The 56,736-nt window shown below is 69.3% G+C and carries 50 protein-coding genes and 1 pseudogene (1 of these 51 running past the window's edge); 21 read left to right on the top strand and 30 right to left on the bottom strand.

Translation table 11 applies throughout. The annotated features are described in order from the left end of the window. Positions 1-536, top strand: partial view of a histidinol-phosphate transaminase gene (gene hisC, locus ACTWQA_RS32575; protein ID WP_443162831.1) — the 3' portion only. It extends 523 nt beyond the left edge of the window; the window shows 536 of its 1,059 coding nt (coding positions 524-1,059); its start codon lies beyond the left edge, outside the window; it ends in the stop codon at positions 534-536. Between the two features lie 7 nt (positions 537-543). Here the strand turns inward: hisC and ACTWQA_RS32580 are convergent, their stop codons facing one another. The 4 genes from ACTWQA_RS32580 to ACTWQA_RS32595 form a co-directional block, all read right to left on the bottom strand. Beyond that, a complete protein-coding gene (locus ACTWQA_RS32580) occupies positions 544-2,058 on the bottom strand; it encodes a hypothetical protein (RefSeq protein WP_443162832.1) in 1,515 nt (504 codons plus the stop codon). Next, positions 2,058-3,581 (bottom strand): hypothetical protein, encoded by a 1,524-nt coding sequence (locus ACTWQA_RS32585; RefSeq protein WP_443162833.1) that lies wholly within the window; start codon positions 3,579-3,581, stop codon positions 2,058-2,060. Before ACTWQA_RS32585 ends, ACTWQA_RS32580 begins: the two co-directional genes overlap by 1 nt. 370 nt (positions 3,582-3,951) lie before the next feature. After that, a complete protein-coding gene (locus ACTWQA_RS32590) occupies positions 3,952-4,767 on the bottom strand; it encodes a carbohydrate ABC transporter permease (protein ID WP_443162834.1) in 816 nt (271 codons plus the stop codon). Next, positions 4,764-5,645, bottom strand: coding sequence for a carbohydrate ABC transporter permease (locus ACTWQA_RS32595; RefSeq protein WP_443162835.1), 882 nt, complete (start codon positions 5,643-5,645; stop codon positions 4,764-4,766). Before ACTWQA_RS32595 ends, ACTWQA_RS32590 begins: the two co-directional genes overlap by 4 nt. A 172-nt stretch (positions 5,646-5,817) precedes the next feature. Here ACTWQA_RS32595 and ACTWQA_RS32600 point away from each other — a divergent pair, with 172 nt between their 5' ends. The 6 genes from ACTWQA_RS32600 to ACTWQA_RS32625 are packed head-to-tail and all read left to right on the top strand — an operon-like array spanning position 5,818 to position 12,545. Next, positions 5,818-7,101, top strand: a complete 1,284-nt coding sequence (locus tag ACTWQA_RS32600; protein ID WP_443162836.1) for an ABC transporter substrate-binding protein — start codon at positions 5,818-5,820, stop codon at positions 7,099-7,101. Then, positions 7,091-8,077 (top strand): Gfo/Idh/MocA family protein, encoded by a 987-nt coding sequence (locus ACTWQA_RS32605; RefSeq protein WP_443162837.1) that lies wholly within the window; start codon positions 7,091-7,093, stop codon positions 8,075-8,077. The genes ACTWQA_RS32600 and ACTWQA_RS32605 overlap by 11 nt, the downstream gene beginning before the upstream one ends. Next, positions 8,074-9,699: a heparinase II/III family protein gene (locus ACTWQA_RS32610; RefSeq protein WP_443162838.1), complete on the top strand. Its 1,626-nt coding sequence runs from the start codon at positions 8,074-8,076 to the stop codon at positions 9,697-9,699. The genes ACTWQA_RS32605 and ACTWQA_RS32610 overlap by 4 nt, the downstream gene beginning before the upstream one ends. Further along, positions 9,683-10,420: an amidohydrolase family protein gene (locus ACTWQA_RS32615; RefSeq protein ID WP_443162839.1), complete on the top strand. Its 738-nt coding sequence runs from the start codon at positions 9,683-9,685 to the stop codon at positions 10,418-10,420. The genes ACTWQA_RS32610 and ACTWQA_RS32615 overlap by 17 nt, the downstream gene beginning before the upstream one ends. Then, the gene (locus tag ACTWQA_RS32620) at positions 10,417-11,223 is read left to right on the top strand and encodes an amidohydrolase family protein (RefSeq protein ID WP_443162840.1); all 807 of its coding nucleotides are present in this window, start codon (positions 10,417-10,419) and stop codon (positions 11,221-11,223) included. Before ACTWQA_RS32615 ends, ACTWQA_RS32620 begins: the two co-directional genes overlap by 4 nt. After that, complete coding sequence (locus ACTWQA_RS32625) at positions 11,202-12,545, top strand: transcriptional regulator (RefSeq protein ID WP_443162841.1); 1,344 nt, start codon at positions 11,202-11,204, stop codon at positions 12,543-12,545. Before ACTWQA_RS32620 ends, ACTWQA_RS32625 begins: the two co-directional genes overlap by 22 nt. On the opposite strand, the gene ACTWQA_RS32630 is transcribed toward ACTWQA_RS32625, so the two are convergent. The 5 genes from ACTWQA_RS32630 to ACTWQA_RS32650 are packed head-to-tail and all read right to left on the bottom strand — an operon-like array spanning position 12,542 to position 17,334. Next, on the bottom strand, positions 12,542-13,282 hold the full coding sequence (locus tag ACTWQA_RS32630) for a sugar isomerase domain-containing protein (RefSeq protein WP_443162842.1): 741 nt from the start codon (positions 13,280-13,282) through the stop codon (positions 12,542-12,544). The genes ACTWQA_RS32625 and ACTWQA_RS32630 overlap by 4 nt on opposite strands. Continuing rightward, the gene (locus ACTWQA_RS32635; RefSeq protein ID WP_443162843.1) at positions 13,279-14,490 is read right to left on the bottom strand and encodes a hypothetical protein; all 1,212 of its coding nucleotides are present in this window, start codon (positions 14,488-14,490) and stop codon (positions 13,279-13,281) included. The genes ACTWQA_RS32630 and ACTWQA_RS32635 overlap by 4 nt, the downstream gene beginning before the upstream one ends. Beyond that, the gene (locus ACTWQA_RS32640) at positions 14,487-15,368 is read right to left on the bottom strand and encodes a BadF/BadG/BcrA/BcrD ATPase family protein (RefSeq protein WP_443162844.1); all 882 of its coding nucleotides are present in this window, start codon (positions 15,366-15,368) and stop codon (positions 14,487-14,489) included. The genes ACTWQA_RS32635 and ACTWQA_RS32640 overlap by 4 nt, the downstream gene beginning before the upstream one ends. A gap of 16 nt (positions 15,369-15,384) precedes the next feature. Then, on the bottom strand, positions 15,385-16,467 hold the full coding sequence (locus ACTWQA_RS32645; RefSeq protein ID WP_443162845.1) for a helix-turn-helix domain-containing protein: 1,083 nt from the start codon (positions 16,465-16,467) through the stop codon (positions 15,385-15,387). A gap of 9 nt (positions 16,468-16,476) precedes the next feature. Next, positions 16,477-17,334, bottom strand: a complete 858-nt coding sequence (locus ACTWQA_RS32650) for a fumarylacetoacetate hydrolase family protein (RefSeq protein ID WP_443162846.1) — start codon at positions 17,332-17,334, stop codon at positions 16,477-16,479. 115 nt (positions 17,335-17,449) lie between these two features. On the opposite strand from ACTWQA_RS32650, the pseudogene ACTWQA_RS32655 reads away from it, so the two are divergent. Beyond that, positions 17,450-18,679 (top strand): annotated as a pseudogene (locus ACTWQA_RS32655) (aspartate aminotransferase family protein); the annotation flags it as partial. Here ACTWQA_RS32655 and ACTWQA_RS32660 read toward each other — a convergent pair. Beyond that, positions 18,614-19,633: an EamA family transporter gene (locus tag ACTWQA_RS32660; protein ID WP_443162847.1), complete on the bottom strand. Its 1,020-nt coding sequence runs from the start codon at positions 19,631-19,633 to the stop codon at positions 18,614-18,616. The pseudogene ACTWQA_RS32655 and the gene ACTWQA_RS32660 sit on opposite strands and share 66 nt — an antisense overlap. A 149-nt stretch (positions 19,634-19,782) precedes the next feature. Here ACTWQA_RS32660 and ACTWQA_RS32665 point away from each other — a divergent pair, with 149 nt between their 5' ends. Next, positions 19,783-20,208 (top strand): rhodanese-like domain-containing protein, encoded by a 426-nt coding sequence (locus ACTWQA_RS32665; RefSeq protein WP_443162848.1) that lies wholly within the window; start codon positions 19,783-19,785, stop codon positions 20,206-20,208. A gap of 564 nt (positions 20,209-20,772) precedes the next feature. On the opposite strand, the gene ACTWQA_RS32670 is transcribed toward ACTWQA_RS32665, so the two are convergent. The 4 genes from ACTWQA_RS32670 to purD form a co-directional block, all read right to left on the bottom strand. After that, positions 20,773-22,062 carry a GTP cyclohydrolase IIa gene (locus ACTWQA_RS32670; protein WP_305914182.1) on the bottom strand — a complete coding sequence of 430 codons (1,290 nt, stop codon included), beginning with the start codon at positions 22,060-22,062 and terminating at the stop codon, positions 20,773-20,775. Positions 22,063-22,263: 201 nt separating this feature from the next. Then, positions 22,264-23,529: a UDP-N-acetylglucosamine 1-carboxyvinyltransferase gene (murA, locus tag ACTWQA_RS32675; RefSeq protein ID WP_305914183.1), complete on the bottom strand. Its 1,266-nt coding sequence runs from the start codon at positions 23,527-23,529 to the stop codon at positions 22,264-22,266. A 77-nt stretch (positions 23,530-23,606) separates the two neighbouring features. After that, positions 23,607-24,443 carry a phosphoribosylaminoimidazolesuccinocarboxamide synthase gene (locus ACTWQA_RS32680; protein WP_443162849.1) on the bottom strand — a complete coding sequence of 279 codons (837 nt, stop codon included), beginning with the start codon at positions 24,441-24,443 and terminating at the stop codon, positions 23,607-23,609. Further along, a complete protein-coding gene (gene purD, locus ACTWQA_RS32685) occupies positions 24,440-25,654 on the bottom strand; it encodes a phosphoribosylamine--glycine ligase (RefSeq protein WP_327586521.1) in 1,215 nt (404 codons plus the stop codon). Before purD ends, ACTWQA_RS32680 begins: the two co-directional genes overlap by 4 nt. Before the next feature lie 400 nt (positions 25,655-26,054). Here purD and corA point away from each other — a divergent pair, with 400 nt between their 5' ends. Then, a complete protein-coding gene (corA, locus tag ACTWQA_RS32690) occupies positions 26,055-27,122 on the top strand; it encodes a magnesium/cobalt transporter CorA (protein ID WP_327586522.1) in 1,068 nt (355 codons plus the stop codon). Positions 27,123-27,175: 53 nt separating this feature from the next. On the opposite strand, the gene ACTWQA_RS32695 is transcribed toward corA, so the two are convergent. Next, entirely contained in the window at positions 27,176-28,084 is a 909-nt protein-coding gene (locus ACTWQA_RS32695) for a glycerophosphodiester phosphodiesterase family protein (protein ID WP_443162850.1), read from the bottom strand. A gap of 108 nt (positions 28,085-28,192) precedes the next feature. On the opposite strand from ACTWQA_RS32695, the gene ACTWQA_RS32700 reads away from it, so the two are divergent. Both ACTWQA_RS32700 and ACTWQA_RS32705 read left to right on the top strand, forming a co-directional pair. Next, positions 28,193-28,840 carry a GNAT family N-acetyltransferase gene (locus tag ACTWQA_RS32700; protein WP_443162851.1) on the top strand — a complete coding sequence of 216 codons (648 nt, stop codon included), beginning with the start codon at positions 28,193-28,195 and terminating at the stop codon, positions 28,838-28,840. 72 nt (positions 28,841-28,912) lie between these two features. Further along, on the top strand, positions 28,913-30,286 hold the full coding sequence (locus tag ACTWQA_RS32705; RefSeq protein ID WP_443162852.1) for an ATP-binding protein: 1,374 nt from the start codon (positions 28,913-28,915) through the stop codon (positions 30,284-30,286). Positions 30,287-30,491: 205 nt separating this feature from the next. Here ACTWQA_RS32705 and ACTWQA_RS32710 read toward each other — a convergent pair whose 3' ends face one another. The 5 genes from ACTWQA_RS32710 to ACTWQA_RS32730 all read right to left on the bottom strand — a co-directional run bounded on the left by ACTWQA_RS32710 (position 30,492) and on the right by ACTWQA_RS32730 (position 37,171). After that, positions 30,492-31,157 (bottom strand): NUDIX hydrolase, encoded by a 666-nt coding sequence (locus ACTWQA_RS32710; RefSeq protein WP_305914161.1) that lies wholly within the window; start codon positions 31,155-31,157, stop codon positions 30,492-30,494. Between the two features lie 44 nt (positions 31,158-31,201). Next, a complete protein-coding gene (locus ACTWQA_RS32715; RefSeq protein WP_443162853.1) occupies positions 31,202-32,998 on the bottom strand; it encodes a DUF4434 domain-containing protein in 1,797 nt (598 codons plus the stop codon). Between the two features lie 13 nt (positions 32,999-33,011). Further along, positions 33,012-34,100, bottom strand: coding sequence for a glycosyltransferase (locus tag ACTWQA_RS32720; RefSeq protein WP_443162854.1), 1,089 nt, complete (start codon positions 34,098-34,100; stop codon positions 33,012-33,014). 19 nt (positions 34,101-34,119) lie between these two features. Further along, positions 34,120-35,382 carry a nucleotide sugar dehydrogenase gene (locus ACTWQA_RS32725; RefSeq protein ID WP_443162855.1) on the bottom strand — a complete coding sequence of 421 codons (1,263 nt, stop codon included), beginning with the start codon at positions 35,380-35,382 and terminating at the stop codon, positions 34,120-34,122. Positions 35,383-35,500: 118 nt separating this feature from the next. Beyond that, the gene (locus tag ACTWQA_RS32730; protein ID WP_443162856.1) at positions 35,501-37,171 is read right to left on the bottom strand and encodes a glycosyltransferase; all 1,671 of its coding nucleotides are present in this window, start codon (positions 37,169-37,171) and stop codon (positions 35,501-35,503) included. A 56-nt stretch (positions 37,172-37,227) separates the two neighbouring features. Here ACTWQA_RS32730 and wecB point away from each other — a divergent pair, with 56 nt between their 5' ends. From wecB to ACTWQA_RS32755, 5 genes are all read left to right on the top strand, one after another. Continuing rightward, entirely contained in the window at positions 37,228-38,358 is a 1,131-nt protein-coding gene (gene wecB, locus ACTWQA_RS32735) for a non-hydrolyzing UDP-N-acetylglucosamine 2-epimerase (RefSeq protein WP_443162857.1), read from the top strand. Between the two features lie 56 nt (positions 38,359-38,414). Further along, positions 38,415-40,451, top strand: a complete 2,037-nt coding sequence (locus ACTWQA_RS32740) for a glycosyltransferase family protein (protein ID WP_443162858.1) — start codon at positions 38,415-38,417, stop codon at positions 40,449-40,451. A 110-nt stretch (positions 40,452-40,561) separates the two neighbouring features. Next, entirely contained in the window at positions 40,562-41,248 is a 687-nt protein-coding gene (locus ACTWQA_RS32745) for a DUF998 domain-containing protein (protein ID WP_443162859.1), read from the top strand. A 56-nt stretch (positions 41,249-41,304) separates the two neighbouring features. Continuing rightward, a complete protein-coding gene (locus ACTWQA_RS32750; protein ID WP_443162860.1) occupies positions 41,305-43,653 on the top strand; it encodes a sensor histidine kinase in 2,349 nt (782 codons plus the stop codon). Continuing rightward, positions 43,650-44,024: a DUF742 domain-containing protein gene (locus ACTWQA_RS32755; protein WP_327586534.1), complete on the top strand. Its 375-nt coding sequence runs from the start codon at positions 43,650-43,652 to the stop codon at positions 44,022-44,024. Before ACTWQA_RS32750 ends, ACTWQA_RS32755 begins: the two co-directional genes overlap by 4 nt. Positions 44,025-44,043: 19 nt before the next feature. On the opposite strand, the gene ACTWQA_RS32760 is transcribed toward ACTWQA_RS32755, so the two are convergent. From ACTWQA_RS32760 to ACTWQA_RS32785, 6 genes are all read right to left on the bottom strand, one after another. Beyond that, positions 44,044-44,616: a GTP-binding protein gene (locus ACTWQA_RS32760; RefSeq protein ID WP_443162861.1), complete on the bottom strand. Its 573-nt coding sequence runs from the start codon at positions 44,614-44,616 to the stop codon at positions 44,044-44,046. Beyond that, positions 44,597-44,959 (bottom strand): DUF742 domain-containing protein, encoded by a 363-nt coding sequence (locus ACTWQA_RS32765; RefSeq protein ID WP_443162862.1) that lies wholly within the window; start codon positions 44,957-44,959, stop codon positions 44,597-44,599. Before ACTWQA_RS32765 ends, ACTWQA_RS32760 begins: the two co-directional genes overlap by 20 nt. Next, positions 44,956-45,363 (bottom strand): roadblock/LC7 domain-containing protein, encoded by a 408-nt coding sequence (locus tag ACTWQA_RS32770; RefSeq protein WP_305914149.1) that lies wholly within the window; start codon positions 45,361-45,363, stop codon positions 44,956-44,958. The genes ACTWQA_RS32765 and ACTWQA_RS32770 overlap by 4 nt, the downstream gene beginning before the upstream one ends. Then, complete coding sequence (locus ACTWQA_RS32775) at positions 45,360-47,459, bottom strand: sensor histidine kinase (RefSeq protein WP_443162863.1); 2,100 nt, start codon at positions 47,457-47,459, stop codon at positions 45,360-45,362. Before ACTWQA_RS32775 ends, ACTWQA_RS32770 begins: the two co-directional genes overlap by 4 nt. A gap of 164 nt (positions 47,460-47,623) precedes the next feature. Further along, a complete protein-coding gene (locus ACTWQA_RS32780) occupies positions 47,624-48,481 on the bottom strand; it encodes a PrsW family intramembrane metalloprotease (RefSeq protein WP_443162864.1) in 858 nt (285 codons plus the stop codon). Next, the gene (locus ACTWQA_RS32785; RefSeq protein WP_443162865.1) at positions 48,478-50,112 is read right to left on the bottom strand and encodes an FAD-dependent oxidoreductase; all 1,635 of its coding nucleotides are present in this window, start codon (positions 50,110-50,112) and stop codon (positions 48,478-48,480) included. Before ACTWQA_RS32785 ends, ACTWQA_RS32780 begins: the two co-directional genes overlap by 4 nt. A 132-nt stretch (positions 50,113-50,244) precedes the next feature. On the opposite strand from ACTWQA_RS32785, the gene ACTWQA_RS32790 reads away from it, so the two are divergent. The 3 genes from ACTWQA_RS32790 (at position 50,245) to ACTWQA_RS32800 (ending at position 52,742) form a co-directional block, all read left to right on the top strand. Beyond that, the gene (locus ACTWQA_RS32790; RefSeq protein ID WP_305914145.1) at positions 50,245-50,445 is read left to right on the top strand and encodes a hypothetical protein; all 201 of its coding nucleotides are present in this window, start codon (positions 50,245-50,247) and stop codon (positions 50,443-50,445) included. A 10-nt stretch (positions 50,446-50,455) separates the two neighbouring features. Continuing rightward, positions 50,456-51,928, top strand: a complete 1,473-nt coding sequence (locus ACTWQA_RS32795) for an SPFH domain-containing protein (protein ID WP_443162866.1) — start codon at positions 50,456-50,458, stop codon at positions 51,926-51,928. Between the two features lie 139 nt (positions 51,929-52,067). Beyond that, positions 52,068-52,742: a hypothetical protein gene (locus ACTWQA_RS32800; RefSeq protein WP_443162867.1), complete on the top strand. Its 675-nt coding sequence runs from the start codon at positions 52,068-52,070 to the stop codon at positions 52,740-52,742. 45 nt (positions 52,743-52,787) lie between these two features. Here the strand turns inward: ACTWQA_RS32800 and ACTWQA_RS32805 are convergent, their stop codons facing one another. From ACTWQA_RS32805 to ACTWQA_RS32815, 3 genes are all read right to left on the bottom strand, one after another. Next, positions 52,788-53,156: a VOC family protein gene (locus ACTWQA_RS32805; protein WP_443162890.1), complete on the bottom strand. Its 369-nt coding sequence runs from the start codon at positions 53,154-53,156 to the stop codon at positions 52,788-52,790. Between the two features lie 2 nt (positions 53,157-53,158). Further along, positions 53,159-53,536 carry a VOC family protein gene (locus ACTWQA_RS32810; protein WP_443162868.1) on the bottom strand — a complete coding sequence of 126 codons (378 nt, stop codon included), beginning with the start codon at positions 53,534-53,536 and terminating at the stop codon, positions 53,159-53,161. 125 nt (positions 53,537-53,661) lie between these two features. After that, a complete protein-coding gene (locus ACTWQA_RS32815) occupies positions 53,662-54,666 on the bottom strand; it encodes a S1 family peptidase (RefSeq protein ID WP_443162869.1) in 1,005 nt (334 codons plus the stop codon). Positions 54,667-54,978: 312 nt separating this feature from the next. On the opposite strand from ACTWQA_RS32815, the gene ACTWQA_RS32820 reads away from it, so the two are divergent. Further along, complete coding sequence (locus ACTWQA_RS32820) at positions 54,979-55,467, top strand: hypothetical protein (RefSeq protein WP_443162870.1); 489 nt, start codon at positions 54,979-54,981, stop codon at positions 55,465-55,467. On the opposite strand, the gene ACTWQA_RS32825 is transcribed toward ACTWQA_RS32820, so the two are convergent. Next, positions 55,461-56,615: an MFS transporter gene (locus tag ACTWQA_RS32825; protein WP_443162871.1), complete on the bottom strand. Its 1,155-nt coding sequence runs from the start codon at positions 56,613-56,615 to the stop codon at positions 55,461-55,463. The two genes, ACTWQA_RS32820 and ACTWQA_RS32825, sit on opposite strands and share 7 nt — an antisense overlap. Positions 56,616-56,736 lie beyond the last annotated feature (121 nt).

Here is a 56,736-nt window from a genome sequence, read left to right on the forward strand (position 1 = left end):
GGGTGCCCGAGCACGTGCTGGTGGTCCTGGACGAGGCCTACCGCGAGTACGTCCGCGACGAGGACGTCCCCGACGGCCTCACGCTCTACCGCGACCGGCCCAACGTGTGCGTCGTACGCACGTTCTCGAAGGCCTACGGGCTGGCCGGGCTGCGGGTCGGCTACATGATCGCGCACGAGCCCGTGGCCGCGGCCGTCCGCAAGACGATCGTGCCGTTCGCGATCAACCACCTCGCCCAGGTGGCCGCCATCGCGTCGCTGAAGGCCGAGGACGAGCTCATGGAGCGCGTCGAAACCGTGGTCAAGGAGCGCACCCGCGTCCGCGAGGCGCTGATCGCCCAGGGTTGGGAGGTGCCGCCGACCGAGGCCAACTTCGTCTGGCTCCGGCTCGGCGAGCGTACCCTCGACTTCGCCGCCGCCTGCGCCGTCGAGGGGGTCGCCGTCCGCCCCTTCGCGGGCGAGGGCGCCCGCGTATCGATCGGCGACCCCGAGGCGAACGACGCCTTTCTCAAGGCCGCCGCCGAATTCCGCGCGTGAGTGTTCGCTATTCCCACTTGAGCAGGCGGGACAGCGTGATGAGGTGGGAGGAGTTGGTCGCGGGGAAGTTCGCGTACTTCGTACCGACCAGCGCCTTCACCTGGGGATCCCACTCGGTGAGCTCCAGCCACGAGTGCAGGTAGTAGTCGACCCCGTTGGCCGCGGTCCCGGTCCCGTCGACGTACAGGCTGAAGACGGGAGCCGTCGTGGAGTCGTTCCACATCTTCGCCAGCAGCGTGTTCTTCAGCGCCGTCATGTCGGCCGCCGTGAAGACCTGGGAGCTCCGGTAGAACTCCAGGAACGCCGAGAGGTCCACGTTGGCGTGGGAGAGATCCTCCTTCGTGGTCGTGTAGGTCGCGTAGTTCCAGATGTAGGCCCCGCCCGAGTTGGTCAGGTCGTTGCGGGTCCAGCGCGCCAGGCGGGTCGCCCGGTCCAGGTAGGTCGGGTTCCCGTTGACGGCGTGTAGCACCATGAGCATGTTCCCGAAGGCCAGTGCCTGGTTGTACGGCAGGTCGCTGGAGACCCTGGTGTGGCTGAATGCGTCGAAGTTCGGCGATTGCATGTAGAGGCCCTCGGTGGTCCCGATCGGTTTCCACGTGTTGCCGATGTATGAGCTCGACTCCCACCGCGGGACGATCTCGTTCTCCAGGAAGGCCCGGTAAGTGGCTGCCTTGGCGGCGTACCCGGAAAGGGCCGGGGTCTGGGCGACGAGGCGGACGAACTCGGCGATGGGGATGCCGATCATCCCGTCGTGCACGATGTACGGCAGGACCGCGCTCAGCTTGACGTCGTCGAAGTAGGCCGACCCGCTGACCGTGTAGGACTTGTGCTCCAGCCACACCTCCAGCGATCGTCCCGCCGGCAGCGAGCACGTGACCTCCTTGTAGGTCCACGTGCTGGTCGTGTACTCCAGCATGCACAGCGTCGTGGAGCCCTCGCGCAGCACGATGCGCCCCACGACGGAGCCGGTGCGCTTGCCCCAGCCGCGCAACACGTGCTGGGTGCCGCCCTCATAGGTGCTCGCCACAGGCTGGCGGAGCTTCTTCCACCTGGTCAGGTCGGAGACGACGCGCACCGACTGGCTGCCCGTGCCGCTCGGGACGTCGGTGGTCCGGTAGATGTGGCTGCCGGTGTCCTGGAACCTGGTCCAGTTGGCGGGCAGCGTGGTGTCGCCGCTCGCGGCCGTCTCGAAGCTGGGGTTGCCCAGCTCGACCGGCGAATACCGGCTGGTGCTCCAGCCGAGGTAGCCGTCGCCGTCGATGTCGTCGGCCTGGGCCAGGATGGTGTCGGTGTGGATGACCAGCTTGTCGAGCCAATGGGTGTCCTGGGTGGCACCGTAGACGTCGAGATAGCTGCGCAGGATGTAGCTCTCGCCCCACGCCAGGTTCGCGCTGCTCTTGTTCGTGTAGAGCGAGTCGCCGATCTGGCTCTCCAAGGCTGTGTACTTCGTCAGCCACACGCTCTCGGCCGGGACGACGGTGGTGGTCAGGGCCAGGACGGCCGCGACCAGGGTGCGTAACATCAGGCCCCCCTGCGCGCGTGCCAGTTGAGGTAGGCGACGCAGAGCAGGTACGAGCCCTGCTGCGGCTCGACCGCCCGGCCCTCGTAGATCGCCCGCGAGTGGGTGAAAACCGTCTCGTCCCAGGGGGCCACCGCCATCCAGCGCGGTGCCTGGAGATACTGCCCGGCGGACGTGGTGCTGCCCGTGCCGTCGATGCGCCCGTACGCCGTGGCGATACCGTCGGCGCCGGGCGGCGCGACCAGGTTCTTGCTGTAGGTGCGGGCGAAGCGGGCCATGTCCTGCCCGGTGTAGAAGAGCTTGTGGCGGAAGGCGGCCGCGGCGAACTCGACCTCGATGGCGCCGTGGCTGAGGTCCTCGATCTGCCGGGCCCCGGCGGTGAAGGACGGCGTGAACTCGGAGATGCCATCGGTCTTGGAGAAGCCCTTGTAGAGCTTGCCGTAGGTCGGCCAGTACGGCCAGACATAGGCATCGTCGGCGTCGGCCGTGAGCTCCAGAGAGAAGGTGTAGCCCATCCGGCGTACCCGATCGCGATAGTGGTGGTCGCCGGTGGCGGCGGCCAGTTCCGCGTAGGTCTGGCCGAGCGACACGCTCTGGTTGGTGGGTTGCTCGGCGCCGTCGTAGGCCAGGGGCGTCCCCTTGTTCCAGACGAAGTAGCCGCGCCCGTCCGGGGTCTGCCGCCACTCCTCGTCGTGCACGGCAGCCGCGTCCTTGGCCGCCTTGAGGAACTCCAGCGCCTTGCCCTTGTAGCGCCGCCAGAGCGCGGGGTTGGCCAGCACCGTCCTGGCGAACGCGGCCATCGGGTAGGTGATCATGCCGGTGTGCACGCTGAAGATGACCGGTTGCGAGGCGAACACGCTCTCGCCCAGGGCGGGCGTCGCCTCACCGGAAGGCGCGGCTCGCAGGTCGCGTGCGGTCACCATGGTCGGGGTGGGGTAGGCGTCGAAGATGCGCTTGACCGCATAGTCGGCGGAGGCCGGGTCCAGCGACAGGTTGGGGAAGGTGGCGACCAGGTTGGTCCTGGTGTTCTTCACCTGCAGCGAGAACCGGCCCGCCGAGGTGCCTGCGGTGACGGTCGCGATCGCGTTGTCGGCGTAGCTCAGCGCGGAGCGGACCTCCAGCAGCGGGGTGCCGTCGGCGTCCTTCAGCGTGACGAAGCCCACCGTGTAGGGGTGCATGGCGCGCCAGGCGGGCAGCGATTTGCCCCGGTGGTCCGTGACGCCGCGTGCCGAGTCGCGTTTGGCCAGCACCTGCTCGACGTTCTCGACCAGCCGGTCGAGGTAGTGGGTGTCCTTGTAGGCCTCCCACATGCGCATGAAGCCCATCAGCACGTAGGACTGCCCCCAGGCCAGCGCGCCGTGCTCGTTGGTGTCGGTGGGCTTTCCGGTGGCCGCGCTGCTGTGGAAGATCCTGTCGAACAGGTCGAAGGTCTCCCTTGAGGTGTAGTCGTAGGCCGATGAGCTGGAGAAGCCGAGCGCGCCCATGGCTAGGGCGCCCAGGCCGAACTGCCGTCGGGACAGGTGCATTGTCAGGACCTCCTGGCGAACCAATTGAGATAGGCCATGCAGGCGAGGTAGGAGCCTTGCGCGGATTGCACGGCGCGAGCGTCGTAGATCGAGCGGGCGTGCGTGAACACGGTCATGTCCCAGGGCGCGACGGCCACGTCGATGCCGCCGTGGCTGAGGTCCTCGATCCGCCGTGCGCCGGCGATGGACGGCGTGTACTCGGACCGAAGGAAGGCGCCATCCGCTGCGCTCGGAGTCGCGCCCGGCCAGCACGCCCCACGCCCTCCTGCCGCGCTCGTTGGTCTCCGTGGGCTGGCCGGGTGCTCCAGCCTCGCGGAAGATCCGCTCGAAGTGGTCGAATGTCTGTCGCGAGCCTGCGGGTCAACATGATCTACCCCTTCACTGCGCCTCTCATTCCTTCGAGAACGTGGCGTTGCATGAGCATGAAAACGATGACGACCGGGATGATCGACATGATCGTTCCGGCGGCGAGCGTGCGGACGTCCGTGCCCGTGATCCCGGCGAGGTAGGAGATCCCGAGCGCGAGCGGGTACTTCGCGGAGTCCTTCAGCACGACCAGCGGCCAGATGAAGCTGTTCCAGACCGAGATGAAGCCGAAGATGCTCAGGATGGCCAGCGTCGGGCGGGCGGCCGGCAGCATGACGTGCCAGAAGATGCGCAGTTCGTGGCAGCCGTCGGTGCGCGCGGCGTCCACGACGTCGCGTGGCACGCCCGCGAAGGTCTGGCGGAGCAGGAAGATCCCGAAGGCGGACAGCAGGCCGGGCAGGATGACGCCGGCGAACGTGTCGGCCATGCCGAGCTGGGTGACCACCAGGAACCGCGGGATGAGCATGAGCTCGCCCGGCAGGAACATCGTGGACAGGATGGCGAAGAAGACGATGGTGCGCCCGCGGAAGTGCATCTGGGCCAGCGGGTAGGCGCACAGCGCCGAGACGATGACGTAGGCGGGCACCGTCAGGCCGACGTAGATGACGGAGTTGAGCAAGTAGGTGGGGTAGGGGATGGAGGTCCACGCCTCGATCACCCAGTTCAGCACCGGCGGCCGGGGGATGATGTCCGGCGGGAAGGAATAGACGGCCTGGTCGGCGGGCTTGAGCCCGGCCGACAGCAGGATGAGGAACGGCCCGACGAAGACCAGCGCGATCGCGGTCAGCAGGATGTACATCCCCGCGCGCCGAAGGATCATGCCATGACCGTCCTTCCGCGGGTGATCCGGTAGTTGAGGATGGCCAGGCCGATCATCAGCACCCACAGGACCAGCCCCATGGCGCTCGCGTAGCCCATCTCGTAGCGCTCGAAGGCCGCCGACCAGATGTAGTAGCCCAGCGTGAGCGTCGCGTCCTGAGGCCCGCCCTTGGTCATCACGTAGATCGAGGTGAAGGCCTGCATCGCGTCGAGCATCTCCACGGTGATCGCGACCGCGATGTAGGGAATGAGCAGCGGAACGGTGATGCTCCGCAGGCGGTGCCAGGCGTTGGCGCCGTCCACCCGCGCGGCCTCGTAGATACTCGCCGGGATGGTCTGCAGGCCGGCGAGGTAGATCATCATGTAGAAGCCCATGTTCTTCCAGCCTTCGACCAGGATGACCGCGGGCAGAGCCCAGGCCGGGTCGAGGAGGTACTGGATCGGCTCGTCGAGCAGGCCGGCGCCAGTGAGCATCCAGTTGAGGACGCCCTGCTGGTGGAAGACGTACTCCCAGGCGATGCCGACCGCGACCATCGACGTCACGACCGGCAGGTAGTAGAGCATCCGGAAGGTCTTGATGCCCGGCAGCTTCTGGTTGACCAGTACGGCCAGCAGCAACGGCACCACGACCAGCAGCGGGAACATCCCGACGAGGAACAGGACCGAGTTGAGCAGCGCGGTCCAGAACCGGCCGTCGCCGAGCATGCGGACGAAGTTGTCCACGCCCACGAAGACGGGTGGCGGGGAGATCATGTCGTACTTGAAGAACGACAGCTGGATCGCCGTCACCGCAGGCCAGGCGAAGAAGACGCCGAAGAGCACGAGCGCCGGCGCGGCGAAGAGATAGGGCGTGTACCAGCGCTGTCCGGGTATGCGCATGGCTTCACACCCTTCCTTGGTGATTGTGGCGGCCGTAGATCAGATAACGGATGGCCAGAAGTTATACAGACTTGATAGAGACGGTCAATAGCTGGACCTTGACCGGCAAAATCTGAGCTGGCATTCTGCCGAAAGAAGAGATTAAGGACGGCCAGAATCGAGGACCCCTGCGATGTCCCGTAGGTTTGCCTTAGTGACAGGCGCGCTGGCGCTGTCGCTCCTCACCACCGGCTGCGTGGCCGGCACGTCAACCAACGGCCCGGCTGCCGCCGACGACCAGCCTTTCGAGGGCGAGGTCGAGTTCTGGACGATCAACCTCAAGAAGAACTACAGCGACTACATCGACGGGCTCATCGCCGACTACCAGAAGCAGCACCCGAAGGTCACGATCAAGTGGGTCGACGTGCCCGGCCAGGAGAGCGCGACCAAGCTGCTGGCCGCCGTGGCCAGCGGCGACGTGCCGGACGTTGTCAACGTCAACTCCGTGGAGCTCGGCCGCTTCGTCCCGTCGCTGACCCCGCTCGACGAGCTGCTCAAGACGGAAGACCTGGCGGACTTCCAACCCAACCTGGTGGAACCGCTGCGCACCGACGGCAAGCTCTACGCCGTGCCCTGGTACAACGGCGGCGCTCCGGTGGCGATGTACCGCAAGTCCGTGGTGAGCAAGGCCGGCTTCGACGAGGCCGCCCCGCCGAAGTCCTACGACGAGGCACTGGAGTTGGGCGACAAGGTCTACAAGGAGACCAAGGTCTACGGCTCCAACATCATCCCGGACCACAACGTGCTCCGCTACTACGGCATCAGCCTGCTGTCGGCGGACAAGAAGAAGGCCGAGTTCAACACGCCACAGGCCGTGGAGATCCTGGAGAAGTTCAAGAAGAGCTACAAGAGCGGCATCGCGCCGGGCGCGATCTCCAAGGACATCCGGAATCTGCCCCAGAGCCTGGAGAACGAGCAGGTCGCCTTCAAGCCGACGGCCAACGCCGCCGAGCTGCTCAACATCCAGAAGAACGCGCCCGACGTCTACAAGGACCTGGTCATCACCGAGCCGGTCCAGATGAACACCGGCAACTACCTCCTCCTGGCCCAGCAGGCCTTCTCCATCCCCAAGGCCTCCAAGCACAAGAAGGCGGCCGCCGAGTTCCTCAAGTACGTCGCCAACGGCGCCAACCAGCTGGCCTTCTGCAAGATCGTGCCGATCTACCCGTCCACGATCTCCTCCACCAAGGACGCCTTCTTCACCCAGGCCGAGAGCGGCGACGCGATGGGCGCGGCCCGCCAGGTCATCGTGAAGGGGCTGGCCAAGCTCGAGTACAGGCCCATCGGCACCAGCAAGGACGCCGAGCTCGGGGAGTACCTCTCCGAGGAGGTCAGGGCATTCCTGTCGGGGACCAAGAGCGCCAAGGAGGCGCTCGACACAGCAGAGAAGCAATGGAATGACGCACTTGCCTCCTAAGCTCAGAATCGGGATCATCGGCACCGGCATCATGGGACGCGGCCACGCCGAGGTGCTGGCCGCGCACCCCGACGCCGAGATCACCGCCGTCTGCCGCAAGCCGCTGGCCGATGCGCCGGTGTTCCCGACGTACCGGGAACTGATCGGGTCGGGGCTCGTCGACGCGGTGTCGATCACCACGCCGGACCACCTGCACGCGGACATGATGGTCGCCGCGGCCGAGGCCGGTCTGCACATCCTGGTCGAGAAACCCTTCACGACCACGGTGGAGGACGCCGACCGGGCCGTGCGGGCCATCCGGCAGGCGGGCGTGGTCGCCATGTGCCTGTTCAACCACCGCTGGGTGCCTGCCTACGCGCAGGCCAAGGACCAGATGGGGATGATCGGCGAGCCGGTGGTCGGCTACGCGCGCAAGGACGACACGATCTACGTGCCGACCGAGATGATCGGCTGGGCCGACCAGACGACGTGCGCGTGGTTCCTGTCCAGCCACGACATCGACCTGCTGACGTGGCTCTACGACGACAACGTCGTGGAGGTCTTCGCCACCGCCCGGTACGGCAAGCTGCGCGACCGCGGCGTCGACACGCCCGACGCCGTGCAGATCCAGGCCCGCTTCAGGCGCGGCGCGGTGGCCACGTTCGAGTCGGCGTGGATCTACCCCAACACGTTCCCGACGATGGTCGACAGCTACGTCACCGTCGTCGGTGAGGACGGGGTGATCCAGCTGGACCGGCAGAAGGAGAACATCCAGCTGGCCACCGACAAGGCCTACACGTACCCGCGCAACATGCTGCAGCGGGTCGTGCACGGCGTGCCCGCCGGCGCGTACCGGGATGCGATCCATCACTTCGTGGCGTGCGCGCGCACCGGCACCGAGCCGCTGATCACGGTGGAGAGCTCGCGTCACGTCACTGCGGTGCTGGCGGCGGCGCACGAGTCCGTCCGGTCGGGTCTGCCGGTGAAGGTCTCATGAAATATGTGGAGAAGGCGCCGCATGTTGACCCGGTGCGCATGCGGCACATCACCGACGAGGCGCTCCTGGCCGAGCTGGGCGTTACGTCGATCGCCGAGGCCAGGCCGTGGCGCCGCCCCGCCCCCGCCTGGGACGGCTCCGCGACGATCGAGGAAGCCGACGCGCTCATCGGCGCGGAGGTCGACTTCCTCGACAAGGGGCGCGGGCGCTCGCGGCTGTACGGCTTCCACTACCTGCGGTGGATGACGCCGCTGGTGCACGCCTACCGCGAGACCGGCGACGCGCGCTACGCCGCGGAGTGGGACCGGCTGTTCCGGCAGTGGTACGGCACGCGCGACCAGGTCGAAGGTGACTGGCCGGGCCTCGACGTCATCTGGTACTCGCTGGGCGTCTGGGCCAGGTCGATGCACGTCACCCGGGCCATGGCGGAGCTGGCGGACGAGCCCGCGCTCAGCGACGAGTGCTGGGCGATGATGATGAAGACCATCCTCGGCGGCGCCCGCTGGTCGGCGGAGGAGCACGACGAGTTCCGGCACGGCAACTGGCAGTTCGTCTGCGCCGCCGAGCTCCTGCACGTCGCCACGCTCTTCCCGGAGCTCCCCGAGGCACCGCGGTGGGCCGAGATCGGCCGGGCGCGCGTCCTGGAGCACCTGGAGCTCGACGTGCGGGCCGACGGCGGGCACCACGAGCGCTCGCCCGGCTACCACGGCATGGTCTTGGACGCCGTGCACCGCGTGCTGGCGCTGGACCCGAGCTTCGCCGAGCACCCCAGGGTGCGGGCCATGCACTCCTGGCTCGCCTCCCTGGTCACCTCCGGCGGCTGGATCCCGCACCTGCAGGACAGCGGCGTGGTCTGGCCCGCCGACGCGCTCCGGCGCGGCGCGGAGCTGGGCGTGCGGCCCGAGCCTGGGTCGCACCTGCTGGACGCCAGCGGCTACGCGATCTTCCGCGCCGGGCACCTGCACACCGTGATCAACTACGGGCCCTACGTGGGGCACGAGCTCGAGCCGCACAGCCACCACGCGGCGCTCGACTTCGTACTGTCCGGCTGGGGCGTGCCGCTGGCCTGGGAAGGGGGCGGCCCGCCGTCCTACGACGACCCCGGTTACTACGACTGGTACCAGGCGACCAGGGCGCACAACACGCTGCTCGTGCCCAGCGAGGAATACACCGAGGACCGCCGCGCCGCCTGCGACCTGTTCTCCGTGTCCGCAGAGGCCGACGTCTTCGCCGGGCACCATCACGGCTACAGCGCGCGGCATGACCGCACGATCGTCTTCATCAAGGGCGACCACCCGTACTGGATCGTCACCGACCGGATCGACGCGGCGGCGGTCTGGCAGATCCACGGCCTGTCGCCGTGGGTGGAGCACGACGGTGGATTCGTGGGCACCCGCGGCCCCGGAATCTTCGTAGTGCCTCTGGAGCCGCCCGACGAGGTGCTGTACGGGACGGGTCCGGCCAGGATCCCCGACCCCGCCACCAGGACCGCCGAGTACGGCGAGATCCACTCGCTCGGCCTGAGGCGAAGCGACGGCAGGTTCACCGTCGGCATCTTCCCCTACCGCGACGAGCCACCCTCAATCCCGGAAGATTGGACGGTTCATGCTGATCGACGCTGACGCGATGCTCGGGCGCTACCCCCGCAGGGATGTGGGCACGGGCTCGATCACGGAGGCGCTGGACAGGATGGACCGCTTCGGCATCGCGGAGGCCGTGGTCAGCCACACCCTGTCGTGGCTGCACGACCCCGCGACGGGCAACAGGGAACTGCTCGGCCTGGTCGCCGATCAGCCCAGGCTGCGCCCCTGCTGGGTGCTGCTGCCCGACACCTGCGGCGAGACCGGCACGCCGGACGAGTTCGTGACCGCCGCGCTGGAGTCCGGGGTGTGCGCCGTGCGCGCCTACCCCGCCGACCACGGCTACGACCTCGCGGGCGGCGACTGCACAGCCATGCTCGGCGCGGTCGCGGAGGCCGGGCTGCCGCTGTTCGTGGACGCGGCCCAGACCGGCTGGTTCGCGGTGGAATCCGTCGCCGCCGAACACCCGAAACTGAGGACTGTGGTGGGCGCGCTCGGCTACCGCCAGCTAAGGCAGGCGGCCGGGGTGCTCTCGCGTACCAGTAACGTCTACCTGGGCCTGGCCAACTTGTCCTCGCACTGCGGACTCGAATGGCTCGTCGGGCGTTACGGCGAGCGCCGTCTCGTCTTCGGCACGGGCGCGCCGCTCAGAGACCCGGCCGAGGCGGTCACTCGGCTGCTGTGGTCGGAGCTCGACGACGGGGCCGTGGCGGCCATCGGCGCCGGCACCCTGCTGGACCTGCTACCCGTGAGGACCGTGTGAACGCGATCACCTCCGCGCTGTGGCGGCGGCGCCCGCAGACCAGCGTCAGGATCGTCGACGCACACGCGCACGCCGGCCCCTACAGCCTGTTCTTCATCCCCGATGCGTCCCCGGACGCGATGGTCAGGGTGATGGACAGGTGCGGCGTGGCGCACGCCGTCCTCTCCAGCCACCTGGCGATCCAGCTCGACGCGGCGGCGGGGAACGCCGCGACCGCCGAGGCGGTGGACCGCGCGCCGGACCGCTTCACCGGGTATCTGACGATCAACCCCTGGCAGGACCCCGACGGCGAGCTGGGCAAATGGGGGGCGGATCCGCGCTTCGGCGGCATCAAAATCCACCCCGATCTGCACGATTACCCGCTCACCGGCAGGCGCTACGCCGGTGTGTGGGAGTTCGCGCAGCGCACCGGCTGCCCTGTGCTCACCCACACCTACGACGGCTCTCCCTACAACGACCTGGCGGAAGTGGACGCCGTCGCGTCGGAGCATCCCGACGTGGTGATCATCGCAGGGCACGCGGGCGCGACCCCGCTCGGTTTCGAGAAGGCCATAGAGGTGGCGCAGCGGCGCCCAGGTGTGATCCTGGAGGTGTGCGGGTCCTTCAACACCGGGCCCGACATCGCCAGGATGGTACGGGAGGTCGGGGTCGACCGAGTGGTCTACGGATCCGACTTCCCCTTCATCGATCTTCGGATCTCGCTGGGGAGGGTACTCTTCAGTGGCCTCGGGGAGAAGGACCAGGCCGCGGTGCTCGGTGCGACGATGACCCGCTTGCTTCAGTGGAGATCCGGACTGGGGTGATCAAGATCATGGATCGGCTGCGTTCGGAGTCGAGGTCCAGAGTGGCGATCGGGATCGTAGGGCCGCACGATCTCGTCGAAGAGATCATGATGATCGGCGCCGACCTTCCGGCCGCGGCCGACTGGCGGCTGGTCGGCGCGCCGCATGCCGAGGAGCACGAGACCTACGACAAATTCCTGCGGATCTCCGACAGCATCGACGTGGTGCTGTTCACCGGGCCGCTCCAGCACGACCTGGCCAGGCAGGCGGGCGAACTGCTGGTCCCTGCCACATTCGTGCCCATGAGCGGGGCCAGCCTGTACGCCAGCCTGCTGCGCGGGGTGCTCAGTCACGGGATCGACCCGTCCAGGGTGAGCATCGACTCGCTGCCCGCCGCCGACGTGGACGAGGCGTACGGTGAGATCGGCGTGAGCACGGCCGGCGTGCACCTCTCCGAGTACGACCGGCCGGAGTCGGCGCGCGGCTTCAGCGCCTTCCACGAGCAGCTCTACCGACAAGGGGAGACCACGGCGGCGCTCACCACGATAAGGAGCGTCGCCAACAAGCTGACCGCCGCCAAGGTGCCCGTGCTGCGCCTGCTGCCGACCTCCCACACCTTGCGCCTCGCACTCAACACCGCCGCCCTGCTCGGCACCGGCAGCAGGCTGGAGGATGCACAGATCGCCATCGTGGTCGTCGAGCTCGCCGCCTCCGCCAAGCCCAATTACTCCGGGCCGGGCAACTACTGGCAGCAGGAGCTGAAACTGTCGCTGCACCGCTCGCTGCTCGCCGACGCGCGGCTGATGGGCGCCACGGTGGTGCCCCGAGACGAGAACAGCTACGTCGTCACCGCCACCGTCGGTGCTCTCAATCAGGCCACCGACGGGTTCAGAGTGGCGCCGTTCATGGACCGGATCCACTCCGAGGCCGGGGTCGCCGTCGAGGTCGGCATCGGGCTCGGAAGCACGGCCCGCGACGCCGACGCCAACGCGCTGGCGGCCGTCGAGAAGGCGCGCAACGCCGGTGGCGCCGCCGCGTACCTGGTCGGGGGCGACGGCACCGTGCTGTCGCTGCCGGTGCGCAGGCGCAAACGGCAGGAGAGCGTGCCCGTCGTCTCCACCAAGGCGGCCAAACTGCTCGAACGCCTGGTGGAGAGCCTCGACGACGGCGACACGATGGTGGTCGACGCCGAGATCGTCGCCGACGTGCTGTCGGTCTCTCCGCGTAGTGCTCGCCGGGTTCTTCAGAGCCTCGCGGAGGAGGGGCTGGCCTGGCCGATGCCCCCGGTCAAGGGCACCCAGGCGGGCCGGCCGCGCCAGCCGTACCGGCTCGTGCGGGCCTAGGCGTCGCCGAGGCGCACACGCGAGCCGTACCTTTCCAGCAGCCGGGCGTTGTGTGCGTCCCCGCCCGGGGTGTTGGCCGACCGGAAGACGGGAGGCGCCTCGCCGGCGGCGAGGAAGCGGCCGACGACGTCGGCCACCAGGAGCTGCGCGGCCAGCACGCCCGTGAGGGTCGAGACGCCGCCGGCCGTGCCGCCGCCTGGCAGCGGCAGCGCGGCGTCACCGTACGGCGCGCCGTTGTCGATGACCACCTGGGCCAGGTCCGCCAGTCGTTCGTCCACGACCAGTCCGGCGGTGTGCGCGCGAGAGGTGATGGCGACCACCTGGTGCCCGTGCCGCACCGCGAGGCGGGCCATCTCGACGATCGCCGCATTGCCACCCGAGTTCGAGATGATCACGAAAACGTCCTCCGGCCGGATGTCGGCCAGCTCCCAGACGCGCGCGGCCAGGCCGGGCTCGCGCTCGATCTTCGGGTCGAGGATGTCACGTGGTGAGGCGTCACCGTAGTAGGCGATGTCGCGGATGCCGAGCTGGTTGACCGGCACCAGCCCGCCGGCCCGGCCGGTGAGTTCGAGCGCGACGGACCTCGAATGGCCGGTGCCGAACGCCTGGAGCACCCCGCCCGCCCGCAACGAGGCGAAGACCAGCGCGCCCGCCTTTCCGATCGCATCGCATTCGGCGGTGAGCAGCCGGTCCACGGCCGATCTGGCGATCTGCGCGTACGCGCTCTGGTCGATCACAAATCCTCCAGTAGCTGTCGTGCGGTCTCGGCGATCAGTTCGGCGCTGCCCGGAGCCACCTGGCTGGCCAGCACCTCGTACTCGGCGTGCTGGTAGGCGCCCGCCGTCGGCAGGTAGCCGGGATACCCGTTGACGTAGCCCAGGACCAGGGTCGGCTCGCCGGGCCGGTCGGCGATGCGCTCGGCGACAGCGAGGAACGGCTCGCCGGGCAGCCCGGCGAGGGCGAGCCCGCCGAGGCGGGCGACGTTCACGTCGACGCCCGTCCGGACGGGCCGTGCGGTGCGGGCCCGCAGTCCTTCGAGCCTGCTGCGGGCCAGACGGGTGACGACCGGGTCGCCCGACGCCGCGGCCTGCTCGTACCCGGCGATGAGCGCCGCCTCGTCGGCCGTCGTGGAGGTGGGTTCGAGCGTCAGGCGTCGCGTGGCCCAGGAGATCCACCGGCCGGCCGCTCCGGCTCGCCAGAGCGGCGTCCCCGGACCTGCCAGCAGGTCGGCGCAGCGGTCGGCGACGAGCGCACCCAGGCGTTCCAGCTCCGCCGCGTCCTGGCCTCGCCTGGTGTGGCGGGTGCTGATGTCACCGGCCGCGCCGGTGGCGACCACCACCCAGACGTCCTCGCCGAGCCGCTTCCTCAGACTCCTGCGTACGGCTCCGACCAGGTCGGCGCTGACCAGGCGGTTCGTCGCAGGCAGCACGGTGGGGTGCACGGGAAGGACCACCAGGACCCCGGCGAGCCCGCCGTCGTACACGGCGATCAGGTCGAGCGGAACCACGGCGGGCGCTCGTGGTCTGCTCCGATCGGAGCCGACGCCCTGCAGTTCGCCGCGGTACACCGTGCCCTCACACGGCCTCTCCCTGTCGATCGCCTGCCGTACAGCCGTGCCGACCGCCTCGGTGACCCGTTCGAGCCATGGCTCGGGCGTCGGCCCGCCGCCTGGTACGCAGCCGGTCTCGGGCCCTGCGTGGGTGTGGCTCGCCGCCAGCCACAGCTCGCATCCGGCCGCCTGCCTGGCCCGCCTGGCCAGGTCCTCGTTGACGCAGATGATGTCGGCGGTCGCCAGCGCGAACCGCCTCTCGCCGTCCGACCAGGTCAGCGCGCTCACCGACAGCGGGTCGGCCAGCCCCGTGGACGGCCCCGGCCGGTCGAGGTAACCGCCCATCGGCGTGCCGTCCGGTACGGGCAGATCGGTGGTGCCGTATCCCACTCTCATCGTTCCGCCGTTCTGATCATCGCCTGGTAGCGGCCGGGCCCTGCGGAGGCGGCCAGCAGGGCGGCGCCCGCGAGACTGTCACCCGCAGGGGGGTGGAGCTTCGCTCTGGGGAGCAGCCGGGCCAGCTCCGCCTCGAACCCGGTACGGAGCCCGGAGTCACGCAGCAGGCGGCCGGTCCACGCGACGGGCACCGCCGTTCCCTCCGCGAAGCAGCGGGCTGCCGCCGCCACCGTGCCCGCCAGTTCGCGGGCCGCCTCCTCGGCGATGGCCCGGGCCGTACGGTCTTCCGTCAGCTCCAGGACGTGGACCGCGAAGCGCGCGATCCGCGCCACCGCGTCGGGGGCGAGGTAGAGGCGTCCGGGCAGGCCGGCCAGGTCGCCGAACACGGCCTGGGCACGCTCGGTGAGCGGGCCCGGTTCCGCGCGCCCGTCGAAGCCCCGGCAGGCGGCGTCGAGGCCGCGGCGGCCGATCCAGAAGCCGCTGCCCGCGTCGCCGTAGAGGTAGCCCCAGCCGTCCACCTGCCGGATGTCGTCACCCACGCCCAGTGCGATCGCTCCGGTGCCCGCGGCCAGCACCACGCCCTTGCCGCCCGAGAACGCGCCCGCGTGCGAGGTGACCACATCGGTCGTGATCATCACCCGGCGGGCGGTGGCGAGCAGGTGGCCGGCCAGTTTGCCGGGATCATCCAGGACCGTGGTCAGCCCGAGGCAGATGGTGCCGAGTTCCCCCCATCCCGTCCCGATCCGCTCCAGCACGGCCTTGACCGGGGAGCCCTCCGCGTACGACAGGCCGGGCAGCTCGCGGATCTCCTGGATCCGCCCCCGCTCGGCCAGGCCGAGCCGCAGGCCCGTCTGCCCGCCGTCGATCGCCAAGTCCATGAAGACACCGTCCTGGTCACGATCCGGGCCGGAATCCCGCCCGGCGGTACTCGGTGGGAGAGCAGCCGACGTGGCGGCTGAACGCGCTCCGCAGCGCCTTGGCGCTCGGGTAGCCCGTGTGCGCGGCGATCACGTCGACCGGCAGGGTGGTGGTGGACAGCAGCCGGCGCGCATGCCGCAGGCGCAGGCCCGTCAGGTGGCGCAGGAACGTGGTGCGGCGCTCCTCCGCGAACAGGTGCGAGATGTAGAACGGGCTCGCGCCCACCGCCTGCGCCACCGTCGCCAGGCGCATCCTCGGGTCGGTGTAGTTCTCGGCCAGGTACGCCTCCGCCAGCGCGAGCACATCTCTGCGTGGCGGCTCGGGCATCAGCCGCCCGAGCGTCTCGCGCAGCCACATGTGCAGGTAGGAGCGCTCGTGGATGTCGCCGACCGCGACGATGTCCTCGATGGGCAGCCGGGCGCACGTCACGACCCAGTCGGTCGAACCGTCGGCCAGCCTGGCACGGTTGGCCACGTCCACGACGAACAGCAGCTGCCCGATGAGCCAGTCGCGCAGAGTCTGGGGGTCGGCGTCGCGAGCGCACCTGTTGACCCAGCTCGCCAGCAGCTCTGCCGCGCCGTTGCTGTCGCCCGCGCGGACACGCCTGGTCAGCTCCCGCTCGATCCGTACGGGTGGCCCATCGACGGATATCGCGGCCACTCTGCCACCGGCCTGCGGCTCGATCACCCGGTCGCCGCCGAGCACGAGCTTGTAGCCGTTGACCCGCCGGGCGTCCCGCTCGGTCGCGATCGAGCCCACGCTGGGCGAGCCCAGGCTGACGGTGGCGGTGCACGCCGTCTCGCGGACGATCCTGGCGCGTACTTCCTCCGCCAGCGCGGTCGCGTCGGACATCAGCGCGTCGGGATCGGCTCCCGTCAGCAGGACGAGCCACTCCTCGGGCGGCTGTGCGCGGCAGGTCGCCCCCGGGCGGCCGCTGGTGGCCGCGCGCACCGCCTGGTCGGCGTGCCGGAGCTGACGCTGTGCCCATGACCGCCCGCGAGCCTGCTCGGAGACCATGAAGTCGTCGATGTCCACCAGAGCAGCCACAGCGTAGGTCATGTCTCTACTTTAGGCGGACCGAAATTTGACCGTATTTACCAGCGTTCCGATTCCCTCCACCGTCGCCCGCATGGTGTCGCCGTCTTCGAGCGGGGCGATCCCGGCGATGGTGCCGGTCGCGATGAGGTCGCCCGGCATCAGCGTCATCCCGTCGGACAGGTCGGCGATGAGCCGGGGGAGGCCGAAGACCATCTGCCTGGTGTTGGCCCGCTGCCTGACTTCGCCGTCCACTTCCAAGGTCAGCTCCAGCGCCTGTGGATCGGGCACTTCGTCCACCGTCGCCAGGTACGGGCCCGCAGGCGCGAAGGTGTCGAACCCTTTGGACTGGTCCCACGGCACGTTGCGGGCGATGTTGGCCAGTTGCAGGTCGCGCGCCGTCATATCGTTGATCACGGTGTATCCGGCGACGGCCTCGCGCCACCGCTCGGCCGGCAGGTCCCTGGTCACCTTGCCGATGACCACGGCCAGCTCGACTTCGTGCTCCAGATGACGGGTACGGGCAGGGGCGAGCACCGGGTGGTTGTGGCCCACGAGCGCGGACGGCGGTTTGAAGAACAACACCGGCTCCGGCGGAACCTCCAGGCCGCTCTCGTCCGCGTGCTCCTGGTAGTTCAGCGCCAGACAGCAGATCTTCGTGCAGGTGGCCACGGGCGGCTCGAAGAGCACGGCGTCCTCGTCCAGCGTGGGACCGTCGCGGTCGGCCACCAGGTCGGTCAGGCGGTCGAGCCCGTACGAGTCCAGGGCCGCGACTGGATCCGATCCGAGGTCCGGGCCGAGATCGGCCAGGCTCACCAGCTCGCCGGCCGTGCGCCGGGCCACCAGCTCGACAGGGCTGGAGGGGGTACGCCGAATACGTCCAAGAAACATGTCCGTAAGCCCATCAAGGCCCACCGACCTCCACAAGCACCGAAATTTGCGCTTACGACCTGCTTCTTGCTCTCTTTCTTGTCGCCGGGCAAGGTGTCCCCGTTTTATGGTCGGCATGACCCGGACTCTGGACCTCAGCCGCGACCTCTACGCCACTGCCCAGCGTTACATCGCAGGCGGCGTCTCCAGCGACGCGCGCCGTACCGCGGGTGTGCCGCTCTACGTGGACAGGGCGTCAGGAGCCAGGCTCTGGGACGTCGACGGCAACGCCTACATCGACTATGTGCTCGGTCAGGGCCCCGCGCTGCTGGGCCACTGCCCGCCGGCCGTGGTGGAGGCCGTCACCGCGCAGGTGGCCCGCGGCATCGTCTACTCCGCCCAGCACGCGGCGGAGGCCCGCGTCGCCGAGCGGTTGTGCGCGATGGTGCCTTCGGCGGAGCGGGTCCGCTTCAACACCGTCGGCTCCGAGGCCGCGCACGCCGCGTGGCGCCTGGCGCGCGGCTTCACGGGACGTCCCAAGATCCTCAAGTTCGAGGGCCACTACCACGGCTGGCTCGACCCGGTCCTCTACAGCGTGCACCCGTCGCTGGACGACGCGGGACCGCAGGACCACCCCCGCGCCGTCCCCGGCACCGCGGGCCAGCCGCCCGCCGCCGACCTGGTGATCTGCCCCTGGAACGATCTGGACGCGCTCAGCGGTCTCATGGACGAGCACGCGGGACAGATCGCCGCCGTCGTCGCGGAGCCGGTGCTCTGCAACACCGGCGCCATCGAGCCGGCTCCCGGCTACCTCCAGGGAGTGCGCGAGCTGTGCGACCGCCACGGCAGCGTGCTGATCTTCGACGAGATCATCACCGGTTTCCGGCTCGCTCCCGGCGGTGCCCAGGAGTACCTCGGAGTCAGTCCCGATCTGTCGGTCTTCGGCAAGGCGATGGCGGGCGGCATGCAGGTGTCCGCGTTGGCAGGGCGGGCGCTCGTGATGGACGCCATCTCCTCGGGCAAGGTCGCGCATGCGGGGACGTTCAACTCCCAGCCCGTCGGCATCGCCGCCGCCGAGGCCACCCTGCGCATCCTCGACGAGCGGCGTGAGGAGGTCTATGGCACCCTCTACGCCCGAGGCCGGCAGCTCATGACCGGACTGCGCGGGGCCGCGGCCAAGGTTGGTGTCCCGATGCTGGTGGACGGGCCCGGGCCGGTTTTCCAGACGTACTTCACCGACGCGCCCGCGGTGCGGAACTACCGCGACTTCGCCAGGACCGACCGCGCCATGATGGCCCGTCTACACGCCGCGCTGCTCGACCGCGGGGTCAACATGGTGCCGCGAGGGCTGTGGTTCCTGTCCACCGCTCACACCGAGGCGGACGTCGCCGCCACCGTCGAGGTCTTCGAGGACGCGCTTCGGTCCCTTCCGCTCGGTTGAGATCACCAGTGCCACGCCGGCCAAGATGACCAGCCCGCCGAGGATCACCTGGGTCGTGATCGGCTCGTGCAGTACGAGCGCGCCCAGCGCGACGGCCACGGCCGGGTTGACGTACGCGTAAGTGGACACCAGCGAGATGGGGGCGTTGCCGAGCAGCCAAGAGAACGCGGTGAACCCGATCAAAGACCCCACCACGATCAGGTAGGCCAGCGCCAGCCAGGATCTGGTGGTGACGGCCGACAGATCGAGCCGCTCGCCGAGCCCGGTGCCGAGCACCAGCAGTCCGGCACCGCCCACGACCATCTCGACCGCGCTGGTGGCGAGCGCGTTGGCGGGCATCTGGATCCTGCTCGACAGGAACGAGCCCACGGCCCATGACACCGAGGCGAGCAGCACCACCACGATCCCGGCGCCACTGCCGCCCTCGGCGCCGGTCAGCGACAGTGCCCCGACCCCGCCGAGCCCGACCAGCACGCCCGCGAGCGTGAGCGCCTTGGGGCGGTCGCGCACGGCGAACCTGAACACGACCAGCCACAGCGGCACCGAGGCCACCAGGAGCGCTGCCAGCCCCGTGGAGATGTACTGCTCGGCCACCGCCAGCATCCCGTTGCCCAGGGTCAGGAGCAGCACGCCCACGAGAGCTGCGCCGAGGAACTGCCTGCGCGACATCCTGAAGACCGTCGGCCCCGACCGCACCAGCAGGAAACCGGCAAGCAGGGCGGCGGCGGTGATGAACCGCAGGGCCCCGCTGAGCATGGGCGGTATCGACTCGATCGCGATGCCGATCCCCAGATACGTCGAACCCCACACCACATAGACGATCGCCAAGGCGCCCCAGACCAGGAGAGGAGCCCGGCTGTCAGGTGTGTTCACAGTCATGGCTCATGACCTTACCGGGGGACACCGACAAAATGCCCGCGAGTATCGGACTCTGGACTCTGGCACGATATTAGCGACAGGCGGCATTCGCGCCACTGTCGGTGCACGCACCCACCTGGCAGGCTCCCTTCAGACCCGAAAGGAGCCACATGTCCGCCGCCGTAACCCACTTCACCGCCCGCCTGACCTTCGAGACCGACGTCGCCGACGTGGCCGCCGACCTGGCGGCTGCGACCCCCGACTTCGTCGTGGTCGACTCCCGCAGCCAGGAGAGCTGGGACCAGGGCCACATCGAGGGCGCCGTCCACCTCCCCACCGCCGAGATCGCCACCCGAGCCGCCGCACTGATCCCGAGGAGCAGCCTGGTGGTGACGTATTGCTGGGGCCCAGGCTGCAACGGCGCCACCCGCGCGGCCCTGGAATTCGCCAAGCTGGGCTACGAGGTAAAGGAGATGCTCGGGGGCTTTGAGTATTGGGCCAGAGAGGGCTTCCCGGTGGAGACCGCCTCCGGAATCACGCGCCGCGAGGTGGACACGCTGACGGCCCCCGTACGCGGAATAGTTTGCGGCTGCTAATCGCGGCATTAGGCCCCGCCGATCGGCCCGCCCAGCACCCCCACAGCCCCGCGCAGCGCCCACTCTGGCGCGCAAGGGCATGCCGGAAAAGATTGGTGCCCCCGTCCGAATCCTGTCGATCGGGGGCGTCCGTGAACATACCCTCATCGACGCGGGTCAACCAACAAGTTCACAAGAGTCAATGACCAAGTTCCCAGACTGACAGGGCCCGTCAATTTCACCCCGTAACCGGCCCCCAAGCCGCCGTAGCGGCGGCCCGCCGGTGAACGGGTCAGCAGCGTCTCCCTGGACAGAGCCCAGCCCCGTACGGCGGTTGGCGCTGCGTTGGCTCGCCGTAACAAATGGTGTTGATGGCGGGCCAAAGGCCCGCGCGTGGAACGGCGGGCCGGCATGAATCATGAGGCCCGCCACCGGAGACCGAGGCAGCGGAACACGAGGCCCGCCACCGGAAACACGGCGGCGGATCATGAGGCCCGCCACCGGAAACGGGGTGGCGGAACACGAGGCCCGCCGTCCACGGATATGGACGGCGGGCCAGCGGGCCTCAAGACAGACGACCAGACATCATCGCGGACCGAGCTTCTCCACGATGAGCCGATACAACTGCCTCGGACGACCCGGTTGCGGCGTGCGGTTGGGCGGTAGCGGCCACGCGAGTCCCTCGTCAACCAACGTGCGCAGCAACCGCCGAGCCGTGCGAGGCGTGACACCGAGCATCTTCCCCGCGCCTTCCGCGTCGACCACCGTGTCGCCGCCTTCCAGCTTGGCCGCCAGCCGGGCCAGTACCTCCACCCCCTTCGGCTTGAGTGCGGTGGATCCGGTCGGCGGCATGCGCGGGGCCGGGATGAGCGCCCGCCCCTCGCGATCCACCGCGAACCCCTGTGCCTGTTTGCCGGCCTGCGTGCGCGCCAGCGCAGCCCGCGCGTGTGACTCCGCGTCGTGCGTCGTGCGCCCCATGCCCACGCCGACCTCGACCGCCAGCCCCAGCTCGTCCCTGATCCTGGCCGCGAACGGCAACACCCTGAACCCGTCCGTGGCCGCCGCGATCGACCCCCTGGTCGCGGTGACCAGGTAGCTGTGATCGTCGATCGGCCAGACGGTGGCGTTGATCCGGTTCGCCTCCTGGACCAGGAGCCGGTGCAGGGACAGCCGCAGCTCGTCGCGCCAGTAGCGGGGCGCGGCGCGGCGCACGGGTTCGCGCAGCGTCGGCACCTCCACCAGCACCACGGTCAGTTGCGACTCCTCCAGCCGGTGGTGCGCGCCGAGCAGCGCCGCTGTGTGCAGCGCCGTGCGCACCGCCGCGGAGGTCGGCCTGATCCTGATGACCGGCACGCCTGCCGCCTGCAGCCGCTCGGCCACGGCGGGCAGGCACGTCAAGGCTCCCGTGGTCGCGCCCTGCCGGGCCAGGCGTTCGTGGTAGGCCGCGATCGTGCCGGTGGCGCCCGGCTCGTCGCGGCTGTGCACGTCCGTGGCGGGAATGCCGAGGTCGGTGTACGCCTCCTCGACATCGGCCCGGCTCACCACGTCGATGCTGACCCGCTGGGGGTCCATGCGGGTGTCGAGCGCGGCCTTGGCCAACGCCGCCACCAATGCTGCTCCACCGAGTTGGACGTACGTCGCGGGCATCGTCAGCACACCGGAACGCCTGGCCAGGTCATAAGGGACCGGGCTGGCGAACAGGCATGCGTCGACGCCGGGCCCGAGCCGCGTCACTTTGTCCGGCGCCTCCTGCTCGTCGCGGTAGGCGGCCGCCACTAGGCGACACGGCAACGGCGCCGCGGCGTGACCCATCAGCATGACCCGCTCCACCAAGTCGTGGGGTCCGACCACGCCAATGGTGAGGTCCGGTGTCATTGCGCCCGGGCGTGACACTCGGGGAGTTTCTTCGGCCCTCTCGACCAATGTTCGTCCCATCCTGCCATCCGTTGCAGTGCTCTCTTTTGGAACGATCGCTCGCGGGGGCCGAAATGTCACGCCCGACTTTTCCGGAAAGCCGTTCAGGATGCCCGCCCGACTAGAGGTCTCAGCAGCTCAACGCGGTTTTACGCGCGATTTTTAGTGTTCGGAAATCTCTCGTGTAATGTCCGCGCCGAGCGCACGCATTCGTGCGGCGAGATGTGCGTGACCGCGATCGATCAGGTATCCCGAGTCGATCACCGTCTCGCCGTCGGCCGCGAGGCCCGCGAGCACGAGCGCGATGCCCGAGCGCAAGTCGTGCGCCGTCACCCGGGTGCCGGTCAGCGGCGTGCGGCCGCGCACGACGGCCCGGCTGCCGTCCACCTCGACGTTCGCCCCCATTTTGTTGAGCTCGCCGGCCAGCGCGAACCGGCCGTCGAAGATGCGCTCGTGGATGTAGCTGGTGCCGTCGGCCAGCGCCGCGACCGTCATCATCGGGGACTGCAGGTCCGTGGCGAAGCCCGGGTAGGTGTCGGTGATGATGTTGATGGGCCGCAGCTTGCCCTCGGAGCGCACGTGCAGCACCGCGCCCTGCCGGGCGAACTCGACGCCCATCTGCTCCAGCTTGTAGCGCACCACGCCCAGGTCGAGGCCGGTGCCCACCAGGCTCAGCTCACCCCCGGTGATCGCCGCCGCCATCGCGAACACGCCCGCGTCCAGCCGGTCGGGCATCACCGTGTGCTCGACGGCGTGGAGCTCGTCCACGCCCTCCACGGTGATGAACCCGGTGCCGCCGCCGCTGATGCGCGCGCCCATTTTGGTGAGCATGTCGATGACGTCGAGCACCTCGGGCTCCAGCGCCGCGTTCTCGATCACGGTCGTGCCCTTGGCCAGGGCGGCGGCCATGATGAGGTTTTCCGTGCCGGTGTGGGACGGGGTGTCGAGGTAGAGAGTGGCGCCGGTCATTCCGGACACCTTGACGTGGATGACCGTCTCGCCCTCGTCCACGATCGCGCCCAGCCGCTTGTAGCCGAGATAGTGGAAGTCGAGGTTGCGGCTGCCGAGATTGCAGCCGCCGACTCCCTCGATGATCGCCTCGCCCAGCCGGTGCAGCAGCGCGGGGGTGAACAGGACCGAGCCGCGGAAACGCCTGGCGATCTCGGCGGGCAGCACCGGGCTGTCCAGCTTGGAGGCGTCGATGACCAGCGTGCGCTCTGACTCGTGCAGCTCGACGTACGCGCCGATGGCCTCGGCCAGCTCCACGGCGCGGCGGACGTCCTCAATGATCGGCACGTTGCGCAGGACGGTGCGGCCCTTCGCGGCGAGCAGAGCCGCACCGATCATGGGTAGCACGGCGTTCTTCGCGCCCTGGATGAACGCGGTTCCGCGCAGTGCGTTGCCACCGCGCACGCGGTAACGGACCATTCGTGCGGCTCCTTGAAATCAACGGTGAGGCTTGATCGGGCCAACAGTAGTCGCTAACACCACATGACCCAGCCGAATCATCCGCTAAAGGGAGTCCCCGTGAGCCGCTCATATGCTTCTAGGTATCGCTGCCTGGTCTGCTCGATCACGTGATCGGGGAGCGAAGGTGGGGGGTTTCCGGAGTCTTTGTCCCATCCGGATTCGGGTGAGAGGAGCCAATCCCGTACATATTGCTTGTCAAAAGACGGTTGAGTCCGACCTGGCCGCCACTCGTCGGCCGGCCAGAACCGCGAGGAATCTGGAGTCAGCACCTCATCGCCCAGTGTCAGCACGCCATCGGCGTCCCAGCCCAGCTCGATCTTGGTGTCGGCCACGATGATGCCGCGCTCGCGGGCGATCTCCGCGCCACGCGTGTAGACGGCCAGCGTGATCCGCCGCAGCTCCTCGGCGGTCTCCGCACCGACCTCGGCCACGACCTGCTTGTACGAGATCGGCTCGTCGTGCTGCCCCACGGGCGCCTTGGTGGACGGCGTGAAGATCGGCTCCGGCAGCCTGGACCCGTCCTCCAGCCCGTCCGGCAGGGGCACGCCGGAGACCGTGCCGCCGGCGCGGTATTCGTTGAGCCCGCCGCCCGTCAGGTAGCCCCGCGCCACGCACTCCACCGGCACCATCCGCAACGGCCGGCACAGGACGCTGTGCGGGTCGTCGCCCCGGGCCACGATGTGGTTGGGCACGACGTCCTTGAGCTGGTCGAACCACCACAACGACATCTGCGTGAGAATGGCGCCCTTGTCCGGGATGTCCGGCTGCAACACGTAGTCGAAGGCGGAGATCCGATCGGAGGCGACCATCAGCAGCAGGCCGTCCTCGGTCTCGTAGAGATCGCGGACCTTGCCGGAGTGCACGAGCTTCATCGGGCGATGTCCGTCCTGTAGTGCGAGCCGCGCAGCTTGATCCGGCCGACGAGGTCATAGGCCGCCTCGCGCGCACTCTCCTGGTCGGGCCCACTGCCGACCACGTTCAGCACCCGGCCGCCGTCGGAGACGACGTCGTCGTCGGCCCACTTGGTGCCGGCGTGCAGCACGTACGCGTGCTCGGTCTCCTGCGGCCCCGTGATCACGTCGCCCTTGACCGGCGCGACCGGGTAGTTCTGTGCCGCGATCACGACGGTCACCGCGGAGCCCTCCTTGAACACCGGGTCCAGCCCGAGCTCGCCCGTCGCGCACGCCATCAGCAGCCCGCCCAGCGGCGTCTCCAGCCGGTCGAGCAGCACCTGCGTCTCCGGGTCCCCGAAACGGGCGTTGAACTCGACCACCTTCGGCCCCTTCGAGGTCAGGGCGAGACCCACGTAGAGCACTCCCTGGTACGGCAGTCCGCGCCGCGACAACTCGGCGATCGTCGGATGCACGACCTCCCGCATGACCTGCTCGGTGAGCCCTTCCGGCGCCCAGGGGAGCGGTGTGTAGGCCCCCATGCCACCCGTGTTGGGCCCCCCGTCGCCGTCGTGGAGCCGCTTGAAGTCCTGCGCGAGCTGCAACGGCACGGCGGTGCTCCCGTCGCACAGCGCGAACAGCGACACCTCGGGGCCGTCCAGGTATTCCTCGATCACCACCCGGTCGCAGGTCAGCGCGTGCGCCAGCGCCTGCTCGCGGTCATGGGTGACCACCACGCCCTTGCCGGCCGCCAGGCCGTCGTCCTTGACCACGTAGGGTGCCCCGAACGCGTCGAGGGCGGCCGCGGCCTCCTCTTCGGTGGTGCACACCCGGGCCCGCGCGGTCGGCACGTCGGCCGCCCTCATGATCTCCTTGGCGAAGGCCTTTGACCCCTCGATCATGGCCGCCTCGCTGGAGGGCCCGAAGCAGGCGATGCCCGCCTCGCGCACGGCATCGGACACGCCGGCCACGAGCGGGGCCTCCGGTCCGACCACCACGAGATCGACCCGGAGCCGCATGGCCAGCTCGGCCACCTGCGCCGGATCGAGGGGATCGACGGGATAGACGGCCGCGAACCGCTCGATGCCCGGGTTGCCCGGGGCGCAAAGGACCTCGCTGACCTGGGGATCGAGCTTGAGCGAACGACATAGGGCGTGCTCACGCCCTCCGGAACCAATGACTAGAACGCGCACACGCTCCATTGTCGCAGGCCCGCGGCCAGGCGCAGGCTCTGGCCTCCAGGACACCACATGCCGGAACAGGCGACAATCTTTGTCGAGTTCTACCTGAACGGCGAGCGCTTGGGCCGGTATCGTCGGTTAGGTTCAGTCGCCTGTGGTAAGTTAAGGCGGCTTTACGGCGTCTCTAGCGATTGGAGGTGGTCCGGGATGAATCCTGGTGATCCCAGCAGTACGTGCTTTGCCACGTACTCCCCGCATACCCCCGACCACTCCAATCCGGCAGCCTGATCGTGCCTCCACGCATGTGTGTTGATTGAGGTGACTTTTCATCGCGCGTGGAGCGTGCCATGTCGGGCGGAAAGGGACTGCCATGCGCTCGTCCACGCTTTTCCGTCGTATCAACCGTCACCCCGTGCCGTCGCGCGCCGCGCACCAGTTCGCCAAGCCGGCACGTGAGATCTGCGTGCCCCCCGTCGACTCCATCGTCGAATTCGGCGCCTACGTCCAGGGCAAGAAGGTCTCGGCGACCGGCATCGTGGAAGCGCTCGAGCACGTGCGCGAGCACAACAAGGCCACTGAGGGCGCCAAGGCGTTCGTCTGGGTGGGACTGCACGAGCCGGAAGCCCCCGAGGTGGAGTGGTTGTCGGAGGTGTTCGGTCTGCACCCGCTGTCCGTCGAGGACGCCGTCAAGGCGCACCAGCGCCCCAAGGTCGAGCGATATGGCGATTCGCTGTTCATGGTGCTGAAGACCGTCGCCTACCTCGACCACGACGAGCTGACCGCCAACAGCGAGATCATCGCCACTGGCGAGATCATGGTGTTCCTCGGCGTGGATTTCGTGGTGACGGTGCGGCACGGTGAGCACTGCCCGCTGACCGTGGTGCGCGAGCGCCTTGAGGACAAGCCCAAGTTGATGAACCGGGGTCCGGCCGGCGTGCTGCACGCCATCTCCGACCACGTCGTCGACCAATACCTCCAGGTCGCCGACCTCATGCAGATGGAGCTCGAAGAGGTCGAGGCCACCGTGTTCGCCGACGTCAGCTCCCGCGACATCAACCGGATCTATCAGCTCAAGCGGGAGATGCTCGAGATGAAGCGGGCCGTCACCCCGCTGCAGGCCCCCTTGTCCGCCTTGCCCCAGCGCCGCGTGATCCCGTCGGAGATGCGGGAATACTTCCGCGACGTCGGCGACCACCTGTCCAGGGTGTGTGAGCAGGTGGAGTCCTCGAACGAGCTGTGCAGCTCGATCCTGCAGGCCGCTCTGGCCCGCTCGAACGCGCTGGCCAACGAGGACATGCGCAAGATCTCGTCATGGGTGGCCATCCTGGCCGTGCCCACGATGATCGCCGGCGTCTACGGCATGAACTTCGACTTCATGCCGGAGACCAAGCAGGTCTGGGGTTACCCGGCGGTGCTGGCCCTCATGGTCACCGCCTGCGTGCTGCTGCACCGCGGCTTCCGCAGGAACGGCTGGCTGTAGCTCCGGAGACCGGGCGCGGACCGCAGAGGGCTCGAGCGCTGACGGGCTCGCGGTCAGACGCCTACGGGCTTGAGCGGACCGACCGGCGCGGGCAGCTCGAGCCCGCGCTCACGCCACACCTTCCGCAGGCGATCGGGATAGTCGGTCACGATCCCCGCCACCCCGAGATCCAGCATCCGTCCGGCCAATCCCGGCTCGTTGACCGTCCATACGGCCACGTCGAGTCCCGCCGCGGCCGCCTGCGCCATCAGCGCCTCGTCCACCATGACGTGCTCGGGCGAGAGCGTGGTGGCCCCAGCCGCGCGCGCGGCGGCGGGAATGTCGTCTCCCAGGCCGCCCTCGTGCCAGTGCAGGGTGTCCAGCTCGATGAGCGCGAACCGGCGCGTGCCCGGCGCGATCTCGGCGGCGTGCCGCAGGATGCGCCAGTCGAAGCTCAGGATGGCCACGTTGCCCAGCCTGCCGTGCCGGTCGAGCTCGTCGATGACGAGCTCGGTGAACATCTCGGGATCCGGCGTCAGCTCCGGTCTGGTGGGATCCGACTTGAGCTCGACATGCAGGCGTACGCCCTCCGCCTCGTAGGCGTTCACCAGCCCCAGCACCGCGCCCAGCGTCGGCATCCTGGTCTCCGGCATGGCGGCCTGCGTCAACGCGAAGGGGTCGTCGAGATGCCGTGGCCACCGTACGCCCACGTCGAGCATGCGCAGCTGGGCCAGGGTGAGCGCGTTGATCGGCTTGCCGACGTAGGGGTAGAGCGGATCGCCGGCACGCAGCGGCCGCGTGTCGGCGCTGGTGACCGCGGACACCGTGAGATCGTGCGTGAGCACGAGGCGCCGATCGCCGGTGAGCGCCACGTCCAGCTCGAGCGCGTGAACGCCGAGCTCCATCGTGCGGCTCATACCCGGCAGGGTGTTCTCCGGCCAGAGACCCCGCGCACCTCGGTGACCATGAATCTCAACGCGCACACCCGGACCCTACCTGCCACCGGGCACGTCTAGGCGGTGCCACGCCGTGTCCTTTTTATCCTGCTACGCCCCATCGTGCGGTAACCGGCGGACAATAGGCTGTTCTCTATGACGGAGGTTCTCAAACCCGCCCATTCCCCAACAGTCCGGGCATGGGTCGACGGCTGGGTCATCTCCCGCAACACGCCACGCCCCGTACGCGAACCGTGGGGGCTGCGCGTGGACGTCGGCCTACCCGGTCACGTGGCCCGCCACATCGTCCCCGCCCCCACCCCGGAGGTCCTCCACCACCTGACCACGACGCTGACGAGGCCCGGCACCTGGCTCAAACTCTGCGCCCCCGCCGAGGCCGTCGCTTCCTACCTGCCTCCGGCCTGGACGGTCAAGGACCGGGAGTTCATGATGACCGCCCCCTTGGCCCGCACCGCGACCCCGCAGGCCCCGCCCGGCTACACCCTGGCCATCACCACCAGGGCCGGCGTCACGGCGGCCCGGCTCCTGACGGCCGCCGGCGAGGTCGCGGCCCGCGGCCAGGTCGCCGTGGCGGGCTCGGCCGCCGTGGTCGACCAGGTGGAAACGGCCGCCGGCCACCGCCGCCGCGGCCTCGGCACGATCATCATGAACACGCTGGCGTCGACGGCCGCCTCCCGGGGGGCGCGGACGGGCATCCTGGTCGCGACCTCGGACGGCCAGGCCCTGTACGAAACGGTGGGCTGGACCCTCCACACCCCGATGACCGCCGTGGTGTTGACCTGAAGGCCTGAAGTTACCGACATCTTTGTCGCCGACATCGACGTCGCCGACAAAGATGTCGGTTACCCTCACCTCATGGATTTCGTCGGCCGAAGAGATCAGTTGCGCACACTCCAGGAGTGGTGGGAGGAGACCCATCCGCGCCCGGCGCTGCTCTGGGGGCGCCGTCGGGTCGGCAAAACCGCCTTGCTGCAGCACTTCGCCAGGGACAAGCGGGTGATCTTCCATACCGGCGGTGGCCGGACCCCACTCTGGGAGTTGAAAGAGCTGTCCTCGCGGATGGCTTGCGTCGTTCCCTCGGCCACGCGTGACCTCGCCACCCGGCCATACCAGACCTGGGACGAGGTCTTCGACCACCTTGGCAGGCAAGCGGCTGAGGAGCCTCTTCTCCTGATCCTCGACGAATTCCCCGAACTCATCGCCACAGCCCCCGAGCTCGAGGGCGTGCTCCGTGCCTTTCTCGATCATTCGCACGGCCACAGCCGCCTGCGGATCATCGTCTGCGGTTCCGCCGTACGGACCATGCAGTCCATCCAGGAGTACCGAGCACCCCTTTACGGGCGTTTCGACCTCACCATGCAACTGCATCCCTTCCGGCCTCATGAGGCCGCCGAGATGCTGCCGGAGTTGTCACCATCGGATCGGGCACTGGTCTACGGCATCGTTGGCGGCATGCCCCTCTACCTCTCCTGGTGGCGACCCGACCTCTCGGTCGAGCGCAATCTCGCGCGGCTGGCCTGTCATCCCGACGCCAAGATGATCCGAGAGGGCGACCTGGTCCTGGCGACGGAGGCAGGAAAGGGCATCCACCTGTCGGCGACACTCCAAGCCATCGCCGAGGGCTACACCAAGCACAACGAGATCGCCGACGCCATCCGGGCGGACCCGACCAGGACTCTCAACGATCTCCTCGCACTGCGTCTCGTGGAGCGCATTCAGCCCGTCACGGAGACCGGACGCAGCCGCCGCAAGATCTACCGGATCGCGGACAACTTCCTGGCCTTCTACCTCGGTGTCCTCTCGCGAGTCATGCCCGAGATCGATCGCGGGCTCGGCGAGACGATCCTTCCCGTGCTCATCGACTCCTTGAACGACCATCTCGGCGGCGCCTGGGAGGAGGCCTTCCGCGACCACCTCCGGCTACGGGCCGCCGAGATAGCGCCGGACGTCGTGGCCGTCGGACCATGGTGGCAGGCGGACGGACAGCACCAGATCGACGCGACGGTCCTCGTCGGGCGCTCCCGCCGGCCCACCATGGTCGGTGAGGCGAAATGGGCCAGGAACGTGAACGCGGCCAGGATCATCACAGGGCTGGCTGGGAAGGCCGCCAACCTGACCAAGGACATAGAAGGGCTTCGATTCGCGGTTTGCGCGCGGGACGAGATCACCCATGCGCCTCCGGACACGCTGTGCGTGACGGCGGCCGACATCTTCGCCCATCCAGCCTGAGAGCCATCCCTGAAGGAGCGGGGCTGGTCAACCGCCTCTGATGTCCGTTTTGCTAGGGTTCTGGCCTGATATGGGCACAGTTGGGGCTTTCTGGCGAGCAAGGGTCGGCAGGTATGTCGTCCACTCTCGCGAAGTGACGAGTACTTCTACAGCGAGCAAGGCCGCGCTGCGCGAGCTGTCCGTGGTGCCCGCACCGCGCTAGGGATCATTCCTTGAGCGAGCGGAGCATCGGGGGGTGGAGGAGCTCGGCGGGGCCGCGGCGGTAGAGCTTGGCGGGGCGGCCGCCGTCGCGGGTCGTGCTGGCCCCGGTCTCCACCAGGAAGCCCTCCGCCTTGGTGACCTTCCTGTGGAAGTTTCTGGGATCCAGGGGGCGGCCCCAGACGATCTCGTACACGCGACGCAGGTCCGCCACCGTGAACTCGGGCGGGCAGAACGCCGCCCCCAGCGAGGTGTACTCCAGCTTCGCCCGGGCCCGCTCCACACCATCGAGCATGATCCGGCGGTGGTCGAAGGCCATGACCGTGAGGGCGTCCACCGGCTGCCAGCTCATGTGCGCCTTCTCCGAGGCCGGCAGGTCCGGGGCCAGGCCGAGGTAGGCGACGCTCAGGACCCGCTGGCGGGGGTCGCGGTCCGGGTAGCCGTAGGTCTGGAGCTGCTCCAGGTGCACCGGCGCGCCCGGGAGTCCCGCCCGCTCCGCGAGGATGCGGCGGGCGGCGTCCGGCAGGTCCTCATCCAGCTGGATGAAGCCGCCCGACAGTGACCAGCGCCGCAGGAACGGCGGGTTGTCGCGGCGCCACACCAGGGCGCTCAGCGCGTGGTTACGCACGGTGAGGACGACCAGGTCGACGCTGACCGGGACGCTCGGGACCATGACCGCACGGTACACGTAGTTAGGTGTGAGCCGCGAAACGCCCGTCAGGTCGCGATGCGCACGTGTAAGGGTTCGGTCGCGGCCTGGCCCGAGGGGGCCTTGACCGTGATCCTGACCCACTCCCCGGCGGGCACCTGGGCCCAGTCGAACGGCACCCAGGCGGTGGACATGCCTTCGGGCAACTCCTCGAGCGGGTTCTCATCCAGCCAGCCCACCGCGGACACCACCAGGTCCTTGGCCCCGCCCGACCACTGGATGGTGATCGTGCCGTCCTTGAAGTTGTAGCCGCGGACCTCCACGCCGTCCTGGATGTCGCGCGCGCGCCTGATCGCGTCCACCGCGATCGGGCGTTGCCAGTCCGAGGTGATCTCCTCTTCGAGCGAGGGCTGCCCGCACGTCATGAAGTCGCTCCACATGTAGGAGACGACCTTCTGCACGTAGCGTCCGGCCATGGTGACCGCCTGGTCCAGGCGTTTCTTGTCGGTCTTGCCGCGCGTGCCCTGAGGCGTACAGGGCTGCTCGCCCGACGGCTCGAACGCCTCCACGTTCGCCCACAGCTGCACCTGGTAGCCGGCCTGGATCATCTCCTCACGGGCCAGCGCCATCTCCCGGTAGTAGTCGCGCGTGGACCCGTGGTACGCGGTCCCGTACGTGGACTCCCCGACCACCGGCCGCAGCCGCTCGTCCACCTCGGTGTCTCGCTCGTCGGGCCAGAACAGGCCCACCTTGCCCGTGCCCCGGCTGTCCTGCGGGGCGATGATGCCGACCCCGGTCTTGGCCAGCTCCTTGAACGCCTCGGCCACCTGCTTGGGCGTCTGGCCGAAGCCCACCCGCCGGCGCGCGTCCATGTAGGGGCTGATCAGGATGGGTTTGCCGGGCAGCTCCTGCTCGACGATCGTGTGCTGGTCGGCGTACACCTCGAGCGTCGGGTTGGAGGCCAGCGTGGCCGACATCTGGACCTCGAACGGCTGGTAGACGCCGCCCAGCGAATCACGGTCGGCGAAGCGGTCGCCGTAGTCCTGCAGGATGCGGCGCGTCAGCGTGGTCAGCGCGCCCAGGTGGTGCTTGTACGCCCTGATCGGCGTGTTGGGGTCGCGCGGGGCCAGCGGCAGCGCCGGGAAGATCCGGATGCCGAACTGGTCACCCAGGTCGAGCAGCTGGGTCAGGCTGTCCTTGGGCGAGCCGGCCACCAGGATGAGGTCGTAGGAGCGGCCCTTGCTGGAGAAGTCGCAGGTGGCGTCGTCGGAGCCGTCCGGCTGGGTGATGATCCGGAAGTAGGTGCGGTTGCCCGCCTGGATGCTGTGCTCCATCTCCGGGCAGCGGAAGACGTTCTCCCCGAACGACTCGTCGGTGCGGTAGACGTACGTGCGGCCGATCCTGCTGTCCGGGTGGGCCTTCCTCAGGTCCCGCTCGGCGGCGTCGCGGCAGGTCAGGCCGTCCTCTTCGCAGGGCTTGTAGAGCGAGTCGAGCTCGCCGTCCCTGGTCAGGATCTCGCCGTCGTCGGACACGGGGCGGAACTGCAGGCCGTAACCGATCCTGATGATCGTGTCACCGCCGACGTCGTGGATCTCTTTCAGCTGGGTGCGCCAGGTGCAGGGGTTCGACTTGGGCATGATCCAGTAGCCGGTGACGGCGTACGGGGCCCTCTCCTTGGTCTCGAACGTTCCACAGTCGTCGGTGAACTCGCTCACCTGCGGGGTCGGCTGGTCCGACGGCGGCTGGGACGCGGCCGGGCTGCTCGCCTTGGGGGCCGGCTCGTCCGACGACTCGGGTAGGACGATGACCACAGCGGCGACCACGGCCAGGACGACTGCGCCCACGACGAAGAAGAGCCAGCGCACGTGCGGCAACCCGTTATCGCTTGACCCCGGCCCAGGACTCCAGCTGGGCCACGAAGCGCTTCGCCGAGTTGGGCCAGTGATGATTGGCGCGAGCCGCCGCGTAGCCGCGCGCGCCCTGCGCCCGCCGCTCGCGTACGTCGTCCCGTAACGTCAGCACGGCCTGGGCGACGGCCTTGGGGTCCTGCCAGGGCACCACGACGCCGCTGTCGTAACGCTCGACGAGCTCCACGGCACGCGGCGAGGGAGTGGTGATGACGGGGATGCCGTGCGCCATATACTCCACGATCTTGGTGGGCATCGAGTGCCGATAGTTCGGCTCGTCGTGCAGCAGCGACAGCCCGGCCAGCGCCCCGTCGAGCCGTTTGAGCGCCTCGTCGTTGGGCATGAAGTCGCGCCACTCCAGCACGCCTTCGGTGACGGCCTGGTTGAGCATGGGGCGGCTCTGCGGGTCGGCATAACCGATCAGCTCCACGGCCACTCGGTACGGCTGCAGCAGCTTGGCCACCTCGACCGCCTCGATCACGCCCCTGGCCCTGGACAACCAGCCGAGGTAGACCACCCGGTCGTCGCCGGGCGGCGTCACGGAGTCGGGCACCCACGTCTCGTTGGGGACGATCGGATGGGCGTGCTTGAAGCGGCCCGCGTACGCCGTCTCGGCCAGCATCAGGTGCAGGTGACGCTCGGCCGTGCCCTCCAGCAGGCGGGCCAGGAACCGCACCGGCGGCCGCAGCAGCGAGGGCAGCCAGGGCTTGAGCGACAGCGTGGCCGGCGTGTCCTCGTGCACGTCCCACACCACGGGCGGTCTGCCGCGCATGCCCCACACGGCGAACAGCAGCTCGGGGTCGTGGACGAGGACGAGGTCGACCTTGTCGCGCATGCGCTTGAACACCCGCCGCGCGGCCCACGTCGCCGAGATCCGATTGCGCTGGGCCGCCCTCGGCAGGTCCACCCCGGTGACCCAGGGACGCGGGACGACGCCGAAGGCGGTGAAGGCGGCGGCATACGTGACCTCATGACCGGCATCCACGAGGGCACGGATCTGCCGATGCAGGATCCGAGCATCCTCGGGGTTATGCACCACCGTCATGACGAGCACGTGCACTGCGCGCAGCCCTCCGTCGCTACAGCCGCTCGACGCGTTCGCCCTCGGCGAGCACGCCGCGGGTGTCGAGCACGAGTCTGGCCTTCGCCTCGACCATGTCGAGGTCGAACGCGGCGTGCTGCTGCAGCAGCAGCGTCACGTCAGCGTTGACCACGGCCTCGGCCAGGTCCTCCTCACGCGGCACCGGGGTGCCGTCTACCGACCACTCCTTGACGTACGGGTCCGCGAACGAGAGCTCGGCGCCCAGTTCCAGCAGCGCACGCGCCACCGGCAGGGCCGGGGTTTCCCGTTCGTCGGCGATATCCGGCTTGTACGTGACGCCGAGCATAACGACTCTGGCGCCGTTCACGGGCTTCTTATGCCTGTTCAGCAGACGCTGGACACGGGCCACCACGTAGGACGGCATCCGCTCGTTGATCTCCTGCGCCAGCTCCACGAACCTGAACGGATAGCCCAGCTTGCGCACGGTGTACGACAGGTACGACGGGTCGACGGGGATGCAGTGCCCGCCGACGCCCGGCCCCGGCAGGAACTTCTGGAAGCCGAACGGCTTGGTGGCCGCCGCCTCGATGGCTTCCCACAGGTCGATCCCCAGCTCGTCACAGAAGATCGCCATCTCGTTGACGAGCGCGATGTTGACGTGCCGGTAGGTGTTTTCCAGCAGCTTGGCCATCTCGGCCTCGCGGGTGCCGCTGACCGGCACCACCTGCTCGATGAACTGCGCGTAGAAGTCGGTCGCGCGGTCCCGGCAGGTCGCGGTGTAGCCGCCCACGACCTTGGGTGTGTTGCGCAGGCCGAATTTGGCGTTGCCCGGGTCGATGCGCTCGGGCGAGAAGGCCAGGTGGAAGTCCTGGCCGGCGACCAGCCCCGAGCTCTCCAGCAAGGGCCTGGCCACCTCGTCGGTGGTGCCCGGCCAGGTGGTGGACTCGAGCACGACGAGCGTGCCCTTGCTCAGGTTGCGGGCGACGGCCTTGGTCGCGCCCTCCACGGCGGACAGGTCCGGCCGGTGGTCCTCATCCAGCGGAGTGGGCACGCAGATGACGATCGTGTTGCTCCGGGTCAGCACGGTCTCGTCGAGCGTGGCGCTGAACCCGTGGGCCAGCATGTGCTCGAGGTCGGCGTCGGTCAGATCATCGATGTAGGACCGGCCGGCGTTGAGCGCGTCCACCTTGGCGGGGTCGACGTCCACGCCGACGACGCGCAGCCCGGCACCCACTGCCTCCTTGGCGAGCGGCATGCCGACGTAGCCCAGGCCGATGACAGCCAAGTCTATTTCTGTCACAGCTGTGCCTTTGGGGGCCGGAAACAACACTTCATGGTGGCAAAGGTTATCTCAAGTCCACCTAGCTCACGCCTAATGCGACGGAAACCGTCACAAGAGACAGGCAACTTGAAGGTCATCATTCAGCCAAGGATCGGTACAGAGCTTGATAAGTCTCGGCAACGCGGCTCCAGGTGCGCTTCGCGGCCACTTCGGCGCGACCCGCCTCCCCCATCTCGGCCCGCCTGGCGGGGTCCTCCCTGAGCCCGGCGATGGCCTTGGCGAGCGCCTCGGGATCGCCCGGCGGCACCAGCAACCCGGCGCCGTCGGAGCCGACAAGCTCGGACAGGGCCGGCAGATCGCTGAGCACCACGGGCTTTCCGAGCGCCATCGCCTCGACCGGTTTCAATGGCGTAACAAGTCGGCATACCCGCAGGTCCTCGCGCGGGCAGGCGAAGACGTCGATGGCGTCCTGCGCCTGCAGCGCCTCCTCGGGCCCGACCCTGCCGGGCAGGATGGCGTCGCTCAGGCCGAGCTCGCCGACGAGCTCCAGGAGGTTGTCGCGCTCGGTGCCGTCGCCGACGATGAGCACCCGGACCGGCGTGCCCTGGTCACGCAGCAGCGCGGCGGCCCGCAGCAGGGTGGCGAACCCCTCGTAGGCCACGATGCTGGACACCGAGCCGACGACGACCTCGTGGGGCTTGATGCCGTACGCGTCCCGGAACGAGGCGCCGTCGTAGTGGGCCGTCAGAAGCGAGTCGTCCACCGCGTTGGGCGCCAGGTGGATCTTCTCCCTGGGCACGCCGCGCTCGACGATCTCGGCGGCCATGGTCTCGGCCAGCGTGACCACCGCGTCGGCCTCGCGCATCAGGAACGCCTCGCGCTCGCGCTGGAGCACGTGCCGCTCGCTGCCGACCCTGATCGGGTCGCGGGAGGCCCAGGTCTCCTCCAGGAAGCCGCGTACCTCGTAGACGAACCGCGTGCCCGTGCGGTCGCGCACGGCGTGCGCGACGGAGCCGTTGCGGTGGTCGGTGGCGGCGTGCAGCACCTGCGGCCGCAGCTGGGTGACGAGCTTGGTGACCGCGTCGGCGCCCCTGATCATGCGCCCGCGCATCTCGAACGGCACCTCGCCGTGCCCGTCGGGCAGCAGCCGGTAGTAGGGGATGCCGTCGAGCTCCTCGAACGGCGGCGCGTCCGCGTGCCCCTGCATCATCGGCCAGCCCCAGCTCGTGACCACGTGCGGGTCGAGCCCCGCGGCCTTCTGCGAGGTGACGATGCGGTGGGTGCGGACGGTGTAGCCGGCCTGCGTATACGGCAACGCGTTGGTGACCAGGTGCATGACCCGGCCCTGGACCCGCTCCAGTATGGCCACCTTGGGCCCGGGCGGGATCGGGTTGGGGCTGATGGCGCCTAGCTCGCCCCGGTAGTAGGCGGCCCTGCGCTTGACGAACGGGTATTTGGTGTGGGCCTCGAGCACGGCGGCGGCCTGGCTGACCCGGCCGGCGTCCCAGTGCTCCTTGGCCTCGTTCCACGGCCCCTTGATCACGCGCATGCCGAGCTTGCGCACGATGTGCCGGGCCCTGCGCGCGGCCGGCCAGGCCAGACTGCCCACGATGGGGCGCAGCCGGGGCGGGAGCGCGTCGGCGGCGGCCTGGGCCACGCGGACGGGATCGGACTTGACCTTCGTCACGACGACGCGGGTGACGATGATGGGGTGCTGGACGAAGCCCTTGAGAAGTCCACCGACGCCGGCACGGGCGGACTTCGCGGAAACCTTAGAGGAGTCTTGACGACTGGCGTCGGATGCCACGCCGTGACCGTACCATAGGCAACGCTTTTTCCCTTCCGCTATGAAAGGCGAGGTCAATGAGGGAGAACCCCCTGGTCCTGCACGTTTTGGGTGCTCGTCCCAATTTCGTGAAAGCGGCTCCGGTGGTGCGGGCACTCGGTGAACTCGGCGTGCGGCAGGGCATCATCCACACTGGCCAGCACTACGACGCGCTGATGTCCGACGTCTTCTTCGCCGACCTCGGCCTGCCGGATCCGGTGGCGAACCTGGGGGTCGGCTCGGGCAGCCACGCCAAGCAGACCGCGGCCCTGCTGGTCGGCCTGGAGGAGGTCGTCCAGGAGCACGATCCCGACCTCGTCGTGGTGTACGGCGACGTGAACTCGACGCTGGCCGCGATCCTCGTCTGCGCCAAGCTGGGCGTGCCGACCGCGCACGTGGAGGCGGGGCTGCGCTCGTTCGACCGGGGCATGCCCGAGGAGGTCAACCGGGTGGTCACCGACGCGCTGGCCGACCTGCTCTTCGCCACCTCCCCCGAGGCGCTCGCCTACCTGTCGGCCGAGGGGGTGCCGCCGTCCAAGGTGCACCTGGTCGGCAACCCCATGATCGACAGCCTGTTCTCCGCTCTGCCGACGCTGGACCCGGCGCCCGTGGTGGCGCGGCTGGGCCTGCCGGCTCGCTATGCCGTCGCGACGTTGCACCGCCCCGCGAACGTGGACACCGCCGAAGCCGCCAAGGAGCTGGTCGAGGCCGTGCTGGAGGTGTCGCGGCAGACCCCGATCGTGATTCCGGTGCATCCGCGCGGCAAGGCGCGGCTGGCCGAGGCGGGCCTGGTCGACGGCGAGACCATCAAGGTCATCGAGCCGCTCGGCTATGTGGAATTTCTCTCACTGGTCCGCGGCGCCGCTCTGGTGGTCACGGACTCCGGCGGCGTGCAGGAGGAGACGACCATGCTCGGCGTGCCCTGCCTGACGCTGCGGCCCAACACCGAGCGGCCGATCACGATCACCCATGGCACGAACCGGCTGGTCACGCCCGCCCTTCTGCCCGCGGCCGCGGAGAAGGCGCTGGCCGACGGCGCCGCCACGCCGGCCGGGGAGCTGCCGGTGCTCTGGGACGGCAAGGCGGGCCCGCGGATCGCCACGGTGATCGCGGCCTGGCTGAAGGGCGACAACCTGGCACCCGCTTCCCAGGCCAAACGCCCCGAATAGCCTTCGCTTCCGACGTAACATGACAACCTCCTCCGCTGAGCGATAGGCGTACCACCATGGCCGATACCCCCGAGCCCCCTGCATTTCAAAGACTGGGACCCGTCAACTGGCTGCCCGAGGAGCGCAAGCTCGTCGAGCGCTACGAAGCGGAGGTCAGGGAGCTGCGGCGGCGGCTGGAGATCGCCGAGGCCAAGGCCGCGTACGCCACGTGGAAGCTCGAGGCCACGCAGGCCAAGCGCACGTTCAAGCTGGGTGAGGCCCTGGGCTCCAAGAGCCCGGGGAAGATCATGGAGGCGGTCCGCTCCAAGGAGAAGGCGCCGAAGCCGCCGATCCCCGTCACCGAGGCGACCCAGATCGCGAACAACCGGCCCCCGCTGGTCGAGGTGCCGCCGGTGAAGTGGCCGGCCGGGCCGGTGAACCGGCCGGACCTCAAGGTCGCAGTGATCCTGGACGACTTCTCGAGGATGGCCTTCCGCTACGAGTGGGACCAGATCGAGTTCGGGCTCAAGGACTGGCCGGAGATCTTCGCGGAGAAGCGGCCCGACCTACTGTTCTGCGAGTCGGCCTGGCATGGGAACCAGGGCCGCTGGCGCTACCAGATGACCGGCACCAACGCGCCCAAGGAGCCCCTGCGCGATCTGGTGGCCTGGTGCCGGCAAGAGGGCATCCCAACGGTTTTCTGGAACAAGGAAGACCCGCCGAACTTCGACTTCTTCATCGACACGGCCAAGTTGTTCGATTACGTGTTCACCTGCGACGGTGACATGGTGCCCAAATATCGGGAAATTTTGGGACACGACCGCGTTGATGTGCTGCAGTTCGCCGCCCAGCCTCGTGTGCACAATCCGATCCAGCAGAAGCAGGGCCGGCTGCACGACGTGGTGTTCGCCGGGATGTACTTCCGCGACAAGCACCCCGAGCGCCGCGAGCAGATGGAGACCGTCCTCGACCCGGTACGCGAGCTGGGCCTGCACATCTTCGCGCGCAACGGCGAGGTGGACGAGAAGTACGCCTGGCCGGAGAAGTACCGCCCGCACATCGTGGGCGAGCTGCCGTACGACCAGATGCTGGCCGCGTACCGGATGTACAAGGTCTTCCTCAACGTCAACTCGGTGCTGGACTCGCCGACCATGTGCGCGCGGCGGGTCTTCGAGCTGTCCGCCTGCGCGACGCCGGTCGTGTCGGGGTGGTCGCGGGCGATCGAGGAGACCTTCGGCAGCCTCGTTCCCATCGCGCGGGAGCCGATCGAGTCGTACAACCAGGTCCTGCACCTGATCAACAGCCCCGAGCTGCGGGCCAGGATGGGGCACCTGGCGATGCGCGAGGTGTTCGACAAGCACCTGTTCTCCCACCGCGTGGACCAGATCCTCCAGGACCTCGGGCACCAGGTGACGCCCAGGACCCGGTCGATCTCGGTCGTGCTGCCCACCAACCGCGCCTCCCAGATCGAGCACGCGATCTCGTCGGTGGCCCGGCAGATCCACCGCCCGCTGCAGCTGATCATGGTGCTGCACGGCCTCGACATCGACCCCGTCGTGGTCGCCGACAAGGCCCGCATGGCGGGCATCACGGACGTCACGGTCCTGCCCGCCGACGCCTCGCTGTCGCTCGGCGCCTGCATGAACCTGGGCATCGCGGCCGCCGAAGGCGACCTGATCGCCAAGATGGACGACGACAACCTGTACGGCGAGCACTACCTGTCGGACCTGGTCCGGGCGTTCGACTATTCGGACGCGGAGCTGGTGGGCAAGGGTGCGCACTACGCGTACTTCGAGGGCAGCGACACCACGATGCTCCGGCTGCCCGGCCTGGAGCACCGCTACTCGTTCCTCGTCCAGGGCGGCACGTTCCTCGGCAAGGCGGACATGTTCCGCTCGTACGGGTTCGCGGACATCACCCGGGGCGAGGACACCGAGCTGGTGCGGCGGCTGAAGGCGGACTCCGTCAAGATCTACTCGGCGGACCGCTTCAACTTCGTCTACTGGCGCAGCGCCGACGCCTCGATGCACACCTGGCAGGCGGACCACATCAAGCTGACCCGCAACGCCCAGTTCTCGTTCGTCGGCCGCCCGGACGCCCACGTCCTGATCTGAGCCCCCGGGGGTTCCCTTCAGCGAGACCCGGAGAAGTCAGGGTCGGGTCAGGGACGGCTCGGGGGCGGGGCCGGATGTGAGCAAGGGGGGCACAGCGGGAGAGTTGCGGCATGACCGCAGCAAAGAGGCTCTTTCCGCTGATCGCCTGTGGATCGATCATGTTCGCGGTGGTCGCGGTGGTGGTCGGGCAGTTCGGCCCCGACCCTTACCTCGACCCCATGAACGTGACCGTCAGCGAGTACGCCGTGTCGGACCGCGGGGGCGTCACGGAGGTCGCGATGGCGGTCCTGGGGATCGGGTCCCTGGCGTTGCTGGCGGGCCTCAGAGCGGCGGGGGCGCCCGTCCGGGGGATGCCGGAGCGGTTGCTGATGGTGTGGTCGGGGGCGCTCGTGGTGGCCGCGATCGTCCCGACCACGCCGATCGGCATGGACCTCGACCTGGCGGCGCAGATCCATCGGTACGCGTCCGTGGCGGCCTTCATCAGCCTTCCGGCGGCCGGGGCGCTGCTGGTCCCCCGGCTGGCCGCCAATGCCGACTGGAAGCCCGTGGCGCGGGCCGTGGAGTGGGTGGCGCTGGCCGGGGGGTTCGGGCTGCTGGCGATCACGTACGTGGCCCTGCCGGGCGAGCGGGTGATGATCGGGCTCGTGGAGAGGCTGCTGCTGGGCGCGGAGGTGGCGTTGCTCGCCGTGCTGGCGGCCTGGCTGGTGCGGCTCGCCTGGCGGCGGAGGACATCGCCAAACCAGGTCGAGGCCCTAAAAATCCCGACATATCACAGATTTATCGCTAGTCGATCTTAAAACCATGCGTTCGGATGCTATTCTCTCCCGCGATCTTCTATCCGGGAGCAGGTGTCATGGCATCGGGCAGATCCATCCGATTCAAGATCTCGACGCTGCTCGTCATCCCCTTGGTCTCCCTGGTCGCGCTCTGGGGCTTCGCCGCGAGCACCACGTCGGGAGAGGCGCTCGACCTGCTCAAGGTCGAGACGATCTGGACCGGTGTCATCAATCACGCCGACGGTCTGACCGGCAATCTGCAGGCCGAGCGGCTGGCCTCGGCCGAGCGGATCGCCGGTGCCGTCACGGACCCGGACGCGCTGAGCAAGGCACGGGCCAAGGTCGACGCGAACAGGAAAGACCTGACGCAGCAGGCGCAGTCGCAGGACACGCAGGACGCGCTCTCGCTGGACATGAAGAACCAGCTCCAAAGCGTGTTCGCGGCGATCGACCGGCTCCCTGACATCAGGCGCAAGGTGGATGAGCGCAGCCTCACCCCCGGCGGTCTGGTGACGGAGTACGCGAAGATCTCCGATGAGGTCCACCTGCTCTACTCCCGGCTCACGATGGGCACGGACGTCGAGCTCTCGCTACAGGCGCAGGGCCTGATCGCCGCCGACGAGGTGCGCGAGCTGCTGAGCCGCGAGCACGCCCTGATCATCGCCGCGAACGGCCAGGCGAACATGCGCGATGTCCACATGCTGGCGGGGATCGACGGCGCCCGCACCTACCTCTTCCCGAAGGCTCTGGCCAACCTCGACAGCGAGCTGCGGGCCCCGTTCGAGAAGATCTACTACTCCTCCCGGTACGTCACCATGGAGAACCTGGTGGAGGGCTACGTCTCCGGGCAGCCGCTGGACGTCGAGCTCTGGCGGGGCGTAGCCGACCAGGTGCAGAAGGAATATCAAGAGGCCATCTGGCGCACCGGCGACAAGCTGCTGGCCAGGATGGAGCCCGCCGGCATCGCCATCGTGGTGCGGGCCGCCATCGCGGGCGCGGTCGGCCTGATCGCGGTCATCTTCTCGATCTTCATCTCGGTCCGGGTCGGCCGCAGGATCACCCGCGAGCTGGCGACGCTCCGCCGTACCGCTCTCGACCTGGCCGAGATCAGGCTGCCCGACGTCGTGGCCAAGCTGCGCAAGGGCGAGAGCGTCGACATCGAGGCCGAGGCGCCGCCCATCAAGGTGGCCCGCAACGCCACCAGCGAGGTCAGCGACCTGGCCGCGGCGTTCGACAGCGTGCAGAGCACGGCCGTCGACGCGGCCGTCGAGCAGGCCAGGATGCGCGAGGGGCTGTCCGAGGCGCTGCGTAACTTGGCGCGGCGCAGCCAGTCGCTGCTGCAGCGCCAGCTCAAGCTGCTCGACGAGATGCAGAACCAGACGGAAGAGCCCGAGGCCCTGGAGCGGCTGTTCAAGCTCGACCACCTGACCACCCGCATGCGCCGCCACGCCGAGGGCCTGGTGCTGCTGTCCGGCGGTTCCGCGGGCCGCAGGTGGCGCGGCGTCATCCCGATCGAGGACGTGCTCAGCGGCGCCGCGGCCCAGGTGGAGGAGTACACCCGGGTCCGCGTCTACCCGATGACCGAGTGCGGCGTCTCCGGCACGGCGGTGGCCGACCTCATGCACCTGTTCGCCGAGCTGATCGAGAACGCCGCCGCCTTCTCCTCGCCCAGCAACGAGGTCTCGGTACGCGGCGAGATGGTCGGCAGGGGCTTCGCCGTCGAGATCGAGGACCGCGGCCTCGGCATGGACGAGGCCACCCGGAGGATCATCAACGAGCGCCTGGCCAGCCCGCCGGAGTTCGACGCCGCCCAGACCGAGCGGCTCGGGTTCGCGGTGGTCGGCATGCTCGCGGCCCGGCACGGCATCAAGGTGACGCTCAAGCCCTCGCCGTACGGCGGCACGACCGCGATCGTGCTCGTCCCGGGATCGCTGGTCGAGCCCATGGCGACCCCGGTGCAGCCGCTGGAGTTCGAGTCCATCTCCGTGTCGGTGGTCCGGCCGGAGACCACGGGGCCCGGCGACTTGCCGCGCCGGGTCCGTACCGCCAAGCGCGGCGGGGGTCCCGCGCTGCCACAGCAGGCGCAACCCGCCGAGCTCGCGGAGCGGGAGCGGCCGACCGGCCTCCCGCAACCTAATGGGACGACCGGCCTCCCGCAGCGTAATGGGACGACCGGCCTCCCCCGCCGCGAACGGCACGAGCACCCCGACGAGCAGACAGGCAGGCCGGCCGCCGAACGGCAGACGAGCCTGCCCCGCCGCCAGCGGCAGACCAACCTGCCGGAGCGGCTTCAGCAGCAGCCGCCCCCCACCCCGCCCGCCGAGGAGCGTTCGCCCGAGGAGGCCAGGGCATTGCTCTCCTCGCTCCAGTCCGGCTGGCAGCGCGGGCGGCAGGACAGCGACCAGGATGGGGGATCTCAGCCGTGAGCCGCGAGCACGAGTGGGTCGATGAGGAGGCGGGACCCGTCGTCCGGCCGTACGCGGTCGCGCGCGGGCGCACCAGGCCCGCGTCCTCAGCGCTCGACCTGCTGGCGACCGTCGTCGCGACCGGGTTGCCCGCCCCGTCCCACGCCGAGCTCAGTGCTCAGCACCGGAGGGTGGTCAGCTGCGTGTCGGGCCAGGGCAAGCCCGTCGCCGAGCTCGCCTCGGAGGTGGGCCTGCCGGTCGGCGTGCTACGGGTGCTGCTGGGTGACCTGCTGGAGCACGGCCTGGTCTCGGTACGCCCGCAGCGCGACCAGGCGTCCACGGCGACCGAGAGCCTGCTCCGTGAAGTGATCAACGGCCTCAGAGCGCTCTGACGCCGACCTCGGCTGCGCCTCAGTTCGCCGAGGTCAGCGTGCGCAGGGAGTGCTCGACCAGGGTGATCATGACTTCCTTGGCCGACGTGCGCCGCCGTACGTCGCACAGCATCACCGGCACGTTGTCGTCCAGGTCGAGCGCGATGCGCACGTCGTCCACGCTGTGCCGCTCGGCCCCGTCGAAGCAGTTGACGGCCACCACGAACGGCGTGCCGCGCTGCTCGAAGTAGTCGACGGAGGGGAAGCAGTCGGTCAGCCGCCGGGTGTCGGCGATCACGACCGCGCCCAGCGCGCCGTGGGACAGCTCGTCCCACATGAACCAGAACCGCTCCTGCCCGGGCGTGCCGAACAGGTAAACCACCAGCCCTTCGCGGATCGTGATGCGGCCGAAGTCCATCGCCACGGTCGTGGTGGTCTTGGCCTCCACGCCGTCGAGATCGTCCACGCCGATCCCGCGGTCGGAGAGCACCTCCTCCGTGCGCAGCGGTTTGATCTCGCTGATCGATCCGACCAGGGTGGTCTTGCCCACGCCGAACCCGCCGGCAACGAGGATCTTCAGCGCGACGGGGTCCTCAGAGAGCACGGAGTCCATTGATCACTTCCTTGAGAATGCGCTCATTCGACCGCGTTCCTCCGGCCGAGGACGACGACACCGAGATGAGACCGTGGTCACGCATGTCGCCGAGCAGGACTCGGACGACGCCGATGGGCAGGTCGAGCTCGACGGCCAGATCGGCCACCGAGATGGGACTGCGAGCAGCCCGCAGGATCAGTTGCTGCTCGGGACCGAGCGCACCCGTCGGGTCGCCGATGGCGCGCACGGTCGCGACGAGGTCGAACGTGTCCCCGGAGGAACGCGTGCGGCCGCGGATGAGGGCGTAGGGCCGGACGACGGGCCCCGCCTCCTCATCGAACCACTGCGGGCTGTCGCTCATGACGCTCCAGCGCGCGGATTGGTCGTGATGTGCTGGCCCACCCGCTTGACCAGCATCGCCATCTCGTAGGCGATGTGGCCGACGTCCACGTTCGCATCGGCGATCACGGCCAGGCAGGTGCCCTGTCCCGCCGCCGTGACGAACAGGAACGCCGACTCCATCTCCACAATGGTCTGGCGCACGTCGCCGCCGCCGAAATGGCGGCCGGTGCCGCGGGCCAGGCTCTGGAAACCGGCCGCCACGGCCGACAGGTGCTCGGCGTCCTCCCGCATCAGCCCCTTGGAGTAGCCGATCGCCAGGCCGTCGGTCGACAGGATGACCGCCTGGCGCACGGCGGCCACCCTGGCGGTCAGGTCGTCCAGCAGCCAGTTAAGTTCACCGGTGTTGGTGGTCGGCACACTCATTTGTCCCCCTCATCCTGGGCTTCTTCTCGGGCGCGTTGGGTTCCCCGCTGGAAGGCGGAGAACAGGTCGCGTACCTCGTCGGGAGAGCGGTCGGCCGGCTGCTCGGGCGCGGGCTCCGCGGACGGCTGGAGCCGTGACGACGGGCCGGCCTGGCGCACTCGCCTGGGCAGTCCGGCGTGGGTGCCCGAGGTGACCACCGCGAGCGCCTTCTTCCTGGTACGGCTCGGCAGCGCGGCCATCTCCTCCCCGCTGTCGCCGGCCGTCAGCGCCGTCTGCTCGGTCACCATCTCGCGCGGCACGAGCACGATGGCGGTCGTGCCGCCGAAGGGCGAGCGCCGCAGCAGCACCTTGATCCCGTGCCGCGCGGCCAGCCTGGCCACCACGAACAGGCCGAGCCTGTCGCTGTCGGCCAGGTCGAACTCCGGGGGGTCGGCCAGCAGCGTGTTGAACGCGGCGTACTCGGGGGCCGACAGGCCCGGGCCCTTGTCCTCGATCTCGACGGCGTAGCCGTTGCTCACCTGGTCGCCGCGCACCTGGACCTGAGTGTCCGGCGGTGAATAGATCGTGGCGTTCTCGACCAGCTCGGCGAGCAGGTGCGTGAGGTCGGCCGCGGCGCCCCCGTCGAACGCGCTGACCGGCATCGCCTCGACGGCGACCCTCGTGTAGTCCTCGACCTCGGCGACCGCGGCCCGGACGATGTCGATCACGGGCACGGGCTTGCGCCACGCCCGCCCGGGCGCGGACCCGGACAGGACGATCAGGCTCTCGGCGTGCCGCCGCATGCGGGTGGTGAGGTGGTCGAGCCGGAAGAGCTCCTCCAGCCGGTCAGGGTCGTGCGTGCGCCGCTGCATGCCGTCGAGCAGCGCCAGCTGCCGGTGCAGCAGCCCCTGCTTGCGCCGGGCGAGGTTGAGGAAGACCTGGCCGACCCCGCGCCGCAGCGCGGCCTGGCCGACCGCCGCCGTCACGGCGGTGCGCTGCACGGAACCGAAGGCCCTGGCCACGTCGGTGATCTCAGCGGAACCGCTCACCTTGATCGCCTTGGCCTCCTTCCGCACGTCGATGTCCTCGCCCTTGCGCAACCGCTCCACGATGTCGGGGAGCCGCTGCTCCGACAGCTCGACCGCGGCCACGCGCAGCCCGCCGAGCTCTCCGGCCAGGCGACGACCGAAGCGTACAGAGATGATGATCGACGCGAGCACTGCGATCAAGCCGACGCCGCCCGCGATCGCGATCTCGGCGACCGTGGCCGTGGCGGCCTCGGACGTGCGCGCGGCCAGCACCTCGGCTGCGGCCAGGCCGTGTTTGTCCAGCTGAGAGGTCAGGCTGCTGATCGTCTCCGTCCAGCCGGCGGCGTCGGGCGGCGGGGCGCCGGTCCTGACGATCCTGGCTTCCAGGCTGAGGAAGGTCTGAAACGACTCGGAAGCGAAGATCTGCTCGTACGGCCTGCGCAGCGTCACCTCGAGGCCCGCCAGCCCGCGTGCGTGGAGGAACCTCCTGGAGGCGGCGTACTCGGTGAACGCCGCGGTCTCGGGCTCGGTGAGCCGCCCGTCGGCCAGCGCCCCGATGACCAGCGCGTGCTCCCTCGCGATCTGCTCCCTGGCCATGCCCATGGCCTGCAGCGAGGACGCCTGCTGGAGTATGCCCAGGTCGGAGACGGAGACCAGGTGGTCGTAGAGCATGAAGATCGAGTCGAGGATGCGGTTGTACTCGTTCAGCCCGGACAGGCGGGAGCTGAGGCCGTTGTCTATGTCGGCCCTGATCGAACCGAGCCGGTCGAGCGCCCCCATCAGCGTGCCCAGGGGACGGCCCAGGTTGCCGGCCGCGTCGCCGGCCTCCGTGACGGCCTGACGGAACTCGCCGACGGACCGGTCGGTGCGGGCGCGCTGGCCGCCGAGCGCCTCGGTGAGCTCACGCGTGGTGAGTGCCTCGGCGGAGCGCACTCGCTCGGCCTGAAGTTGCAAGCCCAGGTCGGTGGAGGTGACGCCGAGGGTCTGGTACAGCGTGCCGGCCCGGAGCAGTGACTGGGCGTCGCCCATGGTGAGGTTGAGGACGAAACCCCAAAGCGCGCTCAGAGACAAGAGGGGTAGCAGCAGCAACAGAAAGATCTTGAACCGAATAGACCGGTTTCGCGAGCCCATGTCCCAACCTCGAGTCGGGGGCATTTCCACACCTTGTGTAAATACACCTCCGGAAGATCGCACAGGAGACTAGCACCGTTTATGGCTCCGGCGCAGTGGGAGGAAGACGTTCATTACCGTGATTATTGGGACGCGATCTCTCGCCGGTGCTTGCCCGATCGTACGACCGTCCACAGCCAGACCAGCGCGACCAGCGAGATCGTGCTGAGCCCCGCCCAATTCAGCAGCGTGAAGATGTGCACCTGCCACGCGGTCACCCGCGGCACCCGGCCGATCCGCAGCAACTCGAACTGCCACGGCCGGCCGGTCAGCACCAGCGTGATGGCGATGGCGATGGCGGTCATCGAGTCCCACAGCGCGTGCAGCAGCGAGACGCCGAGGTAGGTCAGCACCACGGGAACCGTGAGCCGGCCGCGGGCGGCGAACAGGACACCGCCGGCGATGGCCGTCCACAGGCCGTGCCCGACGGGCGTCAGGATGCCGCGCAGCACCTCGGTCTCGACCAGTTGGAACAGCGACAGGCCCTCGGAGGTGAAGAGGGCGTTGAAGGCGTAACCGGCGCTCTCGAACGCGGCGAAGCCGAAGCCGACGGTCGCGCCGAGGATGACGCCGTCCATGGTGCCGCGCGTGGTCATGCGCCGGGTGACGAAGATCAGCGCGGCCAGCTTCGCGCCCTCCTCGATCAGCCCGACCAGCACGTACATGATGATCGACGGCCGGATGAGCCAGGCCTCCAGGACCGAGGCGCCGAGCACGCCCAGCACGCCGCCCACCACGAAGGCCGTGAACATCATCTCGACCGTGACCCGCGGTGAGCGGCCCCGCCCGTACGCCCACACCACGAACGTCACCGGCACCAGGAAACTGCCGAACAGCACCACGGTCGGGACGAGGTTGGAGTTGTGCGTCCAGGCCGTCACGACGACGGTGGCCACCCAGAGCGCGAGCCCGACCAGGAAGACCCGGAGCCAGAGCGTCATCGGGCCAGCTCCTCCACCGCGCGGAACGCCGCGGTGACGGCGGCGTCGGCGCGGGCGGCCGGCGCCGAGTCCGAGCCCGCGATCGCGATCCTGCCGAAGCGCCTGCGCGCCGCGTCCGCGGGGAACGGCCCGTCGGGATAGAACGGGTGCCACGGCCGGCAGTACTCGGGCGCGTTCCCGTGCCCCCACCGGTTGACCGTGATCGCCTCGATGTCCCCGGCCGGGTCGAACCCACCGGGCCCCAGCAGCCGGGTGAGCTGGTCCCGGATCGTGTGCTCCAACTGCTCGTACGGCGTCTTGATGAGCTCGCGCCGGCCCGCCACTGCGCCCGCCTCAGGACCCAGCTCCGACCGGCACGGCGTGGCCAGCAGGTGCACCGCGGCCGGCCCGCCCGGACGGCGGGGCGGCTCCAACTCGGTCAGCGACCAGTACGCGCCGGTCCAGCGCACCCGGCCCACGCCGGCCCGCCGCCATGCGTCCCCGTCGCGCACCCGTACCGTGGCGTGCAGCAGCGGCACCCGGACGGCCGCGCTCAGCGCCTGCCGCTGCTCGGCGGGCAGCTCCGGCACCAGATAAGGGATGACCGCACTCCAGCAGGCCAGGATCACCGCCCCGGCCGTGACGGTCAGGACCTGGTGGCCGTCGAAGTAACCCACGGTCGCCGAAACGGCGCCGTCGCGTACCGACACCACGGGGCTGGACAGCCGGAGGCGCACCCGGTTGCCGGGCCGGTCGAGCGCCCGTTGCACCATCGTCCGCACCAATGCCTGATTTCCCGCGGGAAAGAGGTAAAGGTCCGGATCCGCCATTCCCCACTGCTTTTTCACGGTGGGCGAGTTGAACCGCGACGGCTTGTTCGCATCGAGTCCCAGGCCCGCGAATCCCGGATATCCGGTGCCCCAGGCGTCGATCGCACCGAGCGCCCGCGTGTCGTACCCCCATTCCGGGCACGACATGCTGCGGTAGAACCGCTCCACGTCCGGGTGCACGCCGCAGACCTCCAGCAGGAAGGCCGAGTACGTCAGCTCCGCCAGCCGCTCCTGCTTGCCCTCGGCCGAGAGTCCCGGAAGCCAGTCGGGCGGCTCCCGGTGCAGCATGCGCAGGTCCTCCCTGGCCCGCCCGTCGATCGGCAGCCTGGCCACCCAATCGGACTGGAGCCTGACCAGCGTGTCCGCACCGAAGGTCTCCGCGTCGCACATCACGCCGTCGGCCAGCCCGGGGTCGGCGTGCGCCGGGCCGCTCTGCCGATGGAAGAGCGCGCGCCGCGCCTGCCCGCCGATCTCGTCGTGGTTGTCGAGGACGAGCACGGCCGCGCCGGGATCGCGGCGCAGCCACTCGCAGGCCGCGCTCACCCCGCTGAGCCCGCCGCCCACCACCACGAGGTCGTAGCTCTCGCCGGTGGGCTCCGGCGGGTCCGCGTACTGCCAGAAACGGCCGTCCCGCAGCGCGTGCGGCACGCTGAGCGCCTGGGCCGCGCCGCCGCGGAATCCGCCCGGCGCGGGCGGAGCCGCGCTCGCCTGGGCCTTTTCGGCTTTCCCCGTGGACACAACAGCCCCGACGGCGATGCCGTCGAAGAAGTCACGGCGGGAAATAGGCCGGTTCATCCCGAGGTCGCGCGGGCTCAAGCTCATGGCGCGATCATCAGCAGGTCCGGCCAAATGGGATGAGAGACGCGCAGCGTCTCGAGAAACATTTTGCGCGGCCTATTACCGCGAATGCCGGTTTGGAGTACCGTCCGGAATATCACCAACAGGGGGAGTCCGGTGGTCGGCAAACAGGGCAGGGTCACAGGAAAGATCGGCCCTGGACTCGTCGGCGAGGTCATGATCCCGATCAGGGGCGGCGTCGAGGCCTTCTACGCCCATCCGAGCGTGACCGACGAGGAGATCCCCGTCGGGGCCATCGTCGTCGTCGTGGACTACTTCCCCCCGCGCACGGTCTACGTGGCCAAAGCACTCGTCTAGGGAGGGGTCGATGTCCCCTGAGCTCTACATCATCGGCGGCGCCGTCATCGCTGCCATTGTCGTCATCACCCTGCTGTTCAAGGCCGTGTGGCGAGTCGCGGAGCCCAACGAGGCCCTGATCATCTCCGGCCTGGGCGCGCGCCGGCGGAGCGAGGGCCTCGACAGCCTCGGCTTCAAGATCATCACAGGCAAGGGCACGGCGGTGCTGCCGGGCTTCCAGACCGCCAGGCGGCTGCGCCTCGACACCAGGGCGGCCAACCTCCAGGTCGCCTGCGTCACCCAGCAGGGCATCCCGGTGCAGATCCGCGGTGTGGTGATCTACAAGGTCGGCGACGACTTCTCCTCCATCGCCAACGCCGCCCGCCGCTTCCTCGACCAGCAGGACTTCATGACCAGCGCGATCCACGAGCTGTTCACCGGACACCTGCGCTCGATCATCGGCAACCTCACCATCGAGGACCTGATTCTCAACCGTGAGCGCCTGACCAGCGAGACCCGGGCGTCGGCGGCCGACGAGATGAGCAAGCTCGGCCTGATCGTGGACTCGCTGCAGATCCAGGAGATCGACGACGAGACCGGCTACATCGTCAACCTCGGCAAGCCGCACGCCGCCAGGGTCGCCGCCACCGCCCGCATCGCCCAGGCCCAGCGTGATCAGGAGGCCACCGAGGCCGAGCAGATCGCCGCCGCCAACATGGCCGCGGCCCGGCGCGACGCGCGCATCAAGGAGGCCTCCTACCAGGCCGAGATCGACCGGGCCCAGGCCACCTCCAGGCAGGCGGGGCCGCTGTCGGATGCCACCGCCCGCCAGGAGGTGGTGGTCCAGGAGACCAGGGCCGCCGAGCTGGAGGCCCAGCTGTCCGAGCAACGCCTGCAGTCACAGGTACGCAAGCCCGCCGACGCCAAGGCGTACGAGACCGTCACGCTCTCCCAGGCCGAGCGTGACGCCCGCATCGCGCAGGCGGAGGCCGAGGCCAGGGAGACCGAGCTGCGCGCGGCCGCGCAGGCCTCCCAGGTCAAACAGGCCGCCGCGGCCGAGGCAGAGTCCGTGCGGCTGCGCGGCGAGGCGGCCGGCGCGGCCACGAAGATCGCCGGCGAGGCCGAAGCCCAGGCCGCCCGTGCCCGCGGGCTGGCGAGCGCCGAGGCCGCGAAGGCGCTGGGCCTGGCCGAGGCCGAGGCGTCGCAGGCCAAGGGCCTGGCGGAGGCCAAGGCGATCAGCGCGCGGGCCCAGGCGCTGAAGGAGAACCAGGAGGCGGTCATCGCCCAGCAGCTCGCCGAGCGCTGGCCGGAGGTCGTGGAGGCAGGCGCGAAGGCGTTCGGGAACGTGGACCACATGGTGGTGCTCAACGGCGCCCAGGGCGTGGAGGAGCTCCTGGCCAAGGCGCTCACGCTCGGCGGCACCGGACTGGGTCTCGCCAGGGCCCTGCTCAACGGCGCGACCCCCAACGGGGCGGAGCCGGAGGTGTCTGGCAAAACCCCCTAAGTCGGCATGCCCAAACAATAGCGAATCGGAAATCATTCCTAAACCGCTGAATTCCGCGAATAGCGACGTTGCACGGATGCGCGGGCCGCGATTCCTCTAGCGTTTTCGAAAATGCCGCTGGAGTGAAGGGGGAGGGCTCATGCGCAAGGCCATTTCCGGCATATGTCTGAGCATGGTGGCGATTGCCGGATGTTCGTCCGACAAGACCGGGGCGGCGTCGGCCGCCGGGCAGCCGGCGACGGCGTCGTCCGCCGACGCGGCCCAACTCCGCGCCGCACTGATGCCCGCGCCCGCGGGCATGCGCATCTCGTACGGCCCGGAGCTGGGCGCCTTCGGCTCGCTCAAGTCCACCCAGCAAGGGCTGGCCGCCGTGCGGGAGGCCAAGCTGGAGCGGCCGGAGTGCGCCGGGGCCGCCCAGCTCGACGCCGCCAAGCCGGACGTCGCCAAGGCGCCGGCCGCGGTGATCGCCTACGCCGCGGAACGCGGCTCGATCACCCAGGCCGTGGTGCGGCTCCCGTCGGCGTCGTTCCCCGCGCCGCTCCCCGAGCAGTGCACCTCCTACTCCGCTGACGTCGGCGGCTCGAAGGTCTCGTACAAGACGCGGGCCCTGCCCATGCCCACCAAGGGCGATCAGTCACGGGCCTACCTGACGACGGCCGCGGGCGGGGACAAGAACGCCCAGATCGGCTCCGTCATGATCAGGCGCGGCACCGTGGTCATGAGCATGCTGGTGGTCGGCAAGCAGGTGAAACCGTCCGGCCTGTACGAGCTGGCCGGCCTGGCCGATCAGAACCTGGCCCGCGTGCCCAAGTGAGGCGCCGGTCACCTCCCGGAATCCCGGGAGGCCCTTCTGCGCCTTCTACGGCTGCAAGACCGAAAGGATGTTTCCGGCCGGGTCGGTGAACCAGGCGATCGGCGGCCCCTCCTCCCGGAGGATGCCTTTCTCGTCGGCTTTGAAGTGCGGGTAGCGCTCGAAGCGCACGCCACGTGCCACCAGCTCGTCCACGGCCTTGTCGATGTCCTCCACCGGGAAGTTGAGAATCGTGAACGTGGCCGGGGTGTGATTGTCCTTCGGGTAGACCAGGATGTCGGTGCCGCCCGCTATGTGGAGGGTCAGCAGGCCGTGCTCCTCGGAGACCCGGAGCCCCAGCGTCTCGCTGTAGAACTTCTTCGCCGCCGCGATGTCGTTCACCGAGAACCCGCTGAACGCTTTCGTCGTGCCGAACATCGTCACATCGCCTTCCTGTGCTCCTCGCTGAGCTGGATGATCTGGACGTAGTTGCCGTCCGGGTCGATCGCGGTGGCGAAAAGGCTGCCGTCGCGGTCCTCCAGCTCCGCCAGCCACGTCACGCCCGCGCTCTCCATGCGGGCCGCCACGGCCCGGGCGTCCTCCACATCGAAGTTCAGGATCACCCGGCCGGGCTCGGGATTCTTGTCCGCCACGTCGTCCCGCGTGTCGATGAGCAGGAAGATTTCGCCGAACTTGAGGATGCGGTAACCGTTGGCGTCGGTGTCGCTCTCGGGGTCGAGGGCGGCGGCGTACCAGCCGCGGAGGCGGTCGGGGTCGGTGCTGGCGAGCAGCAGACTGCCCAGGGCGGGTCGCGTCATGACTGTCTCCTCTGTGCGTTGAATGCGCGTACGAGGGACAGACCGGGCGGCGGGCGAAAACTCATCGCGACAACGGCCGCGCAGCGTGCCCGGGTCTGGTGGGCACGCTGCGCGGGGGTTTTCGGTCAGCCGATTCGGAGCGTGAGACCGTAAGCGCCCAAGATCTCATTCACCGGCTGGTGGTACGTCGTGCCGCCGGTGGTGCAGTTGCCCGAGCCGCCGGAGGTCACGCCCTGGGCCTGGCTGCCCGAGATGAACGAGCCGCCGGAGTCGCCCGGCTGGGCGCAGGCACTGGTCCTGGTCAGGCCGGTGACGGTGCCCTGCGCGTACCGGACGGTGGCGTTGTGCTGCTGGATGAGGCCGCAGCGCCAGCCGGTGGTCGAGCCGGAGCGGCAGATGGACGCGCCGACCGAGGCCTGGGTGGAGCCGCGGACGGTCACGAGCGAGCCGCCGGAGCCGCGTACGTACGGCGTCGCGTTGTTGCCGGGGGCGGCGACCCAGGCGTAGTCGTTGCCGGGGAAGGACGAACCCTGGAAAGTGCCCGTGGGGTTGGTGGTCCTGGAGCCGGCCCGGCCGCAGTGCCCGGCGGTGACGAAGCCGGGAGTGCTGCCCCTGGTGACGGAGAAGCCGACGCTGCAGCGGCTGGAGCCGATGTAGTACGGCGCGCCGCCGATGATGTCGATGTACGTCCCCGGCCGCTCGGCCGTCGCCGCCACGGTGACCAGGCTCCGATCGACGCCGGCGGCCGCGACGAGGGCGTCGGCGGCCTCGACCGTGGGCGCCTGGACGGAGACGGTGTTGGTCTTGACGTCGACGAACCAGAGGGAGGCGGCGGCCGTGGCCCGCCGCGGGGCCGCGTCGAGCTTCTGCATGACCGCGTTGAGGTCGGCCAGCGGGCGCTTGACGAGGACCGGCTGCGCGCCCTTCGCCTCGATGGCGGGGGCGGCGTTGGGGTCGGTGGTGGCGACCATGAGCTTGGAGGCGTCGTCGTTCAGCCAGGCGCCGCCGAACGACCCGCCGAGCTCGGCGGTCAGCGTGGACTCCGCGGCCGCGGCGCGTTCCTCGTTGGCCAGCCGGGTGACGACTTGCGCCTCGGAGAGGCCGAGGTCGCGTTCGAGCGCGTCGACCATGGCGGGGGGTGCTGGGGAGGCGGATTGAGACGCCGGAGCTCCAGGGTCAGCTGCTGCTGGGCTGAGCGGGGTTGCCAGGCTGACGGCTAAGATGACGCCGCCTACCAGCGCAGAGCGCTTTCTCAACATGTGCACTCCTCGGGTGGGGGTGCTGTCAAGGTAACGGCTGGGTACGAAGGCCGTTCAGATACCAAAGAGACCCTATTTCAGTGATATGGCCGGGTTTTGGCCGTGTCCCGAACCGGACATTTATCGCCTTAAAGGTAAACGGGGAGGCGGGTCGGTAAGGTCCCGTTGCTGGAGGTGTTCTCTTTGCGAAACGGTGTTCGTCACTTGCTCGGTGCGGGCGCGGGCCTGCTGGCCACACCACTGATCGCCGCGGGTCTCGGGTACGGGCTCAACAAGCCCCAGCCGATCGCCGGCTGGATGGCGCTGGCCGCGTTCTTCGGCGCCGTGGTCACCGTCGGTGTCCTGGCCGGGTCGAGGGTGTCGCCGCTCGCCTCGCTGCTGCCCGGTCTGGCCTTCATGGGTTTCTGGGTAACGGTGCAGGTGCGCATGGGCATGGGGGGCGACCACCGGCTGTGGTACGCGTTCGTGCCGTCCGAATATCTCCAGGGCTACGAAACGCTGCTCCACACCTGGTCCCCCGTGCTCGGCTGCATCCTGCTCACCGCCTCGGTCTTTCCTTCCCGATGGCGGGCGGCGGTGAAGCCGGTCGCGCCGCCGCCCGAAGAGGAGCCGGTGGAGGCGGCGGCCCCGGAACCGCCGCCTCTGCCCAAGCGGATCCCGTCCCGCTACTGAACTGGTGCCGGCGTCGGCGGGCGGGCCGCCAGCAGGGCGATCAGCACGTACGGCGCCACCAGGACGGCGAACGCGACGCCATGCGGCAAACTCGACGAGGCGGCCCCGTAGGCCGTGTAGACCGCCAGGGTGACCACATTCGTCCCAAGGCCGGCGACCGACGTCACGGTGGCCCGGGAAGGACCGGTGATCCGCTCCTGGAGCCGCGCGTCGGCCACCACGCCGGCCAACTGGAACGCCCCGAACGCCACCGCGATCAGCGCGAACCCGGCCGGATGCCCGCTCACGGCCCCCGCCGCCATGGCGAGCGCCGCTCCTCCGATCGTCAGGGCGTAGGCGCGGGCGGACATGCCCTGCGCCCTGCCGGCCAGCAGGCCGCCGGCCGTGGCGCCGATCCAGACGACGAGCACCAATAAGGGGATGGCGGCCTTGGCCACGCCGGTCTCGACGCCTAGATAAGGGACGAACTCCTCCAGGGCTCCCCAGATCGCCGTGACGAAGGAGACCAGCAGCACCGCGTGGAGCACGCCTCGATCCCTGCGGGTCTCCGCGATGCCGGCCCGCAACACCGCCAAATAGCTGCCCTCCGTGACGGCGCCGGGGGTTCTGTGCTCGGGGAGCGTCAGGGCGACGGCGGCGCCGAGAACGCAGGCCAGCACGCTGGCCACCCCCACGGCGGGATACCCGCCGACCGCGAACACCGGCGTGGCGAGCCCGATCGACGCCGCCGCCGCGACGAGACCGGCGGACTCGGCCCGGCCCATGACGGTGGCGTACCGGCTTTCCTGGCCAAGACACTGCAGTTCCTCGTACGCGAGGGCCTCGTAGGCGCCGGAGACGAGGGCGCCCTGAGCGCCCCACAACACGAAGCCCACGGCGAACGCCCAATAGGAGGGAAAGAGGATCCACAGGGCGTAACCGGCACCGGCCAAGAGCGGGCCGAGGCACAGGAGCAGACGCCGGGACACGGCGTCGGCCCACGCGCCGGACGGGACCTCCAGCACCATGCCGGTCACCGACCAGATGACGAACAGGGACGAGGTCTCGGCCACGGACAGCCCGGTATCGATGAACAACAGCGTGTACACCGGGTAGAGCAGGATGAATTCGCCTACGAACGCGTAGGCGTAAAGTTTCGCAACGAGCATGAGGCCTTCCAGCTGAGGACGAACGGGGACTCCGAGTGCTCGTCGCCTCGGAGGTCCGCGCGCCCCGCGCCGGCCTCTGGTCAGTCATCAATGTCGCCAGTGCATGGCACGAGTCTAGCGT

The organism is Nonomuraea sp. 10N515B, from assembly GCF_052245915.1.
Taxonomy (GTDB): Bacteria; Actinomycetota; Actinomycetes; order Streptosporangiales; family Streptosporangiaceae; genus Nonomuraea.

Bases quoted from the DNA above. Each gene is read 5' to 3' on its own strand.
- ACTWQA_RS32665 (WP_443162848.1), top strand. From the start codon at position 19,783: ATGTCCGCCGCCGTAACCCACTTCACCGCCCGCCTGACCTTCGAGACC.
- ACTWQA_RS32705 (WP_443162852.1), top strand. From the start codon at position 28,913: ATGGATTTCGTCGGCCGAAGAGATCAGTTGCGCACACTCCAGGAGTGG.
- ACTWQA_RS32635 (WP_443162843.1), bottom strand. From the start codon at position 14,490: ATGAGAGTGGGATACGGCACCACCGATCTGCCCGTACCGGACGGCACG.
- ACTWQA_RS32710 (WP_305914161.1), bottom strand. From the start codon at position 31,157: ATGGTCCCGAGCGTCCCGGTCAGCGTCGACCTGGTCGTCCTCACCGTG.
- ACTWQA_RS32825 (WP_443162871.1), bottom strand. From the start codon at position 56,615: ATGCTCGTTGCGAAACTTTACGCCTACGCGTTCGTAGGCGAATTCATC.
- murA (WP_305914183.1), bottom strand. From the start codon at position 23,529: ATGGTCCGTTACCGCGTGCGCGGTGGCAACGCACTGCGCGGAACCGCG.
- ACTWQA_RS32765 (WP_443162862.1), bottom strand. From the start codon at position 44,959: ATGAGCGACAGCCCGCAGTGGTTCGATGAGGAGGCGGGGCCCGTCGTC.
- ACTWQA_RS32580 (WP_443162832.1), bottom strand. From the start codon at position 2,058: ATGTTACGCACCCTGGTCGCGGCCGTCCTGGCCCTGACCACCACCGTC.
- ACTWQA_RS32645 (WP_443162845.1), bottom strand. From the start codon at position 16,467: ATGACCTACGCTGTGGCTGCTCTGGTGGACATCGACGACTTCATGGTC.
- ACTWQA_RS32610 (WP_443162838.1), top strand. From the start codon at position 8,074: ATGAAATATGTGGAGAAGGCGCCGCATGTTGACCCGGTGCGCATGCGG.
- ACTWQA_RS32750 (WP_443162860.1), top strand. From the start codon at position 41,305: ATGGCATCGGGCAGATCCATCCGATTCAAGATCTCGACGCTGCTCGTC.
- ACTWQA_RS32640 (WP_443162844.1), bottom strand. From the start codon at position 15,368: ATGGACTTGGCGATCGACGGCGGGCAGACGGGCCTGCGGCTCGGCCTG.
- ACTWQA_RS32595 (WP_443162835.1), bottom strand. From the start codon at position 5,645: ATGCGCATACCCGGACAGCGCTGGTACACGCCCTATCTCTTCGCCGCG.
- ACTWQA_RS32680 (WP_443162849.1), bottom strand. From the start codon at position 24,443: ATGAAGCTCGTGCACTCCGGCAAGGTCCGCGATCTCTACGAGACCGAG.
- ACTWQA_RS32740 (WP_443162858.1), top strand. From the start codon at position 38,415: ATGGCCGATACCCCCGAGCCCCCTGCATTTCAAAGACTGGGACCCGTC.
- ACTWQA_RS32600 (WP_443162836.1), top strand. From the start codon at position 5,818: ATGTCCCGTAGGTTTGCCTTAGTGACAGGCGCGCTGGCGCTGTCGCTC.
- ACTWQA_RS32760 (WP_443162861.1), bottom strand. From the start codon at position 44,616: ATGGACTCCGTGCTCTCTGAGGACCCCGTCGCGCTGAAGATCCTCGTT.
- ACTWQA_RS32800 (WP_443162867.1), top strand. From the start codon at position 52,068: ATGCGCAAGGCCATTTCCGGCATATGTCTGAGCATGGTGGCGATTGCC.
- ACTWQA_RS32585 (WP_443162833.1), bottom strand. From the start codon at position 3,581: ATGCACCTGTCCCGACGGCAGTTCGGCCTGGGCGCCCTAGCCATGGGC.
- ACTWQA_RS32780 (WP_443162864.1), bottom strand. From the start codon at position 48,481: ATGACGCTCTGGCTCCGGGTCTTCCTGGTCGGGCTCGCGCTCTGGGTG.
- ACTWQA_RS32785 (WP_443162865.1), bottom strand. From the start codon at position 50,112: ATGAGCTTGAGCCCGCGCGACCTCGGGATGAACCGGCCTATTTCCCGC.
- ACTWQA_RS32670 (WP_305914182.1), bottom strand. From the start codon at position 22,062: ATGACACCGGACCTCACCATTGGCGTGGTCGGACCCCACGACTTGGTG.
- wecB (WP_443162857.1), top strand. From the start codon at position 37,228: ATGAGGGAGAACCCCCTGGTCCTGCACGTTTTGGGTGCTCGTCCCAAT.
- ACTWQA_RS32745 (WP_443162859.1), top strand. From the start codon at position 40,562: ATGACCGCAGCAAAGAGGCTCTTTCCGCTGATCGCCTGTGGATCGATC.
- ACTWQA_RS32795 (WP_443162866.1), top strand. From the start codon at position 50,456: ATGTCCCCTGAGCTCTACATCATCGGCGGCGCCGTCATCGCTGCCATT.
- ACTWQA_RS32815 (WP_443162869.1), bottom strand. From the start codon at position 54,666: ATGGTCGACGCGCTCGAACGCGACCTCGGCCTCTCCGAGGCGCAAGTC.
- ACTWQA_RS32660 (WP_443162847.1), bottom strand. From the start codon at position 19,633: ATGACTGTGAACACACCTGACAGCCGGGCTCCTCTCCTGGTCTGGGGC.
- ACTWQA_RS32650 (WP_443162846.1), bottom strand. From the start codon at position 17,334: ATGTTTCTTGGACGTATTCGGCGTACCCCCTCCAGCCCTGTCGAGCTG.
- ACTWQA_RS32615 (WP_443162839.1), top strand. From the start codon at position 9,683: ATGCTGATCGACGCTGACGCGATGCTCGGGCGCTACCCCCGCAGGGAT.
- ACTWQA_RS32590 (WP_443162834.1), bottom strand. From the start codon at position 4,767: ATGATCCTTCGGCGCGCGGGGATGTACATCCTGCTGACCGCGATCGCG.
- ACTWQA_RS32700 (WP_443162851.1), top strand. From the start codon at position 28,193: ATGACGGAGGTTCTCAAACCCGCCCATTCCCCAACAGTCCGGGCATGG.
- ACTWQA_RS32805 (WP_443162890.1), bottom strand. From the start codon at position 53,156: ATGTTCGGCACGACGAAAGCGTTCAGCGGGTTCTCGGTGAACGACATC.
- ACTWQA_RS32770 (WP_305914149.1), bottom strand. From the start codon at position 45,363: ATGAGTGTGCCGACCACCAACACCGGTGAACTTAACTGGCTGCTGGAC.
- ACTWQA_RS32810 (WP_443162868.1), bottom strand. From the start codon at position 53,536: ATGACGCGACCCGCCCTGGGCAGTCTGCTGCTCGCCAGCACCGACCCC.